Below are 56,012 nucleotides of genomic sequence, written 5' to 3'. Positions count from 1 at the left end.
TATTTACCCGGCGATTTACGTGCCGCAGTGCGCAAATCCGCTGCGGGTTTGCCCATTCAGGCAGAAATGGCGCCGGATCTTTGCGCTTTGCCCATTGCCAAGCGCCGTGAAAGTGCTAGAACTGGATACGCCACAACGTCGTCCAATGCGCTGCCGCACGTTCCAGAAGGAGCTCGTCATGATCGCTTTGTTCAAAGGTTTGGGTCTGCTGTTGCAGGATAACGAGCTGTACAGCAGCCCGTTCGAAAAACAGGTCGCGCATTGGCGTAACAAGAGTGAACAGCAGATCCGCGAAGAAGTCGCGGTACTGGCCAAAGCCAAGGGCCAGTGGCTGATGGCCTCGATCGTGGGCTGGCAGGCGTCCTCCCTGCTCATCCTCGGCCTGATCAGCAACTACCTGTGGAAGGATGACTTCCATATCACCTTCACCCGCGTGGTGATCGTGTTCGGTTCATGGGTGTCGATCCTGTTCGTGATCTGGTTCATGGCCAACATGTTCGATCACACCGCCGGCTTCGAGCGCTGGATGAAGGCCTTCAACAGCCGCGCCCGGATCACCTCCGATGCCGATACGGTCGAATGCGTGGCCGAGGCGCTGGACATGGCCCAGCACTATCCGGAAGTCCTGGATTACAAGCAGGCGGTGAGCGCCAAGCGCGAGCTGCGCCACGAGGACATCCGCATCATGCGCGAGATCGGCCGGATGAAGCAGCACACCGAACTGGTGGGCCAGCTCAATCATGTCGGCGAGCAGCCCAACGGCACCAACCTGCATCTGCAGCCCGCGTTCTGACCCTACTGAAACGCGGGGGGAGCCACGATGCCACCGTGATCACTCACGGTGGCATTGTTCTTTCTGGACCGCGCTGACGCAATGCTGGAAGCCAGCCGGCAACCCCGCCATCTGCTCGGTCTTGCCGACTGCCACCGACAGCCGGTGCAGGGGCGGATAGGCGCAGTCCTTGTCCTTCCCGCAGCGCGCATCCAGCACCAGGTAGTGGCAGTGGCCACTGCTGCTGGCGATGCAGTCGAAGCTGGCCACGCCGTTGTCGACCGTGGTTTTGCTGTACAGCGTATCCACGCCGTTGGCGCGGATGCGGGTGACGGAGGTGTTGTTCGATTGCTGGCAGGCCGCCAGCATCAACACGCAGAGACTGGCGACAACGGCGGTACGCATGGCAGGCTCCAGACGAAAGGAAAGGCGCGTTACATCCCGCGGAACAGGCTCATGAAGGGCTGGCTGACGTTGAGCACTTCGGTGCGGTGCTTCAAGCGCAGCTGGCCGCGGCCGGTGTCATCGCGGGTGACCGCGGCGACCGCCTTCATGTTCACGATGGTGGAGCGGTGGATCTGGCGGAAACGTTGCGGATCGAGCGCATCCAGCAGTTCACGCAGCGAGGTGCGCAGCAGGCTTTCACCCTGCTCGGTGACCACGGTGGTGTATTTGCTGTCCGCACGGAAGTAGATCACATCTTCGAGCATGATCAGCTGCGTGTCGCGGCCGTTGCTGGCGGTGATCCAGGCCAAAGGCGGCGCGCTTGAGGCGGCGGCGGGCTGATTGCCGAGGCGCTGCAGCAGCTGCTCGAGCATGCCGCTGTCCGGGCGGCCGAGCTGCATGCGGGCCAGGATCCGCTCGCGCGTGGCCAGCAGGCGCTCATCGCTGACCGGCTTGAGCAGGTAGTCGATCGCACCCTGTTCGAAGGCGTCGATCGCATACTGGTCGTAGGCGGTGACGAACACCACCTGGGTGCGCGGGCTGATCTCGGGCAGCGCGCGGGCCACCTCGATACCGGTGATGCCGGGCATGCGGATGTCGAGCAGGGCCAGGTCCGGCTTCAGCTCGGCCAGACGCTCCAGCGCACTGGCACCGTCCTCGCATTCGGCCACCAGCCGCAGTTCCGGCCACAACCGCTGCAGCTGCGCGACCAGCGACTGGCGCAGCAGGTCTTCGTCTTCGGCAATGAGGGCGTCAAGCTGCATGGATCGCCTCGCGGGCATCGCGCGGCAGGGTGATCGTCGCTGCCACGCCGGTGGGGAAATTGGACACGATCGCCACGCCAGCGTGCTCACCGCAGGTCAGGCGCAGGCGTTCGCGCAGGTTCTTCAGGCCGATCCCGGTACCACTGGTGCCCTGCCCGAACCCGAGGCCGTCGTCGGCCACGGTGAGGGTGACATGGTCCTCGAAGGCGCGCGCGATGATCCACACCGTGCCGCCGCCGGGTTTGGGTTCCAGGCCGTGTTTGATCGCGTTCTCGACCAGGGTCTGCAGCGCCATCGAGGGCAGCGGCAGGCTGAGCAGGGCCGGGGGCACGTCCACCTGCAGGGCCAAGCGGGCGCCCATGCGGATCTTGAGGATTTCCAGGTAGGCCTGGGTGCGCTCCAGCTCCACGCCCAGGGTCGACATCGATTCCTCCACGCTGGGAAGCGAGCTGCGCAGGTACTGGATCAGGTGCCCGAGCATCTGGTCGGCGCGCGGCGGATCGGTGCGGGTCAGCACCTGCGCGTTGGCCAGCGTGTTGTAGAGGAAGTGCGGCTCGACCTGGGCGTGCAGCAGGTTGAGCTTGGCCACCGACAGTTCCTTCTCGGTCGCGGTCTGCTCGGCGGCGGCCTGCTCGTCGCGGCGCTGCTCGGCCACCCGGCGGGTGATCGCACGGCCGACCGCTTCGGCGTTCTCGTGGTTGCTGCCTTCGTCGACCGCCAGCAGATCGGCCCAGACCCCGGCATCGGGCTCGAACAGCAGGGTCACGCTGCTGGTGCCCTGCCCCGGCGTGACCGTGGCGAGCACGCTGTTGCGCTTGATCGCCAGCCGCGCAGGCAGGTTCCAGCGGGACGGCGGGCGGCCGTTGTAGGGATCCACGCGGCGCACATAGGCACGGACCTGCAGGCTGCCGGGCGCACTTTCGATGTCTTCCACGCGTGGCAGCTCGGCGATGGCGGCCTCGACCAAGGCGAAGGCCGGGCCGGCGTCCATCGGCACCTCGATCTGGCGGCGCTGGCGGCTGGACAGGGTGGCCGCGTCCAGGCGTCCGGCGACGTGCTGCACGCGCCGGATATGGGCGATGCAGCTGCCCAGGGCGGTCACCATCACGAACAGGGCCAGCAGGCCGAACACCCAGCCGGGGCCTTCGTCCATGCCATGGAAGAAGCCACTCCAGACAAACCCCGCCACCACGATGGCGGCGGCCCAGGCCAACAGAATGCGGAAGATCAGGGAGAGGCTGGCGAACACGGCGGCGTCATCACATAGGGAGTGAGGCGAGCATAGCCCCGCCGCCAGCGGGAACAAGCGGCATGCGACGAAGGCAGGGAATGGTGGGACGAAGCGGTGTAGAGCCACCCCATGGGTGGCTGGCTTTCTTCCGGAACCGCGAAGCCACGCATGGCGTGGCTCTACGTCTGGGTTCGGAACCGCGAAGCCACGCATGGCGTGGCTCTACGTCTGGGTTCGAGACCGCGAAGCCACGCATGGCGTGGCTCTACAGCGGGGGTCCGGCCGGCGTGCCGGCCGGACGCGCCTTATTTCCGCTCGGCGGCGCTGGCGTCACGCGGGGCGCGGAACTGGGAGTCTTCGCTCCAGTTCGGCCAGGCGCGCGAGTTGGCCAGCTGGTTGCCCAGCGTGTACAGCACTTCCAGATCGCGCGAGGCGCCGGCGAAGGTCCAGTCCGGCTGCCACTCGTCGCCCTGCTGGTGATAGCGCTTGGCGGTGTAGTCATCCGAAGCGGCCTTGCCGGCCGCCACGCCCCCCTCCACCCAATCCTGGCCCGCCGAGTACGACACTGCCGGCACGCCACGCTTGGCGAACGGGAAGTGATCGGAGCGGAAGAACAGGCCGGCTTCCGGCTTCGGGTCCGGCGTGTAGCGGATGTCCCAGCCCTTGGCGACGTCTTTGAGCTGGTCCAGCAGTTCCAGCTTGGCCGAGCCGTAGATGCCGAAGTCACGCGAGGGGCTGAAAGGCGCCATGCCGTCCATGTTGATCAGCGCAACGGTCTTGCCCAGCGGGTACAGCGGGTGGGTGGCGTAGTACTCCGAGCCGAGCAGGCCCTTTTCCTCGGCGGTCACGGCCAGGAACAGCACCGACCGCTCCGGGCGCTTGCCCTTGGCGAAGCCACGGGCCAGTTCGATCAGCGAGGCGGTGCCGCTGGCGTTGTCCAGCGCGCCGTTGAAGATGGTGTCACCGTTCGCGTCCGGCTTGCCCACGCCGATGTGGTCCCAGTGGGCGCTGTAGATCACCGTCTCGTCGGGATGCTTGCTGCCTTCCAGGCGCGCGGCCACGTTGTGCGAGGTGATCACCTCGGTCTTGACCGCGTACTTGGCCGAGAAGGTCTCGCCCTTCAGCTCCACCGGCTTGAAATCACGGGTCTGCGCCTGCTTCTTGAGCGCCTCGAAATCCAGGCCCGAACGCTTGAACAGCTCCACCGCCAGATCGCGCTGGATCCAGCCTTCCAGCAGCGGATGCGCCTCGGCCGGGTTGTCGCGGACCACGTCGAACATGGTGTTGGTGTTGGAGCCGGCCACGGTGGCCCAGCCGTACGAGGCCGGCGCGGTCTCGTGCACGATCAGCACGCCGAGGGCGCCCTGGCGCGCGCCTTCCTCGTACTTGTAGGTCCAGCGACCGTAGTAGGTCATGCCCTTGCCGTCGAAGTCGCCCTGGCCGGTTTCGAAGTCCGGGTCGTTGATCAGCACGACGGCGATCTTGCCCTTCAGGTCCACGCCCTTGAAATCGTCCCAGTTGCGCTCGGCGGCCTTGACGCCGTAGCCGAGGAAGACCAGCGGCGCGTTCTTGATGTCCACCGCGCTGGCCCCGTTCATCGCGGCGCGTACAGCGATTTCCTTGCCCTGGCTCAGCGTCTGGGGCTTGCCCTTGCTGCTCAACGACAGGCTCGGGGTGCCGACGATATCGCCCTTGAGCAGCGGCACGGCCTGGGTCCACAGGCGCTTGCCGTCCTTGAGGTCGCCGCCCGGCTGCAGGCCCGCCGCTGCGAACTGCTTGCTCAGGAAGGCGATGGTCTTCTCTTCACCGGCAGTGGCCGGCGAGCGGCCTTCGTAGGCGTCCGACGCCAGTTCCTTGACGTCGGCGGAGATCCGCGCGCCATCGAATTTGGGGGTGGCGGCCATCAAGGCCGACGACACCGACAACGCCAACAGGCTGATTACCACACGCTTCACGCTGCACCTCATGACTGACCGACAATCGCCCGAGTGTAGGCCAGAGCCGCCGCGCAGTGCAGTGCCGGTCTACACGGCTGCCGCACGGGCCAGCAGCATCGCCTTCTCACGCGCATTCGCGGTCAGCGCGGCCGCACGCTGGAATGCCGCCCGTGCTTCGGCGTGCCGCCCCAGCTGGGCCAGCAGGTCGCCCTGCACCGCAGCCAGCGGCGCATAGTCGCGCAGCCGCGCATCGTCACCGAGTGCGTCGACCAACGGCCATGCGGCCGCCGCGCCCTGCGCCCGCGACAGGGCGACCGCATGGTTCAACGCAATCACCGGCGAGGGCTGCCGCTGCGCCAGGCGTGCGTACAGCGTGGTCATCCGCGCCCAGTCGGTGTCTTCGGCGCGGCGAGCGCGTGCGTGACACTCGGCGATGGCGGCCTGCAGCGCATAGGGATCGTCACCGCCGCCCAGCGCCATCGCCTGCTGCAGCGCGGCCTGGCCACGCGCGATCTGCAGCCAGTCCCAGCGCGTGCGGTCCTGGTCAGGCAACAGGATCGGCGTACCGGTGGCATCGGTGCGGGCGGCGGTGCGCGAGGCCTGCAGTTCCATCAGGGCGAGCAGCCCCTGCACCTGCGGCCAGGTCGGCAACCGACTGGCGAGCACGCGGCCCAGCCGCAGCGCTTCGTCGCACAGGGCCGGGCGCATCCAGTCATCGCCGGCACTGGCCGCATAGCCTTCGTTGAAGATCAGGTAGACCACCTCCAGCACCGAGGCCAGGCGCTCCGGCAACGCCGCCTGGCGCGGCACTTCGAATGGCACCTGCTTGTGCGCCAGCGTGCGCTTGGCGCGCACGATGCGCTGGGCAATGGTGGGCTCCGGCGCGAGGAACGCGCGTGCGATCTCATCGGTGGTCAGGCCGCCGAGCAGTCGTAGCGTCAGCGCGACACGCGCGTCGGCGGCCAGCACCGGATGACAGGCAACGAACATCAGCCGCAGCAGGTCATCGCCGATGTCGTCTTCCAGCGCATCGCTGTCGTCCGGCGCCGGCAACGGCAGCGGCGCCAGCGCACTAGTGAACTGCGCGTGCTGGCCGGCGACGCGCTGGTGCTGGCGCAGCACATCGATGGCGCGGTTGCGCGCAGTGGTCATCAGCCACGCTCCGGGATTGTCCGGCACACCCTGGCTGGGCCAGCGCTCCAGCGCGGCCAGCCAGGTGTCCTGGACCAGCTCTTCGGCACGGCCGACATCGCCGCCGAGCAGGCGGGTCAGGCGGGCGGTCAACACTGGCGACTCCATGCGCCAGATCGTCTCCAGTCGTTGCGTCAGTGCCGTGTCCATGCGGCTGATCAGAGCACCGGTGCGGCCGGCGCACAAGCCGCACCGCGGCGTGCCATCACCCCGGTTCGCCGTCCATGTGCGCGATCTCCCACAGGTGCCCATCCAGGTCCTGGAAGCCCCGCTGGTACATGAAACCGTAATCGCGCGCCGGCTGCGGCTCGCGGGCACCGGCCTTCAGCGCCTTGTCCACCAGCCCGTCGACCGCCTGGCGGCTCTGCGCCGACAGGCAGGTGATCACCTCGGTCTGGCGGCGCGCATCACTGATCGGCTGGGTCGTGAACTGCGCGAAGAACGTCTCCACCAGCAACATCACGAAGATGCTGTCGCTGATGATCATGCAGGCTGCGTTCTCATCGGTGAAGGTCGGGTTGAAGGTGTATCCCAGGGCGGCGAAGAACGTCTTGGACGCCTCCAGGTCGCGCACCGGGAGGTTCACGAAGATCATCTGCTGCGTAGCGTTGGTCATGTGGATGGTTCCTGTTGAACGAAAGATTCAGGGCTGCTTCATGCAGTTGACCATCCACGGCTTGCCGTAACGGTCGATCAGAAAACCCCAACGATGGGCCCAGAAGGTTTCGGTGATCGGCATCTTGATCTCGCCCCCGTCGGCCAGCGCGTTGAACACGCGCTCGGCCTCCTCGATCGAGTCCACATCGATGTTGATCGTGGTGCTGCCCTGCCCGTCGGGCGACGGGCCGTCGGCGGCCATCAGGATCGCCGAGCCCACCTCCAGTTGGCTGTGCGCGACGTGGTCCAGTGTCTCCGGCGGCATCTCGCCACAGCCCTCCTTGCTTTCCATGGGCGGCATGTCGCGGTACTTCATTTCCGAGGTGACCTTGCCGCCCAGCACCTGCGCGTAGAAGGCCATGGCGTCATGGGTCTTGCCGTTGAAGCCGAGGAACGGAATCAGTTTCATGGGAATGCTCCAGGGATGCGGGGTGGATTAGTCGGCCGTGCCGATCTGGTCGCGCAGACGCTGTTCCTGCGCCTGTAATTCGGGAGTGAAGGCGGCGCCGAAATCCTCGGCACTGAGGATCGGCCGCAACTCGACCACATCGCCAGCGGCGAACGGCGCGCGCTTGAGCCACTCGGTGGCCTCGTCCAGCGAGCGGACCTGCCACAGCCAGAACCCGCAGACCAGCTCGCGGGTTTCGGCGAACGGCCCATCGATCACCCGCGGCGGCTCGCTGCCGAAGGCCACGCGGCGGGCGCGCGAGGTCGGGTGCAGGCCCTCGCCGGCCAGCATGATCCCGGCCTGGACCAACTGCTCGTTGTACGCGCCCATCGCGCGGATTTCCTGCTCGGTCGGCAATTGACCGGCCTCGGTGGCGGCGGTTGCCTTGACCAGTACCATGACTTTCACGGGGTGCTCCTGTGTGCCAGCCCGGAACCCGGGCCGTTCACTGGATACAACGTGCCAAGGGGATGGAAATCGACACGCACGACGAACTATTTTTTCGTCGCTGAACAGGGCCGCGCTGCGGCGCTGCAACACGCCACGACCGCGGGCTGGGGCATCATGCGGTTTCCCCGCCCACCCTGGTCCGGCCATGCAATTTCTTCTGCTGATCTATATCGACGAGGGCCTGTTGCAGGCCCTGCCCGGCGACGAATACGACCGCCTGATGCATGACTGCCTGCACCACGCCGACCGCCTGCAGGCCGAGGGCACCCTGGTGCTCGCCCAGAAGCTGGAACCGGTGGACAGCGCGCGCACGCTGCGCGTGCGCCAGGGCCAGACCCGCATCACCGATGGCCCGTTCGCCGAAACCCACGAACTGCTGGCCGGCTTCAACCTGATCAACGCACCCGACCACGCCGAGGCGATGCGCATCGCGCAGCAGTTCCCGTGGTCGCGCTTCGGCAGCATCGAGGTACGCCCGCTGGCCGACATGGACGCCGAACGCGTGCGCGTCGGCGCCTGACACCGCTCAAGGCAACAGCGTGATCTTCAGCTCGCGCGGGCCGATGGCCTCATTGCCGCTGTAGTCGCGCGCACTGGCCCGCAGGATGTACTCGCCGGCCGGCAGTGCATCCGGTTGCCAGCGTCCGGTCTCGACCAGCCCATCGCGCACCGAGTTGGTGACCAGGTAGCGGAACCGGGTGACCGCGCTGCCATGCACGGTGATGCCGCTGTCCGGCGCGTAGGCCACGCGGGTGGCGCTGTCTTCGCGCGGCATCCGGTTGAACACGATGTTGAAGCGCGGCTGCTCGTACCCGGCCAGCGGCTGGCCCTGCGCATCCAGGACCTGGTAGCCGACCTGGTACAGGCCCAACCGGCGCCGTGGCAGATTGCGGTCCACCTGGTCCCACGCCTCCACCACGATCTGCACGCCCGGCCCCTGGCGCGGGATCGCGACGCGCCCGTCGGCACCCGCCTTGACCGGCTGGTCCAGGTCGTCCAGCACGGCGACCTCGGTGATGCGCGGCGCGAACGTATCGGCGTAACCGGTGAAGCCCAGTGCCACCGCATTGCGCTCGAAACCACTGGCGCCCACGCTCAGGTGGACATGCGCCATCCGGTTGATGCTGCCCAAGGCTTCGCCGGCGGCGAACCGGGTGCCGCGACGCACGCGGATGCGTTCGAGCTTGCCGTCCTCACCGGACACCTGCTGCCAGCGCGCATCGAACGGCCGATCGCGCGGATCGCGGCCAACCTTCATATGGATGTATTTGAGCCGGCCCAGCGAAAGGCCTTCGGCCTGGCCGCCGACCGACCACGCCGCGAACGGCGTATCGACCTTGCCATCGGCGATCGCCAACACCGGCTGGCCGACATCGCCGCGGATATCGAACCCGCCATGCAGATGGTGCCGACTCTCGCCTTTGAAGTCCCCGCGCACCTCACCCAACGTGCCCACCACTTCGTGCCACCCGTCCTGCGGGGCCAGTGGCCACCGGCCGGCGGTGTCGGGCAAAGGAGCGTCCGGTGCCGGGCCGATCAACGCCGGCGGCGCCGTCTGCCCAGGCCCGAGGGCACGCAGCCGGTGCACACGGTAGGAGGCGGCATCGGCCAGATAGAGGCCGCCCTCGGCATCCAGCGCGAGTGCGGTGGGCCGCGCAAAGCGGGGCTGCGGCGGTACCCCGGCCAGTGCCAGCTGATGGCCCTGGGCCGAGATCTGCACCACCTTGCCGTTGATGTCGCTGGCGTAGATCACCCCGTCATGGGTCACCGCCAGCGCCATCGGTCCGCTGAGCAGGCCGCCATCGGCGACCCGGGTGCCCAGCGTGCCATCCGGGGCGAGTTGGCGGATCGCGTTGTTGAACAGATCGGCGATCAGCAGGTTGCCGTGCGGATCCAGTGCCAGCGCCACCGGCGTATCCAGGCGGGTGGCCGCCCCGATACCATCGACCAGGCCCGGACGCTCGCCACCGGCCACGGTGTGCACCCGTCCATCGGGTTCGATGACGCGGATGCGGTCGTTGTAGGTATCGGCCACGAAGACGCGGCCGCCCGCATCCACCGCCACGCCCATCGGCCCATCGAAGCGCGCCTGGGCGGCCGGGCCATCGACGAACCCCCGCTGACCATCACCGGCCAGCGTGCTTACCGTGCCATCCACCGCAATGCGGCGGATCACGTGGTTGCCGGTATCGGCAACATAGACATTGCCGCCCGCATCCAGTGCGATCCCGGAGGGCGTGTTGAACTGCGCCCGCAGGGCGGCGCCATCGCGCCAACCCTCGCCCTGCCCGGCCAGCGTGTCCACGCGACCGTCGGGATGAACGCGGCGGATGCGGTTGTTGTCGCCGGCATCGGCGATGTAGACCACGCCATGTGTGTCCACGGCCAGGCCGTACGGATCGGCGAAGCGCGCCTGGGCTGCGGGGCCTTCCGTACTGCCGCCCACGCCGTCGCCGGCCAGCACGCTGATTGTCGGCGTCCAGCCCAGGGCCGTCGCCACCGGGCCCGGTGGCGGCGCCGGCGCGGCCGGTTCACGCAGGAAGGTCCAAACCAGCGCTGCCGCCATCAGAGCGGCGATCAGCACCACCATCGTCCATCGTCCGCGCGTCATCGCTGTCCTTGCTGCTGTTCGGGACACGACCTTAGCCGCTCGTGGCGTGCCTGCAAACCCTGCACGCTGGGAGCGCTGATGGTCCACGCGCGCTGGCAGCCGCCCACGCAGCGTGCCGAGGTCAAGGCGGCGGTGAACACGCTGGGCCGCGTGGCGACCCATGCGCGGTACAGCGCGTGACGTTTCGCCCCGGAGCAGCGCCTACTTCGCCGGCGTCTCCACCTTGAACCCCATCGCTTCGCGATAGCGCACATACAGCGCGCTGACCTTCTCCACGTAGGCCAGCGTTTCCGCATACGGCGGCACGCCCTTGTAGCGGGTCACCGCACCGATCCCGGCGTTGTACGCGGCGGCCGCCAGCACGCGGTCGCCTTTGTACCGGCGCAACAACGCCTTCATGTAGCGCGCGCCCCCGCTGATCGACTGCTCGGCCGAGAGCGGATCGGCCACGCCGTATTCGGTGGCGGTATCGGGCATCAGCTGCATCACGCCCTGCGCGCCCTTGGGTGAGATCGCGCCGGCATCGAAACCGCTTTCGGCATGGGCGATCGCACGCAGCCAGGCATCGTCCACGCCGGTGGCCTTGGCCGCCGCCTTGAACTGCTTGGCATGTCGGTTCAACTGCGGCGTGCCGACCTTGCCCAGCCCTTCGTGCGCCGGTTCGCCCGGTGGGGTGGCCACGGTGAACTTCAGGAACACGCGCGAGCCCGGCAGGTTGCGGGTCGAGTAGACCAGTGCACCGTCCTGCTCACGTTCGTACAGGGTGCCGCTGAAGACGCCCATGTTGCCCCACAGGTTGGGGGTCTGCACGGCGTTGTCGTCGATCTGCTGCGGGGTGCACCTGGAGCCGGGCTCGGGTGCCGTGGCCAGACTAACCGTGTTGCTCTGCACGCAGCGATAGACCGTGCGCGCCGATGCCAGGCCAGGCAGCAGCAACGACAACAGGGCCAACGCGGCAGGCAGGGTCGGATTCATCGGGCTCGGATCGGGGCACGGAAGGGTGCGGCGCGATCATCCGGCCGGGGGCGCGAACCGAAGGTGAATACCGGGCCTGCCGCGCTGGCAGGCCCGGCGCTGACTCAGTGGCGGCGGGCCAGCAGCCGCTTGCCGGCGTAGCCCAGGCCGAGCAGGGCGAACCACAGCGGGCTGATCGCCAGCGCGTACAGCGTGTCCGGCTGCAGGGTCAGCAGCACCAGCACGAAGGCGAAGAAGGCCAGGCACACCCCGCACATCAGCACGCCACCGGGCATCTTGAACGCCGAAGCGGCGTGCAGGTGCGGGCGCTTGCGGCGGTAGACGATGTACGAGCACAGGATCAACGACCACACGAACATGAACAACACCGCGGCCAGCGTGGTGACCAAGGTGAACGCGGTCACCAGGTTCGGGATCAGATAGATCAGCATGGCGCCCAGCAACAGGCACACGCAGGAAAACACCAGCCCCAGCGCCGGCACCGCCGCGCGCGACAGGCGCCGGAACGCGCTCGGTGCGTGCCCCTCTTCGGCCAGGCCATACATCATCCGGCTGGTTGAGAAGATGCCGCTGTTGGCCGACGACGTGGCCGAGGTCAGCACCACGAAGTTGATCAGGCTGGCCGCGGCGGGAATGCCGGCCAGCACGAACAGTTCCACGAAGGGGCTCTTGCCGGGCACCACCTCACGCCATGGGGTGACGGCCATGATCGCGATCAGCGCCAGCACGTAGAACACCAGGATGCGCACCGGGATCGAGTTTATCGCCTTGGGCAGGTTGCGCTCCGGATCAGCGGTTTCGGCCGCGGTGGTACCGACCAGTTCGATGCCGACGAAGGCGAACACCGCGATCTGGAAGCCGGCGAAGAAACCGGCCATGCCCATCGGGAACACGCCACCGTCGTTCCACAGGTTGGAGAACGACGCCACGTGCCCGGAGGGGGCGGTGAATCCCCAGGCGACCAGCCCGAAGCCGGTGATGATCAGCGCGCAGATGGCGATGATCTTGATCAGCGCGAACCAGAATTCCATTTCACCGAACAGCTTCACCGTGACCAGGTTGAAGCTGAGCAGCAGGATCACGCATAGCAGCGCCGGTATCCACGGTGCCAGCTCGGGGAACCAGAACTGCGCATACGCGGCGATGGCGATCACATCGGCGATGGCGGTGATGATCCAGCAGAACCAGTACGTCCACCCGCAGAAGAACCCGGCCCACGGCCCGAGCAGGTCGGTGGAGAAGTCGATGAAGGATTTGTACTGCAGGTTGGAAAGCAGCAGCTCGCCCATCGCGCGCATGACGAAGAACAGCATCGCGCCGATGATCAGGTACACCAGCACGATGGACGGGCCGGCCAGGCTGATGGTCTTGCCCGAGCCCATGAACAGACCGGTGCCGATGGCACCGCCGATGGCGATCAGCTGCAGGTGGCGGTTGGAGAGGCTGCGCCGGAGGTGTTCCGGCGGGACGGCAGGATCGGTCATGGGGCAGCGTCGGCAGGGGCGAAGCGTCCGAACATAGACCTCCGCGAGGCGTTGCGCCAGTCGCCATCGGGCCGTTCGCGGGGGCCGTGGCCGGGCACTGCCCGGGGCGATGATGTGACGGATTCACCTCGCTCCACCGCGCGTGATGCCGGCAGGACGATTGCGCCCCGGCCGGATGGTTCCAATCCCTGCCCGCTGATGGTCATATAGGGCTCCGCCAGGGCATCGAGGTCTGCTTGAACCGCGCCAGGATCATTGCCGCCACCGTAGTGCTTGCCCTGCTCGGCGCCCTGGTGCCGATCGCCACCGTGTTCTATTTCACCTGGAGCCGCGCCAGCGAATCCGAGCAGGTGCGGCTGCAGACCACCGCCGAGCGCACCCTGCAGCGCGCGCACCGCGCCTACGAGACGGCGCTGGCCACCCTGCGCGAGCTCAACCAGAGCACGTTGGCACCGTGCTCACCCGAGCACCTGCAGCTGATGCGCAGCCTGGTGATACGCACCCACTCGGCCGAACAGGTGGGCTATTTCGAGAACGGCCGGCTGGCCTGCACGTCCTGGGGCCCGATGGACGCGCAGATCATCCAGCGCCCGCCGGCCTATGTCACCGCCGAAGGCGCGGGCATCACCCTGGACGTGCGGCCGCTGGCAGGCACTCCCCAGCAACCGCTGCTGGCCCTGCAACTGGGACGCTACGACATCCTCATGGACCCGGCCCGGCTGGTCGACGTGATCGTCGACCCGAACGTGCGCCTGGCGGTGGCCAGCCCCGATGGGCGCCTGATCGCCCAGCAGGACATCCCCGACGAGGCCTTGCTGCAGCGCCTGCTGCGTGAACCGGCCAGCGGCCTGGAAGGCCAGACGCTGTACGCCAGCGCGCAGGACCAGGAGTGGCTGGCGATCGCCATGGCGCCGCGGACCGATCTGGTTGCCGCGTTCCGCCACCAGATCGGGCAGTTCATCCCGTTGGGCGTGCTCGGCGCGCTGGCGATGATCGGCGGCGTAGTGTGGCTGTCGCGGCGGCGGCTGTCGCTGCGGGGCGAGCTGGCCACGGCGGTGCGCCGGCGTGAGTTCTTCATGCACTACCAGCCCATCATCGAACTGGACACCGGCATCTGCGTGGGCGCCGAATCGCTGGTGCGCTGGCGGCGTGCCGACGGCACGCTGGTGCGTCCGGACCTGTTTATTCCGCTGGCCGAAGAGGCCGGCCTGATCGAAGCGCTGACCGACCAGGTCATCGACCATGTGATCACCGACATGCGCGAGCTGCTGGTGCAGGACCGCACCGCCCACATCGCGATCAACCTGGCCGCCGAGGATGTCAGCAGCGGCCGGGCGCTGAAGGTGCTCTCCAGCAAGCTGCACGGCACCGGCATCCACCCGCAGCAGATCTGGCTGGAGGCCACCGAGCGTGGCTTCATCGACGTCCGCCGCGCCCGCACCAGCCTGGCCAATGCGCGGCGGCTGGGGCACTGCGTGGCGATCGATGATTTCGGTGTCGGTTACTCCAGCCTGCAGTACCTGCAGCAGCTGCCGCTGGATGCGTTGAAGATCGACAAATCCTTCATCGATGCGATCGGCACTGACAGCGCGACCAGCCCGGTCACCTCGCACATCATCGACATGGCCAAGACCCTGGGCCTGTTCACCGTGGCCGAAGGCGTGGAAACCCCGGCGCAGCTGGCCTATCTGCAGGCGCGCCAGGTGGAGTTCGGGCAGGGCTGGCTGTTCTCCAAGGCGCTGGCCCCGGCCGAGTTCATGGCCTTCCACCAGCAGCGCAAGCAGCAGTACGGCCAGGCACCCGAAAACATGCAGAACCCCAACAGCGACACCGTGGCCTGAGCCGGCGCATCATTCCCGCTCGAGCCCGGCCAGCGTCATCACCCATGCCGGCACCGGCGGCTCGCCTGCGTAGAAGGCCTTCGGTTTGTTTTCCGCCATCGCCCAGCGCTGGATCCAGCTGATGCCACCGGCGCCGTTGTAGCCATCGGGATGCTGATAGGCCGGATCCTGCAAGGCGGCCTCCAGCGAGATGAAGCGATAGCCCCGCCGGCGCGTGGCCGCGACCAGCTCCTCCACGCAGTCGGCACTGAGCGCGTTGGCATGGATCAGCCACACCTGCGCCGGCAGCCGGCCCAGCAGCTGCTGGCCCTGCTGCTCGTAGTAGTCCAGTTTCTTGAGCATGTACGGCACGTAGCCACGGCGCAGCTGGCGCAGGCGCGCCTCGCGCGAGACAGGATCGGTGTCGGTATCGCGCACATGATCGTAGGCGAACGCCCAGATCCACTCGCTGTTGTCGACCGTGACCGGTGCAACCCGATACCCGTGCTGCTGCAGGAACTCCCCGAGCGCCGCGCGTTCGTGCGGCGACTGCCCGGCACGCAGGTACGGATGCCGGAACCAGCGCGGCGCCTGCCCGGTCTCGGCCAGCAACGGACGCAGCGTCGCCTCGCCGCGCAGGATGTCCTGCTCGTAGGCGGCCAGCCCGATCGCATGCAGGTCGACATGCCCGTAGGTGTGGTTGCCCAGCTCAACGCCGGCATCGCGCCAGTCGCGCAGCATCTGCACCCGCGCCGGTTGCACCTGCCCGTCCACCTCCAGCTTGACCTCGTTGACGAAGCCCACCACCGGCACGTCGGCCCGCTTCAGGGCCGCGATCAGCTGCGCATGCCGGGCGGCAAGCTCGGGCTCGGCGCGTTCGTCCAGGCGCTGCCAGGGCAGATCGTCGATGGTCAGCGCGATGCGCCGCTCCGGCGCCGCCGCGTGGGCGATGCCGGCCAGGCACAACAGGGCCAGCACAGCACTTCGAAGAACTCCCTTGCGCACCCGCTGCTCCCATCGCGATACCTGGCCCCAGCATAGCGCCGGGCATCACGCTCCATCTTGCCGGGTGCGGCGGCTGGGCTCAGTGCGTGATCGGTGCCCAGGCGCGCGGCTGGCGCAACACCACCATCAACGTGGCCAGCAGCAGTACCAGCAGGACCGCTGGCAGCCAGCGTTCGCCGACGGTTTCCAGCATCACGCCGCCGAGGATGCCCGCCAGCGCGATGGCCAGGTTCCAGCCGGTCACCACGAAGGACTGCGCGATGTCCCCGGCCTCGTCCGCACGGCGCGCCACCGCGGTCTGGAACAGCGTGGGAACGCCACCGAAGGATATGCCCCACACCACTGTCCCGATCACCAGTACCCACGGCGAGCCGGGCCACAGGCCGAACGCCACTGCCGAGAGTGCGAAGGCCACGGTGCTTGCGATCACCAGCGCGCGCAGCCAGCGATCCACCAGCAGTCCGGTGATCCAGATGCCGACCAGCGCGGCCACCCCGAACACCAGCAACAGGCGATCCAGCCACGCCGCCGCGCCGGACAGCGACGCAAACGGCTCGATGTAGGTGTAGAGCACGTTGTGCGCCAACACGTAGAGGAACATCGTCATCAGCGCGGTGCGCATGCCGCGCAGGCGCAGCACGTTGCCCAACGGCTGCTGGGCCGCTGCGCCCGGGGCCGGCAACGACGGCAGCGCCAGCCGCGCCCACACCAGCAGGCCCACGCTGAGCAGCGACATCAACCCGAACGCCCAGCGCCAGCCGATGGTCTGGCCGAGCAGCGTACCGGCGGGGATGCCCAGCGACAGTGCCAGCGGCGTGCCGACCATCGCCACCGCGATCGCCCGGCCCTGCAGCTGCGGCACCACCATGCGGCTGGCGTACCCCGCCACCAGCGACCACAGCAGGCCCGCGCTGATGCCGGCGCAGAAGCGTGCGACCAGCATCAGGCCGTAGTGATGTGTCATCGCGGTGATGGTATTGACCACCACGAAACCGGCGATCGCGGTGAGCAGCAGCGGGCGGCGTGGCCAGCGCCGCGTCAATGCGGTCATCGGCAGTGCGGCAACCAGCGAGCCCAGGGCGTAGATGGTGACCAGCTGCCCGACGAGCGCGCGGCTGACGCCCAGATCGGCGCTCATCGGTGACAGCAGGCCCGCCGGCAATGCCTCGGTGAGGATGGTGATGAAGCCCGCGCAGGCCAGCGCCAGCAGACCACCGAAAGGCAATCGGGTGGCCGCGTTGGGCAGGGGCACGGCGCTGGTATCGACCGCGTGACCGCTCATGGGTGCACCCGGGTGGGGGCCGCATCCAGCGGGCGCGTGGGGTCGCGGAGGTCAGGGAAGGAGGACATGGCGGCGCCGGGAGGTGAGGGAGCGCCACCGTAGGCCGCGAGCGCCTGCCGAAACAGCCGGTTGGCGTTCCGCACATTCCGGACCTGCAGGGCCGCAATCGGTGAAGCGCCCTCCCCGCAAGGTCTTTCACCCCAACCGGCGCCTGGCGCACCGCAGTGTTGCGGGCCGATGGCTGCACCTCCCGCCCCGCAGGCCCTGCCGACGGTTACAGTGCCCGCTTTCCTCCCCATGCCCCCACCCATGTCAGCCTTGGACAACCTCGGCAACCTGCAGACCTTCGTGCAGGTCGCCGACACCCGCAGCTTCGTCGAGACCGGCCGCATGCTCGGCATCTCCGCCTCGGCCGCCGGCAAGACCGTGTCGCGGCTGGAACAGGCACTCGGCGTGCGGCTGTTCCACCGCAGCACCCGCAGCATCACCCTCACCGCCGAGGGAGAGCGCTTCCTGGTCCGATGCCGGCGCATCCTGGATGAGCGTGACGCCGCCCGTGACGAGCTGGTCCAGCAGACCGAGGCACCCACGGGGGTGCTGCGGGTCAGCCTGCCGCTGGTCGGCGACATCTCGCTGCCGCTGCTCACCGAGTTCATGGCGGCTTATCCCGGCATCCGCCTGGAGCTGGATTTCGATGACCGGCTGGTGGATGTGATCGAGGAGGGTTTCGACGCCGTTTTGCGGGTCAGCGAGCCCACCGACTCGCGTCTGAGTGCCCGGCAACTCGGCGTGTTTCCGCGCTACCTGGTGGCCTCGCCGGACTATCTGGCCCGGCGCGGTACGCCACGTGTGCCCGAGGACCTGCTGCACCACGACTGCCTGCACTACCGCTTCCCCAGCAGCGGCAAGCTCGAACCGTGGCCGCTGCCGCAGACGCCAGGCGCTGCGCCACTGGCACTGCCGGTCTCGATGGTCAGCAACACCATCGAAGCGCGGCTGGCCTTCGCGCTGGCCGGGCGCGGCATCGCCTACATCCCCGAGCACTCGGTGCGCGAGGCACTGGCCGACGGTCGGCTGCAGCGGGTGATGGCCGACCGCATCCATGCCTGCGGCACCTTCTACCTGCTGTGGCCCTCCGGCCGCCATGTGCTGCCCAAGCTGCGGGTCTTCATCGATTTCATCAGCGCGCGGCTGACCGGCGTGAGCTGCTGAGCAGCTGCTGAGCAGGCCGCGTTCATCGGCCCGCCGCCGCGCGGTTCTATACTGGCCGCGCGGCAGCCAGCCGCCTTTGTTGCCGAGGTAAGCCTACATGCGCCATTGATGCCGCCGTCGTCTGACGGCCCGTCTCCACCCACCTGTTCCGCAGGAGGGGAGTCCTTGGCATCCAATGGAGGTCGCATGACCGCATTCGCTCTCACGCTCGACCGCGTGACGCATACCCTGCCCGACGGCCGGGTCCTGTTTTCCGAACTGTCCGCCGCGTTCGACGGCACCCCGACCGGTCTGGTCGGGCGCAACGGCGTGGGCAAAAGCGTGCTCGCACGCTTGCTCAGCGGCGATCTCGCGCCCACCTCCGGCCGCATCCCGCGCAGTGGGCCGGTGCACCTGCTCACCCAGCACAGCGGCGTACCCGAGGGCCGCATCGCCGACCTGGCCGGGGTCGGTGCGGTGCTCGATGCCCTGCTCCGCATCGAAGCCGGCAGCGTCGATCCCGACGATTTCAGCTGCGTGGGTGAGCGCTGGGATCTACGCGAGCAGCTGCAGGCACAGTGGCACCTGCTCGGGCTGCCTGCGCTCGATCCCCTGCAGCCGGCAGCGACGCTCAGCGGTGGCCAAGCGATGCAGGTCGCACTGGCCGGTGCGTTCCTGTCCGGTGCCGAGGGGCTGATCCTGGATGAACCCAGCAACCATCTTGATGCCGACCATCGCGAGCGCCTGATCGACGCGCTGCAGCGCTGGCACGGCGGCCTGATCGTGATCAGCCACGACCGTACGCTGCTGCGGCACATGACGCGCATCGTCGAACTGTCGCCAAGCGGGCTGCGCCAGTACGGCGGCAACTACGATCTCTACGCCGAACAGAAACACGGCGAGCGGCGCAGTGCCCAGGCCGAGCTGGCCCTGCGCAAGCGCGAGCGCCGCCATCAGCAGACCGAGCTGCGCGATCAGCGCGAGAAGATGGCGCATCGGCAGGCGCGCGCTACACGCGATGCACGCACCGCCAACCAGGCACCGATCCTGCTCGGTGGCATGAAGAACCGCAGCGAGCACACTGCCGGCCGCTGGCAGGCACAGCAGAACGAGCGCCGTACCGAACTGGACGCGCGCGTGCGCGAGGCCGCCGGCGAGGTGGAGCAGGACATCGAGATCGCCCTGCTTGCCCCGGTGATCAGCCAGCCGGGCCCCCAGCGCGTGGCCGAGCTCGTCGCCGCCGAACTGCCGTGGGTGCAGGCGCCCTGGAACACGCTGGATCTCACCGTGCAGCGCGGCCAGCGGATCGGGGTGCAGGGCCGCAACGGCAGCGGCAAATCCACGCTGCTGCGGTTGCTGGCCGGCACGTTGGCGCCGGTGTCGGGGCACGTCGAGGTGGCGGCCAGTGTCGCCCTGCTCGATCAGTCGCTGACGATGCTGCCGGGCGATGCCTCGGCGCTGTCACTGCTGCAGCGCGCGCATCCGTTGGCCGACGAAGGTACGCTGCGCACGCAGTTGGCCCTGCTCGGCCTGGATGCCGAGCGCAGCCTGCGGCCGTTGGGCACGCTCAGCGGTGGCGAACGCCTGAAGGCGGCGCTGGCGTCCGTGCTGTACGCGCAGACGCCGCCGCAATTGCTGCTGCTCGACGAACCCGGCAATCACCTCGACCTGCCCTCGCTGACCGCGCTGGAGCAGATGCTCGGTCAGTACACCGGCACGTTGATGATCGTCTCGCACGATGCCGCGCTGCTGGAGGCGGTCGGCTTGAGCCATACCCTGCGCGCATCTGATCAGGGCTGGCAGCTGACGCCGGTGTAGCGCCGGCGGCTACGCGCGCGCCCACGCCGGGAAAGCGTCCGGCAACAACTGCCACAACAGCGGGCCGGCGCGCAGTTCTTCATCGTTGAGCAGGCAGGCATCCAGCTCGGCACGCACCGCGTGCTCGTCCATCGCCACGCCGATCACCGCCAGTTCCTGGCGGCGGTCGCCCCACCACGGATGCCACAGCCTGCGCATCGCCTGGTACTCACCGGCATCGCCGACCTGCTCCACGCTGGGCAGCGGCGCGGTCCAGCACGCCGCCTGCTGGCGGGCCCAGCCGATATCCGTATAGGGCACGCGCGTGGGCGGCAGCAGCGGCGCGGTGTTTTCCAGACCAGCCTCCATGCGCTCGCGCGAGGCATACCAGAAGCCGGCAGCCGAGGTCTGGGTGGCGGCACCGACGCTGGAGAGCTCGCCCACCCAGTCCATGCGGTTGGCCAGCCAGAAGAAACCCTTACTGCGGATCACACTGCCCAGCCCGGTCTCCAGCAGCCGTGCGAAACGCTGCGGGTGGAACGGCCGGCGCGAGCGGTAGACGAAGCTGGTGATGCCGTACTCCTCGGTCTCGGGCGTGTGCTGGCCACGCAGCGCCTGCATCCAGCCCGGCGCCAACTGCGCTTTGACGAAATCGTAGCGGCCGGTATCAAGGACCTCGTGCAGCGGCACATTGCCCTGCTCGGACATCACCAGCCGCGCATCGCGGTTCATGGCACGCAGCACGGCGAGCGTGGACTGCAGCGTGTCATCGTCGATCAGATCGCACTTGCTCACCACGATCACGTTGGCGAACTCGATCTGCTCGGCGAGCAGATTCACGACACCGCGGTCGTCGTCCTCACCGGCCTGCTGGCCGCGGTCGGTCAGCCGGTCACTTGAGCCGAAGTCGTGCAGGAACCGCGCGCCATCGACCACCGTCACCAGCGTATCCAGCCGCGCGATGTCGCTGAGGCTGAAGCCATCCTCATCGCGCACCGAGAAGGTTGCCGCGACCGGCATCGGCTCGGCGATCCCGGTCGACTCGATCAGCAGGTAGTCGTAGCGCCCCTCCGCCGCGAGCCGGCGCACCTCCTGCAGCAGGTCATCGCGCAGCGTGCAGCAGATGCAGCCGTTGCTGAACTCCACCAGCGTCTCCTCGGTGCGGCTCAACGCAGCGCCACCCTCGCGCACCAACTGCGCATCGACGTTGATCTCGCTCATGTCGTTGACGATCACCGCGACCCGGCGGCCCTCGCGGTTGCGCAGCAGCTGATTGAGCAGGGTGGTCTTGCCGGCGCCCAGGAAGCCGGACAGCACGGTGACCGGCAGACGCGAATCAAAGGAGGCAGAGGCAGTCATGGCAGAGCAGGTCAGGAAGGGGAATGAAATGTTACTATATAACATTCACTGACCAAGGCCCCACGCCCCATGAAGCGATCCTCTGCCCTGTTGGATGCCGGCGCCATTGCGCTTTCCGGCCTATGCCTGCTGCACTGCCTGGCCCTGCCGCTGCTCGCGGCGATGCTCCCGCTGATGGGCGTGTGGGCCCAGGCCGAGTGGGTGCATGCCCTGTTCGTGGCCATCGCCGCGCCGGTGACCGGCTTCGCGTTGTGGCGCGCCCACCGCCAGCATCGCCTGCCCGTGCTGGCGATGGCCGGCGCGGCGATCGGACTCCTGTTGCTGCTGGCCGGCGCCATGGGCTGGCCGAGCCACGACGCCGAAACCCCGATGACCGTGGTCGGCAGCCTGCTGCTGGCCAGCACGCACGTGTGGAATGCCTGGCGGCGGCACCGGCATTGAGCGGACGGCCCGGCTCAGTGCTTGAACATCATCCCGACCAGGAACAGCACCAGCGGCGCCGCACTGAGCACCGCACCGACGATGCCCAGCCACGGCCAGCGCTCCTGACGGACGCGCGAGCCGACCGTGGCGATCAGGCCGACGGCTGCTGAAGCAAGTACGCCGATCGAGACGCCGGTGGTGCTGGCGCCGGCGGTGACCCCGTGGTTGGCGGCGGTGGCGATATGCGCGGCGGCCGCCCCGACGGGAAGGCCGAAGAAGCTGACCAGACCAAGCAGCGGTAGCCGTTGAGCCGACATCGGTGCGACAGACGATGGGCGCGGCGCTTGCGGAGAATCTGGCGGCACGAGGGGTCTCCTGAGAATCGCGTCACCGTACACCATTGCCTGCCGACGACGGGGCACGGGGCACGCAGACGGCATCTTTTCACGCCGTGTTGGACAATGCTCCCACACCCGCCGCCAAGGATCTGCCATGCGTGTACTGCCCAGCCTGCTCTTCCTGTCGCCGCTGCTGTTGACCGGCTGCGGCAAGGACAACAGCGCCGGCGTGTTCTCCTCCGATCCGATGCTCGGCTGCTATGCCACCCACGCGCGCAAGCCGGCCGAATTCCGCATCGAGCAGCAGAGCGGCCAGTACTACGTGTCCTTCAACCGCGATGAGCAATGGCAGCGCGATGCCACGCCGCTACAGGAATCCAGCCGCGCCGAGATCGCCCAGTTCTTCCGCGACGATGCCGACCAGATCAACAAAGCGCTGGTCCGCCCCGGTGGCGGCTTCGGCATCTTCAAGTTCAACCCAGGCGCCACGCTCAAGGGCAAGGCCAAGGACAGCGACTACATGGCGCTGGTGCTGATCGGCGCCGGCCCGGTGTTTCCGGTGAAGTGCCCATGATGGGCAAGGTTTCCGGATCCCGCCCACCGGGCCACTGATACGGGCGGCAACCGCCCGCCCGCACCGGTGGCCCGGTCCGCGACCCCCATCCCCAACATCCCCGCCCGCGGTCGTACACAGGCGGGAACCCCATCCCCATCTCCAATCCTCAGCCTGGCTCCTCCGGCTCGCGGCGACCGCGGTGGATCGAGCTGTACGGCCATTGCGTCGCATCCCTCACGTGCCCGTGCTTGACCGGGTTGTGGTGCACATAGGCCACGTGCCGTTGCAGGTCCTCGGCGTCAACGATCCGGTGCTCGCGGAAGCCGTTGTGCCATAGGGGCCGCAGGCTGCGGTCCCGCCGCAGCTGCAGCCGCGGATCAACCATCGGCAACTGCCGGTCGAAGATCGCCTGGACCTGCGCCCAACGGCGATGACCCTCCTCATCGCCCTCCGGCAATGTCCACACCCCATGCAGATGGTCCGGCAGCACCACGATCGCGTTGATCCGGAACGGCCGCGCCTGCTGCGCCACCCGGAACGCCAGCCGCAGGGTCTGCGCCTGTTCCACCAGCAAGCTGCTGCTGCGATCGCGCAGGTGCGCGCTGAAGAAGTAGGCGGTGCCGGTAGGCCAGAGGAGGTGGTCGTAGGACATGGCTCCAGTGTGGGTGGCCTCACCACGGGTGGCGATCAGCCCACTACACAGGCTATGGTCCTCCACATACGGGAAAGTGGGTCAGAATTGTGTCCACAACACAGTCGTCCAAGTTCCGTCTTTAGCCGCCGGGTTGCTGGCACACACTGCAGGTCTCGTCCCAGGACGAGGGTTCTGGACAGGCCCGCATGTGAACGGGTCCACGGTGGCATCGGTGGCAGCTGGCACTTTGACGCCACGAGGCAAGGAAGAGGAAGTCAAATGACAAGGAAGCGATCTGGAAACGGGCCAGGATTCGTAGTCGTTGCGTTCTTCGCGGTGCTGGTCGGGCTTTGCAGCCGCAAGAGTGAAGACGTACCGCGACAGCTTTCGGAACCGCAGCAGTCAATTGCAGTTTCTCAATTGCCAGTCGCTGCCGAACCCGACCTGGAAGAGCGATATGTTGATGCCGACGCTCTCAACGTTCGTTCGTCACCAAACGGGAAAGTGGTGGGAAAACTCAGACGCTCGGACAGCGTCACGGTGCATGGTCAAGATGCTTCGTGGGTACGCATATCAGCCGACGGGAAGCCGATGAAGTGGGTCTCGTCTGAACGCCTGTGCGCTGCTCCCGGTTGCGCTAGCAAGACGTCCGCGCGCGCCTCTCGCAGCGCAAGGGATGCAGGTCCGGCGCCCAGTGCCTCAAGGACATCATTCTCTTCCGGGAGCGGTTGCCCCTGTTCCTCTTCCAACAACTGCTTTGGGCCGAGGGGAGGTCGATACTGCATAACGTCAGGGGGCAACAAGCGCTATCGATAGCTACCCCGACTGGGCGTCCAAGTCGCCTCTTGACCCGACTTGGTTGGCGGCCCACTGAAGGTTGATGTGGCACCGGAATGCAAGGCGGACGTCCAGTCAGGCGGCGTCTCCACCTTCTCAGGTACGATGCCCACCCCTGACTGACATACCGCCTGGCGCCTGCGCCGCGGCCCTGGATCCCGTGCCCCATTACACCGGCCCCCTGCTGACCCGCCCGCTCGCCGAGAGCCTGACCCGCGCCCGCGATGCCGGCACCGGGGAATGGACCGGCTCGCTCGACCTCGGCCGCTCCACCGGCACCGCCACGCTGGCGGCCGACCACTGGCAGTGGAAGGGTGAGACCTACGCCTATCCCGGCAAGACCAAGGACCGCACCCTGTACTACTGGGACGGCGAGGAATTCCTGGCGATCTCGCGCTTCGGCTCGGCGCTGATCAAGCTGGTGCCAACCGACTGGGACGCGCCGACCTTCGAGATCGACGGCATCAAGATGCTGCCCAGCGCGCAGGTCTCCCCGTTCGAGGATGCCCGCCGCAAGGTCGCGTTGATCGCGCCAGCCGGCAAGACCGTGCTGGATACCTGCGGCGGCCTGGGCTACTTCGCCGCGTGCTGCCTGGAAGGCGGGGTCACCCGTATCCGCTCGTTCGAGAAAGATCCGGATGTGCTGTGGCTGCGCACGCTCAATCCGTGGTCGCCCGATCCGGACGCGGAAAGCAGCGGCGGTCGGCTGGCGCTGAGCCAAGGTGACGTGTCGCAGGAGATCGAAGGGCTGGAGACGGCCTCGGTCGATGCGATCCTGCACGATCCGCCGCGTTTCGGCATCGCCGGCGAACTGTATTCACAGGTGTTCTACGACCAGCTCGCGCGCGTCATCCGCAAGGGCGGCCGGATGTTCCACTACACCGGTGCGCCGAACAAGCTGACCAGCGGCCGCGATGTGCCGCGCGAGGTCGCCAAGCGGCTGGAAAAGGCAGGCTTCAAGGCCGAGCTGGCGATGGACGGGGTGCTCGCGGTCAAGCGCTGAGCAAGGGGCTGGTCAACTGCCGCGTGGCAGTTTGGCCGCCCACATGTTGTCGACCAGATTGGGATAGCGCCGCCCGTTCTCCTCGGCACGCTGACGTGCCGCATGTTTCTGCGCCTCGGAGAGCGGCTGCGACTTTTTCTTCCCATTGGGACTGGGCTTCTTCCAGGGCGGTGTCTGGGACTGGCGCATGGGTGGTCTCGTGTGGAGTAGCGTTGCATTCGCGCTAAGCCGGTGCAGCGTACAAGAACGCCCGACACGTCATCGCAACGTGCCGGGCGCGTACTGCGAAGAGCGAGCTGCGACTCACTTCTTCAGGAAGTCCAGAAGCGCCTTGTTGAACGCATCGGCGTGGCTGGCATTGCAGCCATGCGGCGCGTTCTTCAGCACCACCACCTCACTGCCGGCGATGGCCGCATGGGTGCGCTTGCCCGATCCCTCGAACGGGACCGTGCCATCGCTGTCACCGTGCAGCACCAGGGTCGGCACCGTCACCTTCTTGAGGTCGCTGCGGAAGTCGGTCGTGCCGAAGGCCTTCATGCAGCCCAGCGCAGCGGTCTGGTCGGACTGCCTGCAGAGCGTGATCGCGGCCTGGCGCTCTTCCTCGCTCACCTTCAGCTCGCCGTTGGCGCTGAAAAAATCCTTGGTGAAGCCATCGAAGAACGTGTCACGATCCTTCTCCAGGCCCGCGCGCATTTCATCGGCTTTTTCCTGGGTCAGCGGGCCCTCGGGGTTGTCGCTGGTCTTGAGCATGTACGGCGGCACCGCCGAGGCGAACACCACGCTGTGCAGGCGCGATTCGCCGTGCTTGGCGGCGTAGCGCGCCACTTCACCACCGCCCATGGAGAAGCCGACCAGGGTGGTGTCCTTCAGGTCGAGATCCTCGATCACACCGGCCAGATCATCGGCGAGCGTGTCGTACTCGTAGCCATCGGCCGGCTTGTCCGAGCGCCCGAAACCACGGCGGTCGTAGGCCACCACGCGGTAGCCCGCATCACGCAGTGCGGGGACCTGGGCCTTCCACGATTCGGCCGACAGCGGCCAGCCATGGATCAGGACCACCGGGCGACCGGTACCACCGGAATCTTCAACGTGCAGGCGAACGCGGGAAGCAGCCATGGGAACTCCTTGGAGCGATGAGGAAGGAAAGTTCGATCCTAGGGAGAGGGGGTTGGGTGAGCCGTGAAAGAAAGCGCGATGTCGCTGACGTGACGTGCACAGGGCTGACTGATGCCGGCCGGGGTGTTCACAGGTGAGAGGGAGGAATCAGAGGCCACGATCTCAGGATCTGCGACATCTCAGGACGATAGTTGCGATGGGGCATCGTCGAAAGTGGGAGCCGGTACATGGATTGTCGTGAGATCACGCCGGAGGCTGCTACCGGCACGCCTGACGGGCTGCCCGGCCCTGCCGAGGGCGCCTGCTGCGGGCTGGCTGTCACCCTGCTGCTGCATGGCCTGGGTGGGCACCCTGCATCCCGAGCGGCGCTGAGCGCTGCACTGCGGCAGACCCCGTTGACCGAGCGTTGTGCGAGCTGCGCCAGCTATGTGTTGCTTCGTGGCCGTGCGGTTCCGTAGGCAGGGCGTCGCACAGATAGGCGTCTCAGAAAGTGCTCATGCCACGATTCATTGACGTTGGTCGTCAAATCCCATCTGACGACGCACCGTCGACGCAATGGGCAGGTCCGCCGGAGAATCCGAGTACCCCACGATCTCCAGGCCGGTAATACGGCCGTTGAGGCCAAAGACAAGCACGTCCACCTCTTCGCCGCTGGATGTCTCGCCGATTGCGTCGGCAACCACCTCGGCGATCTCTCCCGCTCCTAGGAGCCTGAAGTCCACGGATGCGCAACCGCAGCCACAACGGCTGACTACGTTGAGGGATTCCAAGTTTTCCAATGAAGGGAGCTGTATGCCTTCCACCGGCGCGGACTGCACAGCGCGCCTGACCACGTCTATCTCGTGCGTCGAGATACGTCTAACTGCCATCCTTGATCTGTTCATGCGTACGAATACCGCGGGCGTTGCGCCAGTCTCGCATCATGGCCTACGCGGGAACAGTCCATCCAGTGCAACGCATACGAAACCGGCCGCCCCAGGCGGCCGGTCCCTGTTCCAGCTGCAGTGCGTTAGAGCGCAATCCGAGCAACAGACTCTTCACTGCCCTTCGGCTCGCTGTCACCGTTCTTGACGGTCACGTACAGCACGTTCTTCTTCGCGTCCAGCGCCAGGCTGTTCGGATGCGTCGGCACCGCGTACGTCGCCACCTGCTTGTAGGTGTCGCTGTTGTACGCGGTGACGGTGCCGCCATCGCGGTTGGTCACGTACAGACGCTTGCGTGGTGCATCCAGCAGGATGCCCAGCGGGCCGGCATCGGTCGGAATGCTGGCCAGTTCCTTGCCGGTGGTGCGGTCCAGCACCAGCACACGCTGGCCCGGATGCTTCGATTCGAAGCCCGAGCTGCTGGCCTGGTACTTGCGGATCATTTCCGAGCCCTGGTCGGTCACGAACAGGCGCTTGCCGGCCGGATCCAGCGCGATGTTCATCGGCTGCTCGGCACTGACCTTGAAGCGCTGCTCGACCTTGCCGCTATCGGTGCCGACGGTGACGAGCTCGGCCAGCAGGTTGGAGGTGTAGACGCGCTTGGCCTTGGCATCCAGCGCCAGACCCGGTGCCTTGGCGTTGCCCAGACCCGGAATGGTGTTGATGACCTTCAGCGACTGCGTGTCCACTACGAACAGCACGCTGCCCTCACCCGAGTGACCGGTGACGTACAGCCGGTTGTTGGCGCCATCAACGACCAGCTCGCGCAGATCGTGGGTGTAGGCGGCCTTGCCGTCCTTGCCGACCTTCTTCTCCATCAACTGCACGATGCCGACCGATTTATTGGTGGCAGTGTCGACCACGGTGACCGAGGTATCGACGGTGTTGCCGACGTACAGGCGGTCGTTGGCATCGTCCAGCACCACACCGAACGCCTTGCGCTCCAGCGGGATGGCGGTTTCGACGGCCAGGGTTTCCGGATTCAGGCGCAGCACCTGGGACGGACCGGCGGCGTCGCCGAAGCCGCCCGAGGAGGCAACGAACACGGCGTTCTGCTTGGGGCTGAAGGCCAGCTCATAGAGGCCTTGAGCGACCGCTTTGCGCTGGACAGCGGCGGTGCTGGCGGATGCGGTGGTCTGTTCGGCGGCGAACGCGGACGGGGCGCCAAGGCTCAGGGAGATGGCGAAGGCCAGGGCGGCCGAGCGGATTACGGAATTGCAGAGCATGCGAGCTTCCTTGAAGAGGCACGGGAGGGTGTCCTGGCTCGCTGGGCCGTACATGTGACGGCCGGCCCCGCATCTGTCTGCGCTGGGTGGGCTGGCTGGGTTTGCGGGGGAATGGTAGCAGGGCGGGAGGGTGGGTGCAGCCACAGGCCATGTAGTCGCCAGGACGGGGCCGCGGCTGCCATGCAGCATGAAGCTGGTGTCAGCTGAAGAGCGCTTGTGCTTCGGGAAGAAGGCAGGATCGCCGACGCTGACTACTGCTATTACGCTGATGCCAGTGAAGAGGGAACCGGTAAGCACTGCTGCCGCTGCTAGTGCTACCGGCCACGATGATTGCAAGGGCCGACGCGCCCGAGTTTGAGTAGCGCAACAATTTGGAGTCCAATCCTCAATGACAGGGAGATCGGACGTGAAGAACGCCTTTCCGAGGAACAGATCATCGGCTTCCTGCGCGAAGTTGAGGCGCGCATGGCCATCAAAGTCCTGTGCCGCCAGCAAGGCTTCAGCGAGGCTTCGTACTATCTGTGGCGCAGCAAGTTCGGCGGCATGAGTGTGTCGACGCCAAGCGGCTCAGCGGCTGACTCCAGCGGCTCAGGCATTAGGCAATTGCTCCTATGGGCACCCGGCGCGACTAAAGAATCAGCGACAGGGGCTTCTACCCTGGTATGATCCCGTCATGCGTCGGGGGGCGCGGCTCAGGCATTCAGAGTGGAGCACTGAACCCTGCCGCAGACAGATTGGGGCCGACATCCTGGATCAGGAGCGGCGCCCTTTTTGAACGCGAAAATGAACAAGGGAATGATCGTAGACAGATGGATTTTTCACGATTGACCACCATCCAAGTCTCCACAGATTACTGTGCCGTCGCTGGCCCGGATCTCTATTCCCTTTCGGCCACTGGATATCCATTCAGAAAGGCAATCACTCGCGGCACTGGAGTCGAGTCGGATAGCGCACTCCCATACAACTGCCACGCGCCAGCTCATGTCCAGAAGCGACCTGACTACCGCCAGGTCGCGCTGTCGATTGGCGGAGAGTTTTGCATCCCAGAAGTCTGCTCGTGTCTTCGGCAGTCTGAAGAGAGGGCAACCCTCATGGCGATGCCAGAAGCATCCGTGTACGAACACCGCGGCCTTCCATTTTGGAAGCACAAGGTCAGGCTTTCCTGCGAGGCCCTTCGCATGAAGTCGAAAGCGGAACCCACGCGCCCAAAGTTGCCTTCGGACAGTGACCTCCGGCTTAGTGTTCCTAGCCCTGATTCTCGACATCAGTGCTGACCGAACAGCCGGGCTCATCACATCAACCATCTAGCAGAGACTCCGTCTTGACCGCAGTACGTAAGCCCATCGGTGTAATTGATATCTTTGCCGGCCCCGGTGGCCTGGGCGAAGGGTTCAGCAGCTTCAAGCCCGAAGAAGGTGCCAAGTACCCCTTCGAACTCGCGGTATCCGCTGAAATGGAGAAGTCTGCGCATTCGACTCTCCGTCTCAGGGCCTTCTATCGCCTTCTCATCCGGCAGGAAGGCCAGGTCCCGCAAGAGTACTACGACTATCTGGATGAAACTGCGAAGGGCGACGCCCTTCCTCCGGCAACACACTTCGGACACGGTCGATGGAGCGACCTGTGGGCTGAAGCCGAGCGAGAAGCGCTCAACCTCACCCTGGGAGAAGAGCGGGACAATCAGGCCCTCTATTCACGGATCAACGAGGTCAAGGATCAGTACGAGAAGATGATCCTCATCGGAGGCCCCCCGTGCCAGGCTTACTCCGTCGTAGGCCGGGCTCGCCAGCGGCATGTGGAGGGGTTCTCCTCAAAGGGCGACAAGAAGCATTTCCTCTACAAGCAATACCTGGGTCTTCTTGACGAGTTCTCACCCGCTGTCTTCATCATGGAGAACGTCAAGGGAATCCTGACTTCCAAGGTTGGCAACAAGGAGATGTTCGCTGCAATCATGCGCGATCTCTCCGACCCTGCTACAGCCCTGAAAAGGGAAAAGAAGGGGGGAAAGAACGGGTATCGCTATGTGCTTCTTCCTATCCACGTTGAGGAGAATCAGAAGCGGACCAGCGAACTTGTCGCGGAGGATCCGTCTGCATTCATCATCAAGTGTGAGAACCACGGAATTCCACAGGCGAGACACCGGGTCATTATCATGGGTGTCCGGGAAGATCTTCTTCCCGATGGAATCGAGGACTTGCCCGGCCTCAATGCCGCAGAGCCGGTCAGTGTAAAGAAAGCCCTCGAGGGGCTTCCCAGGCTGAGAAGCGGACTGAGCCGCAAACAGGACGATCCCGAAGAATGGCGGAAGGCCATGGAATCGGAGAGGGATCGCTTGGTCCGGATTCTGGGCAAATCCCATCCAGAGCTGATCGAGAAGCTCAGCTCGATTGTTCCATCCGGCGGGCTTCCGCGCGGCTCGATCAAGTACACCCAGGACAGCAACCCTTACGTCAAGCAGCTCAAGAGCGACTCGCAGCACTCCGTGCTCAACCATGAGACTCGGGGGCACATGAAATCCGACCTCGGGCGCTACCTCTTCTGCGCGGCATTCGCGCGCGAGCACGACAGATCACCGACCAGCCGTGACTTCCCAAAGAAGCTCGCGCCTGATCACTTGAACTGGGAAAGTGGTTCGTTCTCGGATCGCTTCCGCGTTCAGCTCAAGGGCAAGCCTTCAAATACGGTGACCAGCCACCTTTCGAGAGATGGTCACGCGTTCATCCATTGGGATCCTCGCCAGTGCCGAAGTCTCACGGTCAGAGAGGCTGCCCGGCTACAGTCGTTCCCGGACGACTATGTTTTCCTCGGCAATAGGACTCAACAATTTGTACAGGTCGGAAATGCAGTTCCGCCTTTGATTGCCAGACAGATCGCCCGAGTCGTGTGGTCGATACTCAGCTAGGCGAAGGGTTCAACAGGGGGAACCAATGAATCAAGGGGAAATGGAGTCCCTGGGCTCTACAGGTACCCGGGCTGGCAGTGAAGCCAGCGCCGGGGACAAGCGGCAATCATCGCTGAAGCCGCTCCTTCGACTCGCCGCGCTTCGCGGCGATGCGGAGCATGTTCTGCGCTACCTTCAACTCGGGGGTGACGTAGAAGCACGCGACCAGCAGGGGCGGACACTACATATGCTTGCCGCATCCAAAGGGCATCTGGATCTCTGCCGCCTGATTTCGGAGCATGCTCTCGAAGTTCAGCGGCTTGCAGTCCAGAAGGCTGACGATTCACCAGCCACGCTGGACGGCCTCTGGAGCAATGAAGGTGATGGTGAGGCCGAGGAATCTGCTCAAACGCGAGCCACTGACTCCAGACAGAACTCCTCTCCCGACGGTGCTGAATTCGAATCCGAGTTCTTTGCCACTTGGGAGGAAGAAGTCGCGACCGAAGCGCCGCTGGAGGATCCCTCGCTTCGATCGACAATACAGGTCGTGCAGGAGGTCATTTCCAAGCACGTAATTGTCGATAACGATGAGGACTGGAATGACCTCGCGAAGCTACTCCCAAGTCACGCCGAAATTTCACTGGTGCGGGAGCTCAATCACAGCTCGACACATGGACTCTTCGAAGCGCTAGTTCATCGCGCCCAGATGGAGGGCAACTTCAATCCTCTTGACCTTGAGGTCATCTCCCGTGAGATTGAAGGCGATGAGAGGGGCGATGTACTTCGCCAGCTCACTGTCCTTATGGGCCAGATTGACGCCGTACCGGAAGTCGATGATGAGTGGCTACCTCCTCTGCATCTAGAACAGGAGAGCGAACCAACATCAGACAGCGATATCGGTGAATCGGAGCAGTTCATGCAGGATCTCGCGTCCATGACGAACGATCCCTACTTCCACTTCGCAAAGATTGCCCAGTCGTCTGTCCTGCTTGACCGTACGGGCGAAGAACGAATGGGGCTTCTGCTGGACTTGTCCCTCAAGGATGCGTATCGCGCCATCGCAGAGAGCCCCCATGCTGTCGCGTCGATAGCAGGCCTAGCCACAGACTTTGAGCGGGGTCGCGTCTCAGTCGGCCAAATCAGCCACATCAGCAGCGAAGACGATGAGCGCGCCAGCGATCTTCTCGACGCCTCGGATGACGCCGATGATGATCCAGCCCCGGCCCGGCCCGTCAGTGGACTCAACCTGAGCGACATGCTGGAAAGCGCACGCTGCGGATGTTTCGCCTTCCAGGAAAATCCAGACAACCAAGGTCTTGCTAGGGATGCATTGACCGCAGTATCTGCGCTGGAGCTGACCTCATCGACCGTTAAACGGTTTGACAAGGAGTTCAGGGCAGCTGGGTGCACAAGCGTACTACTGCGTAGAGCGGTGCAGCGTCTGTCGCGCCTCGAGCTCGAGATGTTCCATGCAAACGTTCGACTCGCAGTGCACGTGGCAGACAGCCACGCGTGGAGCACGCTGCCACGCATGGATCGCATTCAGGAGTGCCTGATAGGCCTGCTCAAGGCTATCGACAGATTCGATTACGCAAGGGGCAACAAATTTTCTACGTATGCAATGTGGTGGTTGAAACAGTCCGTTGGACGGGCCATCGGAGACACAGCGCGTGTCATAAGGTTGCCCATACACGTCATGGAAAAGGTCAACAAGGTTTCGAAGGCAGTCAGAGTCCTTCGTGAAGACTCATTCGATGACGTGCGCGCCGATGACATCGCCAAGGTCTGCGATCTATCAGTTGGAGATGTAGCAAAGTTGCTGAATGTGGCGCACGACGCGGTCTCTTGGGACCAGCAGGATGAGACAGCAGATTTGGTCCTCGCCACTCCAGATACCTTTCAGCCGCCTGAGGAAGTCACTGATGGATATCTGCGTAGGCGAGCGATCGATGACTGCCTAGGTGCGCTTGGTTCAAGAGAAGCTGAAGTCATCCGACATCGGTTTGGATTGATCGACGGCAACGACAAGACATTGGAGGAAGTCGGCCAGATCTTTGGCGTGACTCGAGAGCGGATACGTCAGATTGAGTCCAAGGCGCTAAGACTGATGCGCCACCCATCGCGACGCCTCAGGGAGTTGGTCAATGGAAAGCCGGAGGCTGACGATGCAGCAGAACAGTAAAGGTAGGCCGCAAGGCCGAAATGCTCCCCCCAGGGCTGACGCCATGGTTGAGGCCCTGCGAGGCCTGGGCTACACGACGGCCACGGCACTAGCAGACTTGGTGGACAACAGCATCTCTGCTGGCGCCAGCCAAGTGGAGATCGGGTTCAATTGGTATGGAGTAGACAGCTGGATATCCATTGCCGATGACGGTAGAGGCATGAACGATGCTGAGCTCTTCAGCGCGATGCGCCTCGGCGACCGCAACCCATTGGACGCACGGGGGGCATCGGACTTGGGTCGCTTTGGCCTGGGATTGAAGACAGCATCCTTTTCACAAGCCAGAAGGCTGACCGTTCTGAGCATCAAGGATGGTCAATCGAGCTGCCTGCGCTGGGATCTGGATGTCCTTGCTTCAGATCCTGATGGCGAGTGGCACCTTCTTGATGGACCCGAGTCATCCTCAGAGCCACGCCTGGTAACGCACACTGCCCAGTCATCAGGGACAGTAGTCCTGTGGGAACAACTCGATCGGATTGTCACTGAAGGCTTCACAAGCAGGCATTTCCTTGACCTCATTGACGACGTGGAGCGCCACCTCGCAATGATCTTCCACCGCTATCTTGACGGCAGCGGCCCCGGCATTGAGCTGCGGCTCAACGGGAAGGCAGTTAGACCATGGGACCCATTCCTGTCGTCAAATCCGGCAACCTGGAGGTCCCCCGAGTCGAGCGTTGGCGAAGGTGGTCTGAGAATCACCAGCCAGGCCTTCGTGCTGCCCCACAAGGACCGCCTCAACGACAAGGCCTACGCTGAAGCGGGCGGAATCGAGGGATGGTCGAGTCAGCAAGGCTTCTACATCTATCGTGGACGGAGACTTTTGGTTGCAGGCAGCTGGCTCGGCCTGGGACGTGGACGCTCCTGGTCCAAGGACGAGGCTCACAGGCTCGCACGCATCCGGCTGGACCTGCCCAACGATCTTGATGCGCAATGGAAGATCGACATCCGCAAGTCATCCGCTCATCCTCCCGCTGCACTGCGGGATCAGCTCTACCGCTTGGCCGAAGACGCGCGCGACAGGGCGCGCAAGGTATTCCTGCATCGGGCGCATTCGAATTCATCGCTGGGCCGCCGCGACGAGGTTGTACCCGTGTGGCAGTCGAGAGAGACGGTGACAGGGCGACGCTACCGTGTCGACCGTACGCATGCAGCGGTGAAAGAACTGCTGGATGACGCAGCGTACGGCACCAAGGTTGAAGCGATGCTGCGTGTCCTCGAAGAAACTATCCCCGTGCAGAGAATCTGGCTTGAAGCTGCGGAAGGCGGAGAGCATGCAAAGGGGGGATTCACAGGGGAGCCCGACGACTCAGTTCGAGAGGTTCTCAATGTGATCTACCGGAGCCTGGTGGAGAAGAAGGGCATGTCGCCGAGCATGGCAAAGCGGCAGCTTCTAAGAACCGAACCCTTCGATCTCCACTCAGAGCTGGTCAAAAATTTGCCGGACAACATCTCCAAGGACTGAAGAGAGAACCATGAGTGACTCAAGCGAAAGCAGCGTTATCAAGATTGTCCAGGAGCTTCTGGCTGGCGAGAAGGATTCAGGACCTATCACTCCCACGTTGATTGACGAGAAGATCAGCCTGGTGCTGATGATGAATCGAAAGTGGGCAGCCGATCTTGATCGTGACGCTGTTACGGACGAGCTCATCCGACGATTCAGTGTATGGATCGGTGATGACATCAGTCTCTCCGACGATCGTGGCCATGAACCCTGGCTCGACTCCTCCAGGAAAGAGGACTGGCGCTACTGGCAGCGGTATCGGGAGATGATCGAGAAGGACTTGTCCTGGGATATCGCTGACAACCTGGACAAATCAACTGACAAGATTCTAGGGATGCTTGAGGATCCTCTGCGTGAAGGCCAGTGGAGTCGCCGGGGGCTTGTTGTCGGGCACGTGCAGTCAGGCAAGACAGCGAGCTACACCGGCCTTGTATGCAAGGCGGCGGATGCGCAGTACAAGATAATCATCGTCCTCGCCGGCCTACATAAAAACCTGCGATCCCAGACCCAGATACGCCTAGAGGAAGGCTTCCTCGGGTATGAGACCAACTCTACGCATGATGTGCTCAAGCGCGTGGGCGTCGGCTTGATCGACAGTGACCTGTCCATCAAGCCCAATTGCACTACAACACGAGCTGACAACGGTGATTTTGGTGAGTCAGCTGGAAAGCAGTTTTCGATCAGCCCCGAACAGCGGCCTTGGCTGTTTGTCGTCAAGAAGAACAAATCGGTACTTGCCAGGCTTCTCAGGTGGATTCAGACGCACGTCGCGGACGCTCCTGTTCCAGGCGCGGAGCCCGCCTCCTCGAACACGAAAGAGCTCCCCATCGTGGCCAGAAGGGCGACCAAGTTCCCATTGCTCATCATTGATGACGAAGCTGACAATGCCTCAGTTGACACTGGTGAAGAGGTAGTCGACGAAGAAGGAAAGCCCGATGAGGAACATGATCCAACAGCGATCAACAAACTGATCCGGCGCATACTGAATTCATTCTCGCGCTCAGCGTACGTGGGCTACACCGCCACGCCTTTCGCAAACATCTTCATTCATGAACGCGGTGAGACACGCAACGAAGGTCCTGATCTCTTCCCATCCGCCTTCATCCAGAACCTGGCGGCACCGGACAATTACGTTGGCCCTACGACGATGTTTGGGCGCGCGTCCCCGGAGGGTCGCAAGGGACAGCTTCCTCTGACCCAACCGGTGGGCGACTACCAGTCAGACGACAAGACAACGGGATGGATGCCGACGGGCCACAAGATCGATCATGTTCCGGTGTGGAGCAATGAGCACGCGCTGCCACCAAGTCTAAGAGAGGCAGTCGACTCCTTTATCCTGGCATGCACTGTCAGGAAGCTCCGTGGCCAAGGAAGGAAGCATAGCTCGATGCTCGTTCACGTCACACGATTCAACAACGTCCAGAAGGTGGTAAAGGCTGACATTGACGATTACGTCAAGCATGCCCGACAGGCGATTGGGCGCGGGATCGACCACGCCGACGTTCTATCCAGTCTGCAGGAGCTGTGGAATCGTGACTTCCTTCCTGCTTCTGCCGCGGTTCGTGAGCTTGGGTTGGGTGACCTTCCCAGTGCAGATGCTACTTGGCAAGACATCGCGTCTGCGCTGCCGGGAGTACTCGATGACATCGAAGTGCGAATGATCAACGGAACTGCCAAGGATGCCTTGGATTACGAGCAGAACAAGGATCGAGGCCTCAAAGTCATCGCTATCGGTGGCGACAAGCTTGCACGCGGCCTTACGCTGGAAGGCCTCTGCACCAGCTACTTCCTGCGCGCATCAAAGATGTACGACACGCTGATGCAGATGGGTCGGTGGTTCGGATACCGTCCGGGCTACCTTGATCTCTGCCGTCTCTATACATCCCCGGACCTCATCCGCTGGTTCAAGCATATCTCTGATGCATCAGCAGAGCTGAGAGAAGAGTTCGATCTCATGGCCAATTCTGGGGCCACGCCGAGGGAGTTTGGGCTGAAGGTCCAGTCGCATCCCGAGATGATGGTTACGTCGCAGATCAAGATGCGGAGCGCGAAGACACTGCACCTTTCGTACAGTGGAGAGCTTGTTCAGACAGTCAGCTTCCCGACTGATCAACCGACTCTGAATCGAAACCTGGATGCAGGTAATCGGCTTGCCGTGCAAATGGGAAAGCCTGAGGAGAGCAACCCCATAAAGGCGGCATTCCAAGGGGGCTCCAAGGAATGGCAGGGGCATCTCTGGCGAGGTGTCGACTTCACAACCGTAGTCGACTTCCTTGACAGCTACAGCACACTGTCAGCCGCCCACCGGGTGAACAGCAACGTGCTTGCTCAGTTCATCCGCAAGATGGCGGAAACAAACGAGCTCACGGAGTGGACAGTGGCTGTTCTGGGGACTCAATCGGGTGAGCCCTATGAGCTTGCTCCAGGGATTAGTGTTGGCATGGCGCGCAGAAAGGCGGATTCGATGGAGGGGAGCCGGTACTCGATTGGCGTCCTCCTTGATCCGACCGACGAGTCAATTGACGTGAGCCAGGATCAATGGGACGCCGCGCTCGCGCTCACCGTGTCCACTTGGGAGAAGAAGGAGGAGAAGAAAAGTGCTTCGGCTCCGGACACCCCCAGTGGCGTGGCGCTGCGCCGAGTTCGAGGCAAGGGAACTTCGACCGTGACGGCGGAGCCAGAGAAGGGCCTGCTGATTCTGTATGTTCTTGATCCAGCTCGTGCGGGCGCCAAGATAGGGGCAGATTGGGAGCGCCCGAAGAACCTTGCAGGCGCCCCACCCGTCTTGGCATTTGCCGTGAGCTTCCCTGGAAGCAGCTCGGATATCAAGGTTCCCTACAAGGTGAACAACGTCGGTTGGGAGAGCGAGTATTCCGACATCCCCGAGTACGTCATCAACAGCATCGGCTGGGAGGATATGAATGCTCAGCTCCAGCAGTGACACAGAGCTGGTCGCCGCGTGGCGCGCCTTGAGCGGCCTTGCCACAGGGGATGGCTGGAAGGTTATCGAGCTTTTCAGCATCGGCAACTGCTGCGTCATGGCAGGCCGTCGTGGTGCGCGGAATGAAGAGAGCGTCTTGGTCGGCGTCAAGGGAAACGTGCCATCCCAACCATTTCAGCTGCCACGCGGCCAGGGGTTCAGCCTCATAAGCACAGAGCTTCAGGGCCACCCTGCAGGCCATTCGTGGTTTGCCCTGGTTCGACAGGAGTCGGGATCGCTTGAGCTCTTTACCAAAGTGGCGGTAGATCTGGTGAACCTGATGGAGAGCACGTCCGCTCAGGACGGCTTACGGATTCATAGTGCAATGATTTCCAGGATCCGTGCCTGGCAAGCCTTCATGAAGCGCGACAGTGATGGCGTTCTTTCCACGGAGGAAGAGATTGGGCTCTTTGGAGAACTCTTGGTTCTTCAAAACCTTCTGGACGATGGAGTTTCAGAATTCGACGCTCTCGACAGCTGGGCCGGGCCTGACGACGGGCTACACGACTTCCTGCTTGGTGATGGTGCAATCGAAGTGAAGACAACCCTGGCCCCGGCAGGATTTATCGCAAGGATTTCCAACCTTGATCAGTTGGATGACAGCCTGCACCAGCCCCTCTTTGTTGCGGCGGTTCGTCTGGTTCAACTGAGTGAGGGATCAACCCTTCCCGACCTAATTGACCAAGTGGCTGGACGAATCCACGATCCTGGCGCATCTGCCTTGCTGAACAGTCGGCTCGTCTCGGCTGGCTACATGGACATGACTCGAGCCGAGTACACAAGGCGCTTCCGGTCCAGTGAGCTCACATATCGAATCGTATGCGCTGACTCGCCTCGCCTCACTCGTTCCAGCGTGCCCGCAGCAATCCATGAGGCACGTTACTCGCTCGATCTGGATGCATTTCCGATTGCGGCGTCCACTTACGCTGAAATTTCGACTAGTCTTGGAGTGAAGAATCAATGGAATTGACCGATTTCCTTTCGCAGATTCGCGCGGAAGTACAGGATGAAATAGAGGATCGCATGTCCGTTTCGGGGGCCGCCTATCCCTATCCGGAGCTGGTTTTCGCCGAAATTACGATGCGCCACATGGAAGAAGTGGGCATGACGTACGAGCCACAGGTCTGCCACGTTGATACGCGCGTCCATGTGGGAAACATCAGGCTAAGCGGATACTCCATCTCTGAGGACGGGGAACGCCTTGACCTGTTCGTGACGTCCTACAAGGATTCGGACACGGTCCAGGCCGTCCCGGACTCTGAAGCAAAGCAAGCAGCGGAGTACTGCTTCCGGTTTCTTTCCCAATCTGCCCAGGGAAAAATGACGAAGACGCTCGATCCATCGAACGATGCGTACGAACTCGCGGTGCACATTGAACGTGGCTATCGGGACTTCGAGGAAATCCGGATCTACGTGCTGACGGATGGCCAGGTAAAGACCAAGAACTTCAAGTCGCAGGAGGTCGGAGGCCGGACCGTACGACTTGAGGTGATGGACATCGAGAGGCTCAACCGCCACCTGTCAGAGGGAAAGCCGAGGGACGAGCTGGTAGTCAATTTTGCAGAAGTGGCAGGCACCCCGCTCCCGTGCGTCTATATCCGGGGCGAGGAGGACAGCTATGACTACGCGATGACGGTATTCCCGGCCGACGTGCTTCGCCACCTGTATGACAAGTACGGCGCCCGTCTTCTTGAAGCAAATGTGCGCTCGTTCCTGAGCGCCACTGGAAAGGTGAACAAGGGTATCCAAGCCACGTTGCGCTCAGAGCCTGAGAAGTTCGTGGCCTACAACAATGGCATTGTGGTGGTTGCCGACGAAGTCAGCCTAGGAAAAACCAGCGATGGTGGCCCTGGTATTGCATGGCTGAAGGGCATGCAGATCGTTAACGGTGGCCAGACGACTGCATCTATATACTTCACCAAGAAGAAGTTCGCAGACACCGATTTGTCCAAGGTCCAGGTGCCAGCCAAGGTTGTGATCCTCAAGACGGACAACTCCGCTGCGGAAGAGGCGCTTATCAGCGACATCTCGCGGTTCGCGAACAGCCAGAACACTGTCAAGCAGTCTGACCTTTCTGCCAACTCACCATTCCACGTTGAGCTCGAGAAACTGTCTGACAGCGTCTACCTCCCAGATGGTGTCGGCCGCTGGTTCTATGAGCGTGCCTCCGGCAGTTACAACACCAAGTTGGCGCGAGAGGGCAGCACGGCTGCGAAGTATCGGACACTCAAAACCTTAGTCATTCCTCCTTCGCGTCGCCTAGTCAAGACAGACCTTGCTAAGTTCTTGAACTCTTGGGATGGACGACCTGACCAAGCGAGTCTCGGTGGGCAAAAGAACTTCGCACGCTTCATGGACGATGTTAGAGAGCGCGAAGAGAGGGGAGAATCTGCGGTCCCGGATGCAATAGGGTTCAAGCAGATGATTGCGAAGGTCATCATTTTCAAGCAGATTCAGTCGCTCGTTCGGCCACTGTTTCCTGCATTCCAAGGCAACGTTGCTATCTACTTGGTTGCTCTTCTGTCCCAGCAGCATGGTTCAGGAGTTGATCTGATGCGAGTTTGGGAGCAACAAGGCCTCTCAGAGAGCTTCAAAGATCAGATCCGAGTTTGGGCGAAGGAGGTGAATGCAGCACTTCATGCCTCCGCCAAGGGAAAGATGATCAGCGAGTGGGCAAAAAAAGAAGAGTGCTGGCTCGGCTTGAAGAGCATTCGGCTTAGTGACATTGGAAAATCAATCCCTGAACTGAGGTGAAGATTTTGAGATTTATCTCCTCCGCATGTGCGCAGCAGCAATAAGCCCTCCAAGCTTGAGACTAACCGGAATCATCAGCCATGGAAGTTAAATCAGTACTTGAAGACCACAAAGTTAGAGCGAAGAGCATACTCGTTGAGATGGAAGTCCAGCAGTATCTGGTTCTGGCGGAGCACTTGATAAATTCAAACCCCTTTCAACGAAAGAGGGTTAGAGGTTCCAAGACGGTCTACTCGTTACTAAAGCGAGACTTCCTCGAAGGATGCGTTATCCCACCGATCGTCTTGGCGTATACAAAAGATGGAGGTGACTTCGCAAGCAATCCAATGAAAGCCTTCCATGAAGAGAAAACTCATTTTTCACTCTTGGATGGCCTCCAGCGCACATACACCCTGTTGGACCTTCGAAGCGAGATTGAGGATCCAGAGGTCTTGACGACCTTCATGAAAAGACGTATCCGGTGCGAGATCTATCAAGGGATCGATCGTCTTGGAATTCTATATAGAATGCTGACGTTGAATACCGGCCAGACCACAATGTCATTGCGGCACCAGGTCGAGATAATGTACATAGATTTTCTAGACACAAGGATTGAGCACGTTCAGCTGCTCCGTGAACCAGAAAAGACCAGCAGGGCTTTGAGCGCCTACAGCTTTAAAGATGCCATCGACGGATTCAATGCGTACATAGCAAGGAGTGAATCGCCCCTTGATCGAGGCGAGATCCTCGACAACATTACCAGCCTAGAGAATATCTCGAAGGAAACAAGAGATAAGGATCTGTTTCGCGACTTTATTCTTGCGTGGGACAGGTTTATTGTCGCCATCGACGGGCTAGCCCTGAGACTTCCAGATGACGATTTGGAAGAGGACCTGCGCGGGGACGAAGATGGAAATGCATCGCCCCGCAACTGGGGCTCGACCGGCCTTCGCGCTTTCAAAAGACCGCAGGCTCTATCCGGATTTGGAGCCTCAGTATCAATACTCCGGGATGCTGGTGACGACGTGTCTCTCTCCTTGCTCGATTTTTCAACCCTAGAGATTGGCGGTGATGGAGATGAGTTTATGCTCTCGCTGAACAGATCCATCTCAACACTGAATTCAAGGGCCAAGCGTATTGGCAATGCTCAGCGCTTGTATTTTCGCCAGTTCTTTAGGGCTTTGGTTAGCCCCAGCTCTGGTTCATTTATGAATTTAGTTAAATCCGAGTCCGAGGCGATGACTAGCAGCTTGAGAATCGGCATTTAATTATGTTCAAGGTCAAGGAGTTGCGATTTAAGCGAAGAGACGGCTCCGTAATCTCTCGCGATGTCCCTGAGGATCTCAACCAAGCCTTAGTTGCCAAGGCTTGCGCAAATGAGTATCTAGTCGTCGCTGTGTCCTCTTCGGCAGAACTGCCAGAGCAATCCGTTTCGACGATTAAGTACAAGGGAAGGACAGCCGGGTTTGTTATTCCGGGGCAGGCTCTCTTGTCACCCCAACATCCGCGCAACTCCGACCCGCACTATGCGGCATATAGCCTCATTGCGGCTTTAGAGGTGTGCGCTCGGTCATTTAATGGAGACTTCTCTATGTCCTCCAGTTCTGTTGAAGCTGAGAGGCCCGGCGAGATACCTTTCCTTGAGGGAGATGCCTATCTTGTATTATGGAAGGATGTCATTGGCAAGGAGGACCACTCGAGATTTCATCCCTCCTTGTTTCTGAATGGAATATATAGCCACAGAGGGTCTCGCGACTACTGCCGAATAGACATCGTTCCGCCCGAGACAATTACCGTCAGGGATCCCGTTATTGATTCCCAGTATGCAAGCTCGGTATTTTTCAACCTATACCCCTACGCTTCATTCGCCCTGCTGAGATTCTTTTACGCTTACCAGATTATTGAAATGCTGATTGGACTCGATTTTAAGGTGCGATCCGAGGCAATACGCGCGAAACTAAATTCGGCCGCGCCCGTGAATATCACAACTCTGCGCGACATCGTTGACGATTTCAAAAAGTCCTATCAGGAATTACCTAGAATTAGAGAGATCCTCTCTCCGCCATGTGGCAGTACAGAGTCCGCACTAGACAGACTGCTTGATGACATGGCTGATGATCGTAGTGGCAAGAGCTTCGCAGAGAAGATATACCGTGTGAGAAACATCCTCTTCCATGAACACCTTAGAGCGCACGACTTCGACGAGAGCGTAATGTCAGTAGGCGACAATTTGATCGCCTACTTGGCGAGGAGCAAGCTCTCCGCGTAAATTGTAAGATCTCTCTTTGCGAGTGGAAGGTGCCCAGTTGGCACTTGTGATCGTCAAATTTATGCGCCTTATTTAGCTATTGGGCAGCTTGGCCAAGTCGATCTCGAAGCGCGCAAGCATGCTTACAGCTATCGCAGATGGCGAGTTCCCAAGAGTCATTTTTGATTCAATAGAAGAGGGGGCCAACGGCCCCCTCTTCTAGATCTTGCCAGAGCAAATTTGGAAATCAAACCCCGACAGGATTGGCCTTCTCAGGATCAATCTTGTACTGCTTGATCGCCCGCGCCACATCCTTACCCGTCATCTTCCCTTCCTTCGCCAGCGCCGCAATCGCGGCATGCGCGATGTAGTACCGGTCAACCTCGAAGAAGCGACGCAGGTTGGCACGGGTATCCGAACGACCAAAGCCATCGGTACCCAGCACCGTGTACGACATCGGCACGAACGAGCGGATCTGGTCCGCGTACGCACGCACGTAGTCGGTGGCGGCAATGGCCGGGCCCTGGCGGCCTTCCAGCAGCTCGGTCACGAACGCCTTGCGCTGCTCGCCTTCCGGGTGGAAGCGGTTGTAACGCTCCACGTCGAAGCCGTCGCGGCGCAGTTCGTTGAAGCTCGGGCAGCTCCAGATGTCGGCGGTCACGCCGAAGTCCTTGTCCAGCAGCTCGGCTGCGGCAATGGCTTCGCGCAGGATGGTGCCCGAACCCAGCAGCTGCACGCGCAGCTCGCCCTTCTTCGGCTTGCCGGCGTCGGTGAGCAGGTACATGCCCTTGACGATGCCCTCGGCCGCGCCTTCCGGCATTTCCGGGTGGGTGTAGTTTTCGTTCATCAGAGTGATGTAGTAGTACTCATCAATCTGATCTTCCATCATGGCCTTGGTGCCGTGCTGCAGGATCACCGTCACTTCGAAGCCGAAGGTCGGGTCATAGCTGCGCACGTTCGGAATGCCACCGGCGACGATATGGCTGAAGCCATCTTCGTGCTGCAGGCCTTCACCGTTCAGCGTGGTGCGGCCGGCGGTGCCACCCAGCAGGAAGCCACGGGTGCGCATGTCGGCGGCCTGCCAGGCAAGGTCGCCCACGCGCTGGAAGCCGAACATGCTGTAGTAGATGTAGAACGGCAGCATCGGCACGTTGCTGACCGAGTAGCTGGTGCCGGCGGCCATCCACGAGGCGATGGCGCCCGGCTCGCTGATGCCCTGCTGCAGCACCTGGCCGCTCTGGTCTTCGCGGTAGAACATGAGCTGGTCGGCATCGACCGGCTTGTACTTCTGGCCGAACGGCGCGTAGATGCCGATCTGGCGGAACAGGCCTTCCATACCGAAGGTACGGGCTTCGTCGGCCACGATCGGCACGATGTGCGGGCCCAGTTCCTTGTCGCGCAGGGTGATGTTCAGGCTCTGCACGAAGGCCATGGTGGTGGAGTAGCTGCGCTCGCCGCTGCTCTTGAGCAGGCGCTCGTAGCTTTCCAGCTTCGGTGCGTTGAAGCTCTTTTCGGCCTTGCGACGGCGCTGCGGCAGGTAGCCCCCCAGGGCGGCACGGCGTTCCTGCAGGTACTTCACTTCCGGCGAATCCGGGCCCGGGTGGTAGAACGGCACTTGGCCGTCGGCCAGCTGGGCGTCGGTCACCGGGATGTTGAAGCGGTCGCGGAAGTGGCGAACGGCGTCGTCGTCCAGCTTCTTGGTCTGGTGGGTCGGGTTCAGTGCTTCGCCCGCGCTGCCCATGCCGTAGCCCTTGACCGTCTTGGCCAGGATCACGGTGGGCATGCCCTTGGTGTTCACCGCTTCGTGGTACGCGGCATACACCTTGTGCGGATCATGGCCGCCACGGTTGAGGCGCCAGATGTCATCGTCGCTCAGGCCGGCCACCATCGCGGCGGTCTCCGGGTACTTGCCGAAGAAATGCTCGCGGGTATACGCGCCGCCGAAGGCCTTGCAGTTCTGGTATTCGCCGTCGACGGTTTCCATCATCAGCTTGCGCAGGACGCCGTTGGTGTCCTTGGCCAGCAGGGCATCCCAGTAACCGCCCCACAGCAGCTTGATGACATTCCAGCCGCCGCCGCGGAAGACGCCTTCCAGTTCCTGGATGATCTTGCCGTTGCCACGCACCGGGCCGTCGAGGCGCTGCAGGTTGCAGTTGACCACGAAGATCAGGTTGTCCAGGCCTTCGCGGCCGGCCAGCGCGATCGCGCCGAGGGTTTCCGGCTCATCGCTCTCGCCGTCGCCGATGAAGCACCACACCTTGCGGTCGGACTTCTCGATCAGGCCACGATTTTCCAGGTAACGCAGGAACTGCGCCTGGTAGATCGCCGCGAGCGGGCCCAGGCCCATCGACACGGTCGGGGTCTGCCAGTAATCGGGCATCAGCCACGGATGCGGGTAGCTGGAGAGGCCACCGCCGTCGACTTCCATGCGGAACTTGTCCAGCTGGGCTTCGTCGATGCGGCCTTCCAGGAAGGAACGCGCATAGATGCCCGGGGCGCTGTGGCCCTGGATGAAGAGCAGGTCGCCCGGGTGGTCTTCGCTCGGGGCGCGCCAGAAGTGGTTGAAGCCCACGTCATACAGCGTGGCGCCGGAGGCGAAGGAGGCGATGTGGCCGCCCAGGTCGCCCGGCTTGCGATTGGCGCGCACGACGGTCGCCATCGCGTTCCAGCGGATGATGGAACGAATGCGCCATTCCAGTTCGGCGTTGCCCGGGCTCTTGGCCTCCAGGGTCGGCGCGATGGTGTTCACGTACTCGGTGGTGGGAGAGAACGGCAGGTAAGCACCCGAACGACGGGTCAGTTCCACCATGCCTTCCAACAGCTGATGCGCGCGCTCGGGGCCCTCGACATCAATAACGGCCTTCAGCGACTCGATCCATTCCTGGGTTTCCACAGGATTCGGGTCGTTGTTCAGCACCTCGTTCAACCAGTTCATTTGCGCTCCCATGACCGCACGCACGCGCGCGACTGTTTTAGATTTCTAGCCGCAAAGTGTAGCGCACCAAGGGGTTTGCTTACTTCGCTACGGTTGCGTATGGAACCATCCAGGCGTGTCCGGAAGGACAGCACGCGACAGCGCGAGGGCCGCGCCGGAAGGTTCCACGCTGCATTTCAGCCTGCCCGGCGGCGATGACACCGGCGCGTCAGCAGGACACCGATGGACAGCGCAGGCGCTGCGGCGCAGGCGATTGGCGTGGATCGTGCGCGGCGACGGGGCGTTTGAGCGCGCATCGGCGTGGATCATCGGACGCGTTGGAGGCCTAAGACCACGCGCAGTGTTCCATCACAAGCACGCACCGTCGCACGCTGGATTCACCTGAACGCATTCCTGCCATGCGTGCGCGAGCGCTGGTCGAAACGGAGTTTTCGATATATCGTTCCGCCACTGCATTCGATATATCGAAATGATCTCTCCGCGCGACCTCGACCGCCCTGCCCGCCCTGCCCGCCCTGCCCGCCCGCTGACCGCCCGGCCGCTCAGCCGCGGCGACCTGCGCCTGCTGGTGCTGTCGCTGCTCGCCGACCAGCCGCGCCACGGCTATGAGCTGATCCAGCTGATCAGTGACATGTTCGTGCGGGTCTATACGCCCAGCGCCGGCTCGATCTACCCGGTGCTGGCGCAGTTCGAGGCGGCCGGCTGGGTTGGCGCGGTCGAGGACGGTGGGCGCAAGCGGTACGCGCTCAGCGCGCTGGGCCAGGCCGAGCTGGAGGCACAGCGCGACGAGGTCGATGCCGCGGTGCACCGGGTACGCGACAGCGCGCGCACGATCACCAAGGCCCACCTGCCGCCGCCCGTGCGCGATGCGCTGCGCGAGCTCAAGCACGCGCTGGGCCTGTGCCACGGCCGCTGGCAGGACGACAACGCCGCCGCCGTGGCCGAAGCGCTGCGCGAGGCCGCCGCGCACATCCGTGCGCAGGGCCGCTGACCTTCCCTCTTCGTTTCAGACCCAGCCAGCCACCGCCCGCCAGGTCCTTCTTTCTCAACGCCGCGCTGCGGCACTGATCCAGGTATTCCCATGGCTCTGCATGAAAACCGACTGCTCCGTCATACCGTGAAGTTCCGCCCGCTGCAGGTGCTGCGCACCGAAGAGATCAGCCCGTGCATGCGCCGCGTGATCGTCGGAGGCGAGGCGCTGGAAGGCTTCGATTCGCCCTCGCCGGACGACCACGTCAAGCTGTTCTTCCCCAACGCCGAGGGCCAGTTCGTGGTCCCGACGATGACCCCGGAAGGCCCGCGCTATCCGGACGGCCAGACGCCCTCCCCCTCGCGCGACTACACCCCGCGCTGGTGGGACCTGGAGACCCACGAGCTGGCGCTGGATTTCGTCATGCATGGCGACGGCCTGGCCTCGACCTGGGCCGCCAACGCGCAGCCGGGCGATGCGATCGCCGTCGGCGGCCCGCGTGGCTCGCACATGACCGCCGATGACTTCGACACCTATGTGCTGATCGGCGATGAGACCGCGCTGCCGGCCATCGGCCGGTGGCTGGAGACGCTGCCGGACGGCGCCAATGCCGATGTCTACATCGAGATCCCGGAATCCGGCGATCGCCAGGAGTTGCCGGAGAACGACCGCATCCGCATCTCGTGGCTGGAGCGCAACGGCTTCGACGCCGCCACCAGCACCCTGCTGGAAGACGTGCTGACCGATTTCGAGGAACCGGACGGCGACACCTTCTACTGGATCGCGGCCGAATCGCGCCGGGCCCGGATGATGCGCAAGTACATCGAGGGCCACCTGGGCGTGCCCAAGGACTGGATCCGCTCCACCGGCTACTGGAAGGCGCACGGCAGCGAGCACCACGACGACTGAGCCCGCGACGGGCACCGGCCGCGAATGCGACAATCGCGTTTTGTGCCGGTGCCTTTCATGCAAGCCTCTCCTCTTTCGGCACTGACCGATATGATCGACCGCGCCGAACGCGCCGATCCCGCGCTGGATGCCGCCCTGGCGGCGCTGGCGCCTTCCGTGGGCGAGAACATCGCCCCGCTGCGCACCGCCCTGGTGCCATTGGCCCGTGCGCAGGCGGCGCTGGTGCAGGCGAACATCGATATCGACCTGGTCGCCGATGAGCTGCGCCGTTATCAGAAGTACGCGATGCCCGGTAAGCCGAGCCTGCAGATCGTGCAGCTGCGCAAGCAGCAGGCCTCGGTGAAGCAGGCCGCGTTGCTGGCCCGCCAAGCCTATGCGCAGGCCACCCATGCCTTCCTGCGTGAGAGCGGCTTGACCGCCCCGGCACGGCGCACGCCGACCGATTTCACCACGCTGTGGCTGGGCAAGGTAATCGCGCAAGTGGCGGCGGGTTGACCCGAAACGGTAGTGCCGGCCGCTGGCCGGCTCGCCCTAAAAGAAAGCCCGCCAATTGGCGGGCTTTCTGCCTTCTCACGACGAGTGAGGAGAAACTCAGGCCGCCGGCTTTTCGCCAGTCGCCTCGGTGGTGATGCGGATGTTCACTTCATCGCTGACGTTCGGGGCGTACGCGCCGACGCCGAAATCGCTGCGCTTGATGGTGGTGCTGGCATCGAAGCCCGCTGCCGGCACCTTGGCCATCGGGTGCTCGCCGCCGCCGTTGATGGTGACATCCAGGGTCACCGGCTTGGTGATGTCCTTGATGGTCAGGTCGCCAGTGACGGTCAGCTTGTTGGTGCCGTTGGCTTCCACCTTGGTGCTCTTGAAGGTGGCGGCCGGGAACTTGGCGGCGTCGAAGAAATCGGCGCTCTTCAGGTGCTCGTCGAACTTGGCGGTGAAGCTGTTCAGGCCGGTCAGCGGCAGCTTCACTTCCACGGTGGACTTGGTCACGTCAGCGGCGTCATACACCAGGGTGCCTTCGGCGCTGCCGAAGTGGGCGGTCGGGTGCGAGAAGCCGAAGTGGCTCCACTGGACCAGCACGTCGGTGTGGGTCGGGTCGAGCTTGTAGGTGCCCGAGGCGATCTGGATCGCATCGGCAGCCGGGGCGGCAGCCGCAGCGTCTGCTGCCGGGGCGGCGGTTTCGGTGGCGGCCGGCGCGTCAGCGGCCGGAGCAGCGGCTTCGTCGGCCGGCTTGGAGCAGGCGGCGATGGCCAGGGTCAGGGCGAGCGGCAGCAGCAGTTTGCGGGTCACGGTCATGTCAGGTCTCTCTCGTAATCGAAGGGAAAAGAAAAAAATTCATGCAGCCCATCCGCACGGACGGGCCACGATCCGGCGGTAACGCTTATGCGATGCGGGCCGCTTCGTCGAAGGACAGGCGAGGCAGCCGCGGGAACAGGCCCGAGGCGTCACCGTACCCCAGGTTGACGAGGAAATTCGACTTGATCGCGGTGCCCTTGAAGAAGGCTTCGTCGACCTTGGCGTTGTCGAACCCGGACATCGGGCCGGCATCCAGACCCAGCGCGCGCGCGGCCAGGATCAGGTAGGCGCCCTGCAGGCTGCCATTGCGGAACGCGCCTTCGGTGCGACCTTCACGCGGGCCGTCGAACCACGCCTTGGCATCGGTGTGCGGGAACAGGAACGGCAGCTTCTCGTGGAAGTCTTCGTCGAAGGCGACGATCACCGTGACCGGGGCGGCCAGGGTCTTGTCGTGGTTGCCCTCCGACAGGGCCGGGGCGAGCTTGGCCTTGGCTTCCGGGGATTTCACGAACACGAAGCGCGCCGGGCTGCCGTTGGCGGCGGTCGGGCCCCACTTGAGCAGCTCGTACAGCGCCTTCAGCTGGCTGTCGTCGACCGGCTTATCAAGGAAGGCGTTCTGGGTGCGGGCGGTACGGAACAACTGATCGAGCGCAGCATCGTCAAGGACGTGGGACATGAAGCCTCCGGAAACAAGGGGAAACGTTCGCGCATCGGCTACCGTGGGAGGGCGACCGCGCGATCGGCGAAGGCTGGCAGTGTAGAGTGTCGCGACAGTTGCAACACCCAGCCTGACTGAAACGAATTAATGCCATACGTGAAACGATGGAGTCCGCCCTGGACGATCACTGACGGCCGTGCCGGCAATGTGCGGCAGGCGGTGGCCCTGGCCACGGCATTGAAGCTGGGGGCGCATCGTCCGCTGGTGCTCACCCCGCGCGCGCCCTGGCGCTGGCTGGCCCCGCGCTGGTTGCCGGGTGCGGCCAACGGCTACGGCGAGGCCTTTGCCGAACTGGCCGCGCAAGCGCCGGAGCTGGCCGTCGGCTGTGGCCGCCAGGCCGCCGGGGCACTGCGCGAACTGCGCCGCCGTGGCACCAAGGTGGTGCAGATCCTCGACCCGCGCCTGGGCCCGCGCCACTGGGACCTGCTGGTGGTGCCCGAGCACGATCGCCTGCGCGGCAGCAACGTGCTCACCCTGCTCGGCAGCCTCAATCCGGTCAACGATGACTGGCTGGCCTGCGGCCGTGCCGCGTTCGCTGCGTTCAGCGCCTTGCCCGGCCCGCGCACTGCGTTGCTGGTCGGCGGGCCGACCCCGCACGCGCCCTGGCACGAGCCGGACATGGTGCAGGTGTTCCAGCAACTCGCTTCGCAGCTGCGCGCCGAGGGGGGCAGCCTGCTGGCCACGACTTCGCGACGCACACCACCGGCCCTGGTCGGTGCGCTGCGCAGTGCATTCGCCGATGTGCCGAACGTGATCTGGGGCGACGGCGGCGACGGCGTGAATCCGTACGCCGGCCTGCTGGGCTGGGCCAACCGCGTGGTGGTCTCGCCGGATTCGGTGAACCTGCTCTCTGAAGCGTGTGCCACGCGCATGCCGGTCGCGGTGGCCCTGGCCGAGCAGGCGCAGGGACGACTGGCGCACTTCCAGCACGCGCTGCGCGAACGTGGCCGCTTGCAGGCACGCTGGCTGGACTGGCAGACGCAGGGCCGCATCGAACCGTTGCGTGAGACCACGCGGGTTGCCGAGGACGTGCGCGCACGGCTGGGGATTCAGGCCTGACGTCCTTGCACAACGCTATGATGCGGCCGCGGCCGGTGCCGCCGGAGACTGTGTGACATGGATGTACCTTTCGCTGCCCAGATCAAACGCCTGCGCCCGCTTTTGCTGTGTGGCGCCCTGCTTGGCGCTGCGCTGACCGCGCAGGCCGAACCGCAGTGCGAGGAGCGTCATCCCACCCCGCAATCGTTGGCGGCGATGTTCGATGTGGCATTGACCGCCGGGGAAACACTCGACGCGCTGGACAGCGTGGACGTGGTGATCATCGCCCGCGGTGGCCAGGACCTCAGCAAGTACGGTCTGCGCCATAGCCACCTGGCCTTCCTGTTGCGTGAGGCCGATGGCAACTGGCGCGCGGTGCACCTGCTCAACCACTGCAAATCACCGCAGTCCGAGCTGTTCCGGGAAGGACTGAGTACCTTCATCGGCGAAAGTGGCAGCCATACCGATCTGCGCATCGGGGTGCCGACGCCGGCGGTTCGCAAGGCGTTGATCGCGATGCTCACCCCGCCTGCCATCCAGGCGCGTGCGCTGCATGAGCCACGCTACAGCGTGGTTGCCTACCCGTTCCGCGACGAGTACCAGAATTCCAATCAGTGGGTGCTTGAGGTGCTGGCCGCTGCACTGGCGCATGAGGACGACGGGACATTGCTGATCAAGCGTGCTCAGGCGCAGGCCTGGCTGAAGGAGCGCGACTATCGCCCCAGCACGTTGCATATCGGTGTGGCCAAGCGGCTGGGCGCGCGCTTCTTCGTGCCAAATGCTGCGGTGACCGATCATCCAGCCAGCGAACGTATCTCGGGCAATTACTCGGTGGTGACCGTCGAGTCCGTGTTTGATTTCCTTGCACAGCGTCACGCGCTGCAGCAGGAGCTCACCGTGGCCCACGTACCGGTGGACGGCGCCGCGGCGCCGAAACCATGAGCGCATCATCCCCTTCCCTCTCCAGGACCTGCGTCATGACGAAATCCCTTCTCTGTGCGGGCCTGCTCGCTGTGTCTGCGCTTACCGTGCTCCCTGCATCGGCCGGCAATCTCAACGGCAATCAGGCCTCGGGCGTGAGCGCGGTGATCAGCGTCTACACCGTCTCGTTCATTGCAGCCTCGCCGGTGTTGCTGGTGGCCAAGGGGTCGCAGAGCGTCCGCGAAGGTTCCAAGCGCACCAAGCCTGATACCGGCAAGGCCGTGCCGCTGCCACCGATGGCCGTGCAGCAGATTGATCGCCAGCCCGACGGGGGTTTCCACGTTGCGCTGCAGCGGCCTGACGCCCCCGATGCGACCGCGCTGATCGACTGGCCGGCACGCGCGGACAATCCGGCCGCGACGCTCAAGGTGGGCGACGTGCTGCATTTCGAGCCCACCGAGGTCGGTGCGGGTTGGACCGTCACGGCCGCTGACGGTGCGGCGCTGGCCTTCCTGCCGACGCCGGACGCGGCCGCCGGGCACTCCAGCGAGCGCTGGTAGCGCCCGTAGCCTTCTCCCCTTTCTGTGAACGGAGTGATCAGATGAAACAGCTCTCACCGCGCGTCATCGCCCCGGCACTGGTCGTGGCACTGTTCGCCGCCAGCCTGCCGGCCCAGGCGCAGTATTCCGTCTACCGCCACCCGGTCGCCAGCAGCGTGGCCGTGACTTCGGTGGTGAGTCTGGTTGTCGTCACCGCGCCGATCTGGCTGACCTCGGCCGGGATCGGCAAGCTGCACGACGGATCGGTCCAACGCAGCCGGGCGCGCGTCGCCCGCGCGGAAAAGGCCGGCCCGCTGCCGCCGCTGACCGTGGAGCGGATCGAGCCCCAGGCCGATGGCGGCTTCCAGGTGGCGCTGAAAAACCCCGACGCACCAGACGACCTGGCACTACTGCAGTGGCCGGCCCGCAGCGACACGTCCGCGCCCGCGGTGGCAGTCGGCGATGTGCTGGCCTTCGAGCCGACGCCGGCCGGTGCCGGCTGGACCGTGACTGCGGTCGACGGCGCGGCCTTGGCCTTCCTGCCGACCACCGACGCTGCCGCCAGCAACCTGAGCGAACGCTGGTAGGCAAACCGGCCCGGGCTGGCCCTGGGGTGGCCAAGCCCGGATAATCCGCCGCTTCCCCCTATTCCCCCGGCTCGCCATGTCCGCGCGTCCTGCCATTGCCTTTGCCCCGTTGACCCCGCGCTCGCTGCTGCTGGCGGTGCTGGCCATGGGCGCGGTGGTGCTGGGCTCGAACGTGCTGGTGCAGTACCCGATCAACGATTGGCTGACCTGGGGCGCTTTCAGCTATCCGGTGGCGTTCCTGGTGAGCAACCTGATCAATCGCCGCTTCGGGCCGCAGGCCGCGCGCAAGGTGGCCTGGGCGGGCTTTGCGCTGGCGGTACTGCTGTCGATCTGGATCGCCACGCCGCGGATCGCGGTGGCCTCGTGCGTCGCCTTCATCGCCGCGCAGCTGCTGGACATCACCGTGTTCGACCGGCTGCGCCGTGGGCACTGGTGGCGCGCGCCGATGGTGGCGACCACCTGCAGCGCAACGCTGGATACGACGATTTTCTGGAGCATCGCCTTCGCCGGTTCCAGCCTGCCGTGGGTGAGCTGGGCGCTGGGCGATCTGGCGGTGAAGTTGATGATCGGCGTGTTCCTGCTGGCGCCGTTCCGCGCGCTGCTATGGAAGATGGCACCGCGCCCGGTGTGACATTGGGCGCCGATCGCCCACTACCGGTGCCAGAGCACCGCGAGGCCATGCCCGGACAAACCGCCGTCAGCTCACAACGTCGATCCGCACCTGGAACGGCAACCCCGCCGCATCGCTCGCCGCGGTGATCATCGCGCGCGCCGCTTCCAATGCCGGTGTCGGTGGCGCCAGGCGCGGGCGGCGGTCCAGCGTGCAGGCCAGGCCCACATCCAGCAGCGCCGCATGCGCCTCGTGCAGGCCGTCGCGGGTGCCGCCGGGCAGCCAGGCGATGTCGGCCAGCGCGTCGATCAGGCTGGGGGTATCGCGCGGTTGCACCACCTGCGGGTGCGTAACGGCGCTGTCGAGCACGCCGGTCTGCAGCAGGAATTCGAGATCGACAATGCCACCGACGCCCTGCTTGAGATCGAGCCGTGCGGCATCGCTGCGGTCCAGTTCGGCACGCATGCGCGCCCGCATCTTGAGCACGTCGGTGTAGAGCACCGCGTTGTCGCGCGGGCGCGCCAGCGTCTGCGCGCGCACACGTTCGAAGTCGGCCAACAGCGAGTCATCGCCGGCAATGGCGCGGGCACGCACCAGTGCCTGATGCTCCCAGGTCCAGGCGCGTTCGCGCTGGTATTCGGTGTAGCTGGCCAGTGAGGACACCAGCGCGCCTTTGCCGCCATCGGGGCGCAGCCGCACGTCGATGTCGTACAGGCGGCCGGCGGCGGTGACCGCGCCGAGCATCGCCATCACCTTCTGCGCCAGGCGCGCGTACCAACGGCCGGGATCCAGCGGGCGTGGGCCGTCGCTGCTGTCCTGATCGGCCGGGTGATCGTGCAGGAAGACCAAATCCAGGTCCGAGCCGAAGCCCAGCTCCAGTCCGCCCAGGCTGCCGTAACCGATGATGGCGAAACGTCCGCCGGGAATGCCGCCGTGCTGGCGCTGCATGTCGGCCTGCACCAGCGCGAGCACCGTGACCACCACCGCCTGCGCAAGCTCGGCCAGTTGACGGGTGGTATCGACCGCGCGCTGACGGCCATCCAGCGTGGCCATCGCCATGCGGAAGCTCAATGCCAGGCGCGTCTCGTTGAGCAGTCGCAGCGCGGCCTCGGGATCATCGATCGTCAGCGCGACAGCGCACTCGGCCTGCATGCCCGCCGCATCCGGCATTGGGCCGGAGACGCGCACATCGAGCAGCTCGTCGAGCAACAAGGGATACGCCGCCAGACGCTCGGCCAGCAGCGCGCTGCGTGCAAGCACGTCGACCAGGCGCGCCAATGCACTGGGTTGTTCATCGAGCAGGGCGAGATAGCTGGTGCGGCGCAGGATCGCCTGCAGCAGACCGAGTACGCGCTTGAGCGCGGCATCCGGCTGCGGTGAGCGCGTGGCGGCGTGCAGCAGCGCCGGCAGCACGCGGTCCAGGCGCGCACGCGCGGCGTCGGACAGCGACTTCACCCCGGAGCTCTGCGCGAAATCACGCAGCGATTGATCGGCGCTGCCGGCGTCGAAGAAGCCGGCCTCGGCCAGCACCTCGGCACTGCCGTTGTCGGGCAGCCCACGCCAGTAGCTGGCCAGCGCATCCGGCGCTGCCTGACCACGGCGCGGTGCGAGCAGCGCGGCGAACTCGGTGCTGACCCGCTCGCGCTGCACATCCAGCGCGGCGACCAGCGCGTCCCAGTCGTCGTAACCGAGTCCACTGGCAATGCGCAGGCGGTCGGTGGCGTCGGTAGGCAGCGCGTGGGTCTGTGCGTCGCGCAGCATCTGCAGGCGGTTTTCCAGGCGACGCAGGAAACCGTAGGCATGCAGCAGGTCGGCGCCGTCCTGCTCGGCCATCTGGCCGGAGGCAACCAGCGCCGGCAGCGCGTGCAGCAGGCGACGCTCGCGCAGCGGCGCTTCGCGGCCGCCGCGGATCAGCTGCAGGGCCTGCGCGAGGAATTCGATCTCTCGGATGCCACCGGGGCCGCGCTTGATGTCATCGTGCATCTCGCGGCGCGAGACCTCGGCGGTGATCGCGGCCTTCATCTCGCGCAGACCATCAAGCGCGGTGAAATCCAGATAGCGGCGGTACACGAATGGGCGCAACGTCTGCAGCCACGCTTCGCCCGCCGCGATATCACCGGCGACGGCGCGCGCCTTCAGCCAGGCATAGCGCTCCCAGTCACGGCCTTCGCGCTGGAAGTACTGGTCCATGCCGGCGAACGACAGCGCGACCCGCCCGGCATTGCCGAACGGGCGCAGGCGCAGATCGACGCGGTGGCTGAAGCCATCCACGGTGGTGTCATCCAGCAACCGCGCCAGACGCTGGCCAAGGCGTGCGAAATACTCCTCGGCCGCGAGCGGGCGCGCGCCATCGGATTCACCGCCCTGCGGGTAGGCGTAGACCAGATCGACATCCGAACTGAAATTGAGTTCGCCGCCACCGAGCTTGCCCAGCCCGAACACCACGAGTTGCTGCGC

51 protein-coding genes and 1 pseudogene (1 of these 52 cut by a window edge) are annotated in these 56,012 nt (G+C 64.3%); 27 read left to right on the top strand and 25 right to left on the bottom strand.

Translation table 11 applies throughout. The features are described from left to right. The first annotated feature begins 178 nt into the window (after nt 1-178). The gene (locus tag C0R07_RS11380) at nt 179-793 is read left to right on the top strand and encodes a hypothetical protein (RefSeq protein WP_026070179.1); all 615 of its coding nucleotides are present in this window, start codon (nt 179-181) and stop codon (nt 791-793) included. A 39-nt stretch (nt 794-832) separates the two neighbouring features. Here the strand turns inward: C0R07_RS11380 and C0R07_RS11375 are convergent, their stop codons facing one another. The 8 genes from C0R07_RS11375 to C0R07_RS11340 form a co-directional block, all read right to left on the bottom strand. After that, entirely contained in the window at nt 833-1,177 is a 345-nt protein-coding gene (locus C0R07_RS11375; RefSeq protein ID WP_070471629.1) for a hypothetical protein, read from the bottom strand. A gap of 29 nt (nt 1,178-1,206) precedes the next feature. Next, on the bottom strand, nt 1,207-1,980 hold the full coding sequence (locus C0R07_RS11370; RefSeq protein WP_019185736.1) for a LytR/AlgR family response regulator transcription factor: 774 nt from the start codon (nt 1,978-1,980) through the stop codon (nt 1,207-1,209). Then, nucleotides 1,970-3,229 carry a sensor histidine kinase gene (locus C0R07_RS11365; RefSeq protein ID WP_046272900.1) on the bottom strand — a complete coding sequence of 420 codons (1,260 nt, stop codon included), beginning with the start codon at nt 3,227-3,229 and terminating at the stop codon, nt 1,970-1,972. Before C0R07_RS11365 ends, C0R07_RS11370 begins: the two co-directional genes overlap by 11 nt. Nucleotides 3,230-3,516: 287 nt before the next feature. Continuing rightward, nucleotides 3,517-5,166: a M28 family metallopeptidase gene (locus tag C0R07_RS11360; RefSeq protein WP_019185734.1), complete on the bottom strand. Its 1,650-nt coding sequence runs from the start codon at nt 5,164-5,166 to the stop codon at nt 3,517-3,519. A gap of 69 nt (nt 5,167-5,235) precedes the next feature. Then, nucleotides 5,236-6,489 carry an RNA polymerase sigma factor gene (locus C0R07_RS11355; RefSeq protein ID WP_102789030.1) on the bottom strand — a complete coding sequence of 418 codons (1,254 nt, stop codon included), beginning with the start codon at nt 6,487-6,489 and terminating at the stop codon, nt 5,236-5,238. A 55-nt stretch (nt 6,490-6,544) separates the two neighbouring features. Then, nucleotides 6,545-6,955 (bottom strand): VOC family protein, encoded by a 411-nt coding sequence (locus C0R07_RS11350; RefSeq protein WP_070426526.1) that lies wholly within the window; start codon nt 6,953-6,955, stop codon nt 6,545-6,547. A gap of 27 nt (nt 6,956-6,982) precedes the next feature. Beyond that, on the bottom strand, nt 6,983-7,405 hold the full coding sequence (locus C0R07_RS11345; protein ID WP_102788953.1) for a VOC family protein: 423 nt from the start codon (nt 7,403-7,405) through the stop codon (nt 6,983-6,985). Between the two features lie 27 nt (nt 7,406-7,432). After that, nucleotides 7,433-7,852 carry a YciI family protein gene (locus tag C0R07_RS11340; RefSeq protein ID WP_019185730.1) on the bottom strand — a complete coding sequence of 140 codons (420 nt, stop codon included), beginning with the start codon at nt 7,850-7,852 and terminating at the stop codon, nt 7,433-7,435. Nucleotides 7,853-8,039: 187 nt separating this feature from the next. Between C0R07_RS11340 and C0R07_RS11335 the strand changes: the two genes are divergently transcribed. Further along, nucleotides 8,040-8,414: a YciI family protein gene (locus C0R07_RS11335; RefSeq protein ID WP_019185729.1), complete on the top strand. Its 375-nt coding sequence runs from the start codon at nt 8,040-8,042 to the stop codon at nt 8,412-8,414. Between the two features lie 6 nt (nt 8,415-8,420). On the opposite strand, the gene C0R07_RS11330 is transcribed toward C0R07_RS11335, so the two are convergent. The 3 genes from C0R07_RS11330 to cycA form a co-directional block, all read right to left on the bottom strand. Further along, complete coding sequence (locus C0R07_RS11330) at nt 8,421-10,505, bottom strand: NHL repeat-containing protein (RefSeq protein WP_254427825.1); 2,085 nt, start codon at nt 10,503-10,505, stop codon at nt 8,421-8,423. A gap of 201 nt (nt 10,506-10,706) precedes the next feature. Continuing rightward, nucleotides 10,707-11,480 carry a lytic transglycosylase domain-containing protein gene (locus C0R07_RS11325; protein WP_070426523.1) on the bottom strand — a complete coding sequence of 258 codons (774 nt, stop codon included), beginning with the start codon at nt 11,478-11,480 and terminating at the stop codon, nt 10,707-10,709. 104 nt (nt 11,481-11,584) lie between these two features. Next, nucleotides 11,585-12,964, bottom strand: a complete 1,380-nt coding sequence (gene cycA, locus C0R07_RS11320; RefSeq protein ID WP_102788951.1) for a D-serine/D-alanine/glycine transporter — start codon at nt 12,962-12,964, stop codon at nt 11,585-11,587. A gap of 236 nt (nt 12,965-13,200) precedes the next feature. On the opposite strand from cycA, the gene C0R07_RS11315 reads away from it, so the two are divergent. After that, nucleotides 13,201-14,805 (top strand): EAL domain-containing protein, encoded by a 1,605-nt coding sequence (locus tag C0R07_RS11315; RefSeq protein WP_046272892.1) that lies wholly within the window; start codon nt 13,201-13,203, stop codon nt 14,803-14,805. 9 nt (nt 14,806-14,814) lie between these two features. Here the strand turns inward: C0R07_RS11315 and C0R07_RS11310 are convergent, their stop codons facing one another. Then, the gene (locus C0R07_RS11310; protein WP_070471626.1) at nt 14,815-15,789 is read right to left on the bottom strand and encodes a polysaccharide deacetylase family protein; all 975 of its coding nucleotides are present in this window, start codon (nt 15,787-15,789) and stop codon (nt 14,815-14,817) included. A 79-nt stretch (nt 15,790-15,868) separates the two neighbouring features. After that, nucleotides 15,869-17,071 (bottom strand): MFS transporter, encoded by a 1,203-nt coding sequence (locus C0R07_RS11305; protein ID WP_070471625.1) that lies wholly within the window; start codon nt 17,069-17,071, stop codon nt 15,869-15,871. A 309-nt stretch (nt 17,072-17,380) separates the two neighbouring features. Between C0R07_RS11305 and C0R07_RS11300 the strand changes: the two genes are divergently transcribed. Next, on the top strand, nt 17,381-18,283 hold the full coding sequence (locus C0R07_RS11300) for a LysR family transcriptional regulator (protein ID WP_102788950.1): 903 nt from the start codon (nt 17,381-17,383) through the stop codon (nt 18,281-18,283). A 186-nt stretch (nt 18,284-18,469) separates the two neighbouring features. After that, nucleotides 18,470-20,080 carry an ABC-F family ATP-binding cassette domain-containing protein gene (locus C0R07_RS11295; protein ID WP_102788949.1) on the top strand — a complete coding sequence of 537 codons (1,611 nt, stop codon included), beginning with the start codon at nt 18,470-18,472 and terminating at the stop codon, nt 20,078-20,080. Between the two features lie 9 nt (nt 20,081-20,089). On the opposite strand, the gene C0R07_RS11290 is transcribed toward C0R07_RS11295, so the two are convergent. Next, on the bottom strand, nt 20,090-21,418 hold the full coding sequence (locus C0R07_RS11290; protein ID WP_102788948.1) for a GTP-binding protein: 1,329 nt from the start codon (nt 21,416-21,418) through the stop codon (nt 20,090-20,092). Nucleotides 21,419-21,487: 69 nt separating this feature from the next. On the opposite strand from C0R07_RS11290, the gene C0R07_RS11285 reads away from it, so the two are divergent. Then, nucleotides 21,488-21,859 (top strand): MerC domain-containing protein, encoded by a 372-nt coding sequence (locus C0R07_RS11285; protein WP_046272885.1) that lies wholly within the window; start codon nt 21,488-21,490, stop codon nt 21,857-21,859. Between the two features lie 14 nt (nt 21,860-21,873). Here C0R07_RS11285 and C0R07_RS11280 read toward each other — a convergent pair whose 3' ends face one another. Continuing rightward, nucleotides 21,874-22,158: a hypothetical protein gene (locus C0R07_RS11280; RefSeq protein ID WP_019185718.1), complete on the bottom strand. Its 285-nt coding sequence runs from the start codon at nt 22,156-22,158 to the stop codon at nt 21,874-21,876. 175 nt (nt 22,159-22,333) lie between these two features. Here C0R07_RS11280 and C0R07_RS11275 point away from each other — a divergent pair, with 175 nt between their 5' ends. Continuing rightward, nucleotides 22,334-22,753: a hypothetical protein gene (locus C0R07_RS11275; RefSeq protein WP_019185717.1), complete on the top strand. Its 420-nt coding sequence runs from the start codon at nt 22,334-22,336 to the stop codon at nt 22,751-22,753. 148 nt (nt 22,754-22,901) lie between these two features. Here the strand turns inward: C0R07_RS11275 and C0R07_RS11270 are convergent, their stop codons facing one another. Further along, nucleotides 22,902-23,387 (bottom strand): REP-associated tyrosine transposase, encoded by a 486-nt coding sequence (locus tag C0R07_RS11270; RefSeq protein WP_019185716.1) that lies wholly within the window; start codon nt 23,385-23,387, stop codon nt 22,902-22,904. A gap of 54 nt (nt 23,388-23,441) precedes the next feature. On the opposite strand from C0R07_RS11270, the gene C0R07_RS20300 reads away from it, so the two are divergent. Both C0R07_RS20300 and C0R07_RS11260 read left to right on the top strand, forming a co-directional pair. Continuing rightward, nucleotides 23,442-24,185 (top strand): SH3 domain-containing protein, encoded by a 744-nt coding sequence (locus C0R07_RS20300; RefSeq protein WP_102788947.1) that lies wholly within the window; start codon nt 23,442-23,444, stop codon nt 24,183-24,185. Between the two features lie 181 nt (nt 24,186-24,366). Beyond that, nucleotides 24,367-25,209, top strand: a complete 843-nt coding sequence (locus C0R07_RS11260) for a class I SAM-dependent methyltransferase (protein ID WP_167390365.1) — start codon at nt 24,367-24,369, stop codon at nt 25,207-25,209. 12 nt (nt 25,210-25,221) lie between these two features. On the opposite strand, the gene C0R07_RS19915 is transcribed toward C0R07_RS11260, so the two are convergent. Together C0R07_RS19915 and C0R07_RS11255 are read right to left on the bottom strand one after the other, a co-directional pair. Next, nucleotides 25,222-25,398: a hypothetical protein gene (locus C0R07_RS19915; RefSeq protein WP_167390364.1), complete on the bottom strand. Its 177-nt coding sequence runs from the start codon at nt 25,396-25,398 to the stop codon at nt 25,222-25,224. A gap of 114 nt (nt 25,399-25,512) precedes the next feature. Continuing rightward, complete coding sequence (locus C0R07_RS11255; RefSeq protein WP_102788946.1) at nt 25,513-26,325, bottom strand: alpha/beta fold hydrolase; 813 nt, start codon at nt 26,323-26,325, stop codon at nt 25,513-25,515. A gap of 227 nt (nt 26,326-26,552) precedes the next feature. Between C0R07_RS11255 and C0R07_RS19720 the strand changes: the two genes are divergently transcribed. Beyond that, a complete protein-coding gene (locus C0R07_RS19720) occupies nt 26,553-26,783 on the top strand; it encodes a hypothetical protein (RefSeq protein WP_146027604.1) in 231 nt (76 codons plus the stop codon). Between the two features lie 48 nt (nt 26,784-26,831). Here the strand turns inward: C0R07_RS19720 and C0R07_RS11250 are convergent, their stop codons facing one another. After that, entirely contained in the window at nt 26,832-27,095 is a 264-nt protein-coding gene (locus C0R07_RS11250; RefSeq protein ID WP_146027603.1) for a hypothetical protein, read from the bottom strand. A 239-nt stretch (nt 27,096-27,334) separates the two neighbouring features. Continuing rightward, nucleotides 27,335-28,474, bottom strand: coding sequence for a YncE family protein (locus C0R07_RS11245; protein WP_102788944.1), 1,140 nt, complete (start codon nt 28,472-28,474; stop codon nt 27,335-27,337). Nucleotides 28,475-28,873: 399 nt separating this feature from the next. Here C0R07_RS11245 and C0R07_RS11240 point away from each other — a divergent pair. Beyond that, a pseudogene (locus C0R07_RS11240) lies at nt 28,874-29,043 on the top strand (transposase); the annotation flags it as partial. A gap of 249 nt (nt 29,044-29,292) precedes the next feature. Here the strand turns inward: C0R07_RS11240 and C0R07_RS11235 are convergent. After that, the gene (locus C0R07_RS11235) at nt 29,293-29,766 is read right to left on the bottom strand and encodes a very short patch repair endonuclease (protein ID WP_302476391.1); all 474 of its coding nucleotides are present in this window, start codon (nt 29,764-29,766) and stop codon (nt 29,293-29,295) included. A gap of 29 nt (nt 29,767-29,795) precedes the next feature. Between C0R07_RS11235 and C0R07_RS11230 the strand changes: the two genes are divergently transcribed. The 8 genes from C0R07_RS11230 to C0R07_RS11195 all read left to right on the top strand — a co-directional run bounded on the left by C0R07_RS11230 (nt 29,796) and on the right by C0R07_RS11195 (nt 43,056). Further along, on the top strand, nt 29,796-31,373 hold the full coding sequence (locus C0R07_RS11230) for a DNA cytosine methyltransferase (RefSeq protein WP_102788942.1): 1,578 nt from the start codon (nt 29,796-29,798) through the stop codon (nt 31,371-31,373). Between the two features lie 40 nt (nt 31,374-31,413). Next, the gene (locus tag C0R07_RS11225) at nt 31,414-33,534 is read left to right on the top strand and encodes a sigma-70 family RNA polymerase sigma factor (protein WP_167390363.1); all 2,121 of its coding nucleotides are present in this window, start codon (nt 31,414-31,416) and stop codon (nt 33,532-33,534) included. Next, nucleotides 33,497-35,035: an ATP-binding protein gene (locus tag C0R07_RS11220; RefSeq protein WP_343125362.1), complete on the top strand. Its 1,539-nt coding sequence runs from the start codon at nt 33,497-33,499 to the stop codon at nt 35,033-35,035. The genes C0R07_RS11225 and C0R07_RS11220 overlap by 38 nt, the downstream gene beginning before the upstream one ends. 10 nt (nt 35,036-35,045) lie before the next feature. Continuing rightward, complete coding sequence (locus tag C0R07_RS11215; protein WP_102788939.1) at nt 35,046-38,015, top strand: Z1 domain-containing protein; 2,970 nt, start codon at nt 35,046-35,048, stop codon at nt 38,013-38,015. After that, nucleotides 37,996-39,024, top strand: coding sequence for a PD-(D/E)XK motif protein (locus C0R07_RS11210; RefSeq protein WP_102788938.1), 1,029 nt, complete (start codon nt 37,996-37,998; stop codon nt 39,022-39,024). Before C0R07_RS11215 ends, C0R07_RS11210 begins: the two co-directional genes overlap by 20 nt. Then, complete coding sequence (locus C0R07_RS11205; RefSeq protein WP_102788937.1) at nt 39,015-40,808, top strand: AIPR family protein; 1,794 nt, start codon at nt 39,015-39,017, stop codon at nt 40,806-40,808. Before C0R07_RS11210 ends, C0R07_RS11205 begins: the two co-directional genes overlap by 10 nt. A gap of 80 nt (nt 40,809-40,888) precedes the next feature. Continuing rightward, nucleotides 40,889-42,055, top strand: coding sequence for a hypothetical protein (locus C0R07_RS11200; protein ID WP_146027602.1), 1,167 nt, complete (start codon nt 40,889-40,891; stop codon nt 42,053-42,055). 2 nt (nt 42,056-42,057) lie between these two features. After that, the gene (locus C0R07_RS11195) at nt 42,058-43,056 is read left to right on the top strand and encodes a hypothetical protein (RefSeq protein WP_146027601.1); all 999 of its coding nucleotides are present in this window, start codon (nt 42,058-42,060) and stop codon (nt 43,054-43,056) included. A gap of 226 nt (nt 43,057-43,282) precedes the next feature. On the opposite strand, the gene aceE is transcribed toward C0R07_RS11195, so the two are convergent. Further along, nucleotides 43,283-45,970, bottom strand: coding sequence for a pyruvate dehydrogenase (acetyl-transferring), homodimeric type (gene aceE / locus C0R07_RS11190; protein WP_102788934.1), 2,688 nt, complete (start codon nt 45,968-45,970; stop codon nt 43,283-43,285). 469 nt (nt 45,971-46,439) lie between these two features. On the opposite strand from aceE, the gene C0R07_RS11185 reads away from it, so the two are divergent. From C0R07_RS11185 to C0R07_RS11175, 3 genes are all read left to right on the top strand, one after another. Continuing rightward, entirely contained in the window at nt 46,440-46,961 is a 522-nt protein-coding gene (locus C0R07_RS11185; RefSeq protein WP_102788933.1) for a PadR family transcriptional regulator, read from the top strand. Nucleotides 46,962-47,051: 90 nt separating this feature from the next. After that, entirely contained in the window at nt 47,052-47,849 is a 798-nt protein-coding gene (locus tag C0R07_RS11180; RefSeq protein WP_102788932.1) for a siderophore-interacting protein, read from the top strand. Between the two features lie 57 nt (nt 47,850-47,906). Further along, nucleotides 47,907-48,344: a hypothetical protein gene (locus C0R07_RS11175; protein ID WP_146027600.1), complete on the top strand. Its 438-nt coding sequence runs from the start codon at nt 47,907-47,909 to the stop codon at nt 48,342-48,344. A 96-nt stretch (nt 48,345-48,440) separates the two neighbouring features. On the opposite strand, the gene C0R07_RS11170 is transcribed toward C0R07_RS11175, so the two are convergent. Further along, nucleotides 48,441-49,142, bottom strand: coding sequence for a YceI family protein (locus tag C0R07_RS11170; RefSeq protein ID WP_102788930.1), 702 nt, complete (start codon nt 49,140-49,142; stop codon nt 48,441-48,443). Between the two features lie 85 nt (nt 49,143-49,227). Next, nucleotides 49,228-49,818 carry a malonic semialdehyde reductase gene (locus C0R07_RS11165; RefSeq protein ID WP_088434587.1) on the bottom strand — a complete coding sequence of 197 codons (591 nt, stop codon included), beginning with the start codon at nt 49,816-49,818 and terminating at the stop codon, nt 49,228-49,230. Nucleotides 49,819-49,947: 129 nt separating this feature from the next. On the opposite strand from C0R07_RS11165, the gene C0R07_RS11160 reads away from it, so the two are divergent. From C0R07_RS11160 to C0R07_RS11140, 5 genes are all read left to right on the top strand, one after another. Continuing rightward, nucleotides 49,948-50,919: a mitochondrial fission ELM1 family protein gene (locus tag C0R07_RS11160; protein WP_102788929.1), complete on the top strand. Its 972-nt coding sequence runs from the start codon at nt 49,948-49,950 to the stop codon at nt 50,917-50,919. Nucleotides 50,920-50,976: 57 nt separating this feature from the next. Continuing rightward, nucleotides 50,977-51,840: a DUF2145 domain-containing protein gene (locus tag C0R07_RS11155; RefSeq protein ID WP_102788928.1), complete on the top strand. Its 864-nt coding sequence runs from the start codon at nt 50,977-50,979 to the stop codon at nt 51,838-51,840. A gap of 35 nt (nt 51,841-51,875) precedes the next feature. Next, the gene (locus tag C0R07_RS11150) at nt 51,876-52,379 is read left to right on the top strand and encodes a hypothetical protein (RefSeq protein ID WP_146027599.1); all 504 of its coding nucleotides are present in this window, start codon (nt 51,876-51,878) and stop codon (nt 52,377-52,379) included. Nucleotides 52,380-52,420: 41 nt separating this feature from the next. Further along, nucleotides 52,421-52,945: a hypothetical protein gene (locus C0R07_RS11145; RefSeq protein ID WP_167390362.1), complete on the top strand. Its 525-nt coding sequence runs from the start codon at nt 52,421-52,423 to the stop codon at nt 52,943-52,945. Between the two features lie 76 nt (nt 52,946-53,021). Beyond that, nucleotides 53,022-53,576: a queuosine precursor transporter gene (locus tag C0R07_RS11140; RefSeq protein ID WP_102788926.1), complete on the top strand. Its 555-nt coding sequence runs from the start codon at nt 53,022-53,024 to the stop codon at nt 53,574-53,576. Between the two features lie 66 nt (nt 53,577-53,642). Here C0R07_RS11140 and glnE read toward each other — a convergent pair whose 3' ends face one another. Then, a protein-coding gene (gene glnE / locus C0R07_RS11135) for a bifunctional [glutamate--ammonia ligase]-adenylyl-L-tyrosine phosphorylase/[glutamate--ammonia-ligase] adenylyltransferase (protein ID WP_102788925.1) crosses the window boundary here: on the bottom strand, nt 53,643-56,012 show its 3' portion. Its footprint extends 471 nt past the window's final position; only the last 2,370 of its 2,841 coding nucleotides appear in the window; its start codon lies off the right edge, out of view; the stop codon is at nt 53,643-53,645.

This window comes from Stenotrophomonas bentonitica (genome assembly GCF_002887735.1).
In the GTDB taxonomy this organism is placed as follows: domain Bacteria; phylum Pseudomonadota; class Gammaproteobacteria; order Xanthomonadales; family Xanthomonadaceae; genus Stenotrophomonas; species Stenotrophomonas bentonitica_A.
This window is presented reverse-complemented; position numbering and strand designations above follow the sequence as displayed.

What these genes read in the sequence shown, in the direction of transcription:
- C0R07_RS19915 (WP_167390364.1), bottom strand. Translation starts at nt 25,398, where the DNA reads ATGCGCCAGTCCCAGACACCGCCCTGGAAGAAGCCCAGTCCCAATGGG.
- C0R07_RS11285 (WP_046272885.1), top strand. Translation starts at nt 21,488, where the DNA reads ATGAAGCGATCCTCTGCCCTGTTGGATGCCGGCGCCATTGCGCTTTCC.
- C0R07_RS11220 (WP_343125362.1), top strand. Translation starts at nt 33,497, where the DNA reads ATGGAAAGCCGGAGGCTGACGATGCAGCAGAACAGTAAAGGTAGGCCG.
- C0R07_RS11140 (WP_102788926.1), top strand. Translation starts at nt 53,022, where the DNA reads ATGTCCGCGCGTCCTGCCATTGCCTTTGCCCCGTTGACCCCGCGCTCG.
- C0R07_RS11380 (WP_026070179.1), top strand. Translation starts at nt 179, where the DNA reads ATGATCGCTTTGTTCAAAGGTTTGGGTCTGCTGTTGCAGGATAACGAG.
- C0R07_RS11275 (WP_019185717.1), top strand. Translation starts at nt 22,334, where the DNA reads ATGCGTGTACTGCCCAGCCTGCTCTTCCTGTCGCCGCTGCTGTTGACC.
- C0R07_RS11180 (WP_102788932.1), top strand. Translation starts at nt 47,052, where the DNA reads ATGGCTCTGCATGAAAACCGACTGCTCCGTCATACCGTGAAGTTCCGC.
- C0R07_RS11185 (WP_102788933.1), top strand. Translation starts at nt 46,440, where the DNA reads ATGATCTCTCCGCGCGACCTCGACCGCCCTGCCCGCCCTGCCCGCCCT.
- C0R07_RS11350 (WP_070426526.1), bottom strand. Translation starts at nt 6,955, where the DNA reads ATGACCAACGCTACGCAGCAGATGATCTTCGTGAACCTCCCGGTGCGC.
- aceE (WP_102788934.1), bottom strand. Translation starts at nt 45,970, where the DNA reads ATGAACTGGTTGAACGAGGTGCTGAACAACGACCCGAATCCTGTGGAA.
- C0R07_RS11280 (WP_019185718.1), bottom strand. Translation starts at nt 22,158, where the DNA reads ATGTCGGCTCAACGGCTACCGCTGCTTGGTCTGGTCAGCTTCTTCGGC.
- C0R07_RS11155 (WP_102788928.1), top strand. Translation starts at nt 50,977, where the DNA reads ATGGATGTACCTTTCGCTGCCCAGATCAAACGCCTGCGCCCGCTTTTG.
- C0R07_RS11335 (WP_019185729.1), top strand. Translation starts at nt 8,040, where the DNA reads ATGCAATTTCTTCTGCTGATCTATATCGACGAGGGCCTGTTGCAGGCC.
- C0R07_RS11290 (WP_102788948.1), bottom strand. Translation starts at nt 21,418, where the DNA reads ATGACTGCCTCTGCCTCCTTTGATTCGCGTCTGCCGGTCACCGTGCTG.
- C0R07_RS11205 (WP_102788937.1), top strand. Translation starts at nt 39,015, where the DNA reads ATGGAATTGACCGATTTCCTTTCGCAGATTCGCGCGGAAGTACAGGAT.
- C0R07_RS11175 (WP_146027600.1), top strand. Translation starts at nt 47,907, where the DNA reads ATGCAAGCCTCTCCTCTTTCGGCACTGACCGATATGATCGACCGCGCC.
- C0R07_RS11295 (WP_102788949.1), top strand. Translation starts at nt 18,470, where the DNA reads ATGACCGCATTCGCTCTCACGCTCGACCGCGTGACGCATACCCTGCCC.
- C0R07_RS11345 (WP_102788953.1), bottom strand. Translation starts at nt 7,405, where the DNA reads ATGAAACTGATTCCGTTCCTCGGCTTCAACGGCAAGACCCATGACGCC.
- C0R07_RS19720 (WP_146027604.1), top strand. Translation starts at nt 26,553, where the DNA reads ATGGATTGTCGTGAGATCACGCCGGAGGCTGCTACCGGCACGCCTGAC.
- C0R07_RS20300 (WP_102788947.1), top strand. Translation starts at nt 23,442, where the DNA reads ATGGTCCTCCACATACGGGAAAGTGGGTCAGAATTGTGTCCACAACAC.
- C0R07_RS11150 (WP_146027599.1), top strand. Translation starts at nt 51,876, where the DNA reads ATGACGAAATCCCTTCTCTGTGCGGGCCTGCTCGCTGTGTCTGCGCTT.
- C0R07_RS11355 (WP_102789030.1), bottom strand. Translation starts at nt 6,489, where the DNA reads ATGGACACGGCACTGACGCAACGACTGGAGACGATCTGGCGCATGGAG.
- C0R07_RS11145 (WP_167390362.1), top strand. Translation starts at nt 52,421, where the DNA reads ATGAAACAGCTCTCACCGCGCGTCATCGCCCCGGCACTGGTCGTGGCA.
- C0R07_RS11305 (WP_070471625.1), bottom strand. Translation starts at nt 17,071, where the DNA reads ATGAGCGGTCACGCGGTCGATACCAGCGCCGTGCCCCTGCCCAACGCG.
- C0R07_RS11235 (WP_302476391.1), bottom strand. Translation starts at nt 29,766, where the DNA reads ATGAGCCCGGCTGTTCGGTCAGCACTGATGTCGAGAATCAGGGCTAGG.
- C0R07_RS11165 (WP_088434587.1), bottom strand. Translation starts at nt 49,818, where the DNA reads ATGTCCCACGTCCTTGACGATGCTGCGCTCGATCAGTTGTTCCGTACC.
- C0R07_RS11200 (WP_146027602.1), top strand. Translation starts at nt 40,889, where the DNA reads ATGGAAGTTAAATCAGTACTTGAAGACCACAAAGTTAGAGCGAAGAGC.
- C0R07_RS11330 (WP_254427825.1), bottom strand. Translation starts at nt 10,505, where the DNA reads ATGACGCGCGGACGATGGACGATGGTGGTGCTGATCGCCGCTCTGATG.
- C0R07_RS11325 (WP_070426523.1), bottom strand. Translation starts at nt 11,480, where the DNA reads ATGAATCCGACCCTGCCTGCCGCGTTGGCCCTGTTGTCGTTGCTGCTG.
- C0R07_RS11375 (WP_070471629.1), bottom strand. Translation starts at nt 1,177, where the DNA reads ATGCGTACCGCCGTTGTCGCCAGTCTCTGCGTGTTGATGCTGGCGGCC.
- C0R07_RS11370 (WP_019185736.1), bottom strand. Translation starts at nt 1,980, where the DNA reads ATGCAGCTTGACGCCCTCATTGCCGAAGACGAAGACCTGCTGCGCCAG.
- C0R07_RS11255 (WP_102788946.1), bottom strand. Translation starts at nt 26,325, where the DNA reads ATGGCTGCTTCCCGCGTTCGCCTGCACGTTGAAGATTCCGGTGGTACC.
- cycA (WP_102788951.1), bottom strand. Translation starts at nt 12,964, where the DNA reads ATGACCGATCCTGCCGTCCCGCCGGAACACCTCCGGCGCAGCCTCTCC.
- C0R07_RS11195 (WP_146027601.1), top strand. Translation starts at nt 42,058, where the DNA reads ATGTTCAAGGTCAAGGAGTTGCGATTTAAGCGAAGAGACGGCTCCGTA.
- C0R07_RS11300 (WP_102788950.1), top strand. Translation starts at nt 17,381, where the DNA reads ATGTCAGCCTTGGACAACCTCGGCAACCTGCAGACCTTCGTGCAGGTC.
- C0R07_RS11210 (WP_102788938.1), top strand. Translation starts at nt 37,996, where the DNA reads ATGCTCAGCTCCAGCAGTGACACAGAGCTGGTCGCCGCGTGGCGCGCC.
- C0R07_RS11225 (WP_167390363.1), top strand. Translation starts at nt 31,414, where the DNA reads ATGGAGTCCCTGGGCTCTACAGGTACCCGGGCTGGCAGTGAAGCCAGC.
- C0R07_RS11245 (WP_102788944.1), bottom strand. Translation starts at nt 28,474, where the DNA reads ATGCTCTGCAATTCCGTAATCCGCTCGGCCGCCCTGGCCTTCGCCATC.
- C0R07_RS11215 (WP_102788939.1), top strand. Translation starts at nt 35,046, where the DNA reads ATGAGTGACTCAAGCGAAAGCAGCGTTATCAAGATTGTCCAGGAGCTT.
- C0R07_RS11160 (WP_102788929.1), top strand. Translation starts at nt 49,948, where the DNA reads ATGCCATACGTGAAACGATGGAGTCCGCCCTGGACGATCACTGACGGC.
- C0R07_RS11170 (WP_102788930.1), bottom strand. Translation starts at nt 49,142, where the DNA reads ATGACCGTGACCCGCAAACTGCTGCTGCCGCTCGCCCTGACCCTGGCC.
- C0R07_RS11270 (WP_019185716.1), bottom strand. Translation starts at nt 23,387, where the DNA reads ATGTCCTACGACCACCTCCTCTGGCCTACCGGCACCGCCTACTTCTTC.